At 72.4% G+C, this 55,993-nt stretch carries 51 protein-coding genes and 1 tRNA gene (1 of these 52 running past the window's edge); 9 read left to right on the top strand and 43 right to left on the bottom strand.

Features of this window, described 5'->3' with window-relative positions; all coding sequences use genetic code 11:
• The 22 genes from IF19_RS0103265 to IF19_RS0103160 all read right to left on the bottom strand — a co-directional run.
• Positions 1–623, bottom strand: partial view of a DHA2 family efflux MFS transporter permease subunit gene (locus IF19_RS0103265; protein WP_030113843.1) — the 5' portion only. The gene continues 928 nt to the left of window position 1, outside the view; only the first 623 of its 1,551 coding nucleotides appear in the window; it begins with the start codon at positions 621–623; its stop codon lies beyond the left edge, outside the window.
• A gap of 268 nt (positions 624–891) precedes the next feature.
• Entirely contained in the window at positions 892–1,437 is a 546-nt protein-coding gene (locus IF19_RS0103260) for a hypothetical protein (protein WP_030113842.1), read from the bottom strand.
• Positions 1,434–2,315, bottom strand: a complete 882-nt coding sequence (locus tag IF19_RS0103255) for an alpha/beta hydrolase (RefSeq protein ID WP_030113841.1) — start codon at positions 2,313–2,315, stop codon at positions 1,434–1,436. Before IF19_RS0103255 ends, IF19_RS0103260 begins: the two co-directional genes overlap by 4 nt.
• Before the next feature lie 147 nt (positions 2,316–2,462).
• Positions 2,463–3,164, bottom strand: coding sequence for a 2-hydroxychromene-2-carboxylate isomerase (locus IF19_RS0103250; protein ID WP_030113840.1), 702 nt, complete (start codon positions 3,162–3,164; stop codon positions 2,463–2,465).
• A 49-nt stretch (positions 3,165–3,213) separates the two neighbouring features.
• Entirely contained in the window at positions 3,214–3,954 is a 741-nt protein-coding gene (gene fabG, locus IF19_RS0103245; protein ID WP_030113839.1) for a 3-oxoacyl-[acyl-carrier-protein] reductase, read from the bottom strand.
• 45 nt (positions 3,955–3,999) lie between these two features.
• Positions 4,000–4,503 (bottom strand): 3-hydroxyacyl-ACP dehydratase FabZ family protein, encoded by a 504-nt coding sequence (locus tag IF19_RS0103240; RefSeq protein WP_032747256.1) that lies wholly within the window; start codon positions 4,501–4,503, stop codon positions 4,000–4,002.
• A 14-nt stretch (positions 4,504–4,517) separates the two neighbouring features.
• Positions 4,518–4,901 (bottom strand): 3-hydroxyacyl-ACP dehydratase FabZ family protein, encoded by a 384-nt coding sequence (locus IF19_RS0103235; protein ID WP_030113837.1) that lies wholly within the window; start codon positions 4,899–4,901, stop codon positions 4,518–4,520.
• Positions 4,902–5,162, bottom strand: coding sequence for an acyl carrier protein (locus tag IF19_RS0103230; RefSeq protein WP_030113836.1), 261 nt, complete (start codon positions 5,160–5,162; stop codon positions 4,902–4,904).
• A gap of 93 nt (positions 5,163–5,255) precedes the next feature.
• On the bottom strand, positions 5,256–6,347 hold the full coding sequence (locus IF19_RS0103225; RefSeq protein ID WP_030275915.1) for a beta-ketoacyl synthase N-terminal-like domain-containing protein: 1,092 nt from the start codon (positions 6,345–6,347) through the stop codon (positions 5,256–5,258).
• Between the two features lie 73 nt (positions 6,348–6,420).
• The gene (locus tag IF19_RS0103220) at positions 6,421–6,819 is read right to left on the bottom strand and encodes a hypothetical protein (RefSeq protein ID WP_030113833.1); all 399 of its coding nucleotides are present in this window, start codon (positions 6,817–6,819) and stop codon (positions 6,421–6,423) included.
• Positions 6,819–7,226 carry a hypothetical protein gene (locus IF19_RS0103215; RefSeq protein WP_030113832.1) on the bottom strand — a complete coding sequence of 136 codons (408 nt, stop codon included), beginning with the start codon at positions 7,224–7,226 and terminating at the stop codon, positions 6,819–6,821. The genes IF19_RS0103220 and IF19_RS0103215 overlap by 1 nt, the downstream gene beginning before the upstream one ends.
• Positions 7,226–7,552, bottom strand: a complete 327-nt coding sequence (locus IF19_RS0103210) for a DsrE family protein (protein ID WP_030113831.1) — start codon at positions 7,550–7,552, stop codon at positions 7,226–7,228. Before IF19_RS0103210 ends, IF19_RS0103215 begins: the two co-directional genes overlap by 1 nt.
• Positions 7,545–8,537, bottom strand: a complete 993-nt coding sequence (locus IF19_RS0103205; protein WP_030113830.1) for an alpha/beta hydrolase — start codon at positions 8,535–8,537, stop codon at positions 7,545–7,547. Before IF19_RS0103205 ends, IF19_RS0103210 begins: the two co-directional genes overlap by 8 nt.
• Positions 8,537–9,331, bottom strand: a complete 795-nt coding sequence (locus IF19_RS0103200) for an SDR family oxidoreductase (RefSeq protein ID WP_030113829.1) — start codon at positions 9,329–9,331, stop codon at positions 8,537–8,539. The genes IF19_RS0103205 and IF19_RS0103200 overlap by 1 nt, the downstream gene beginning before the upstream one ends.
• A gap of 67 nt (positions 9,332–9,398) precedes the next feature.
• Positions 9,399–10,406 (bottom strand): beta-ketoacyl synthase N-terminal-like domain-containing protein, encoded by a 1,008-nt coding sequence (locus tag IF19_RS0103195; protein WP_078580444.1) that lies wholly within the window; start codon positions 10,404–10,406, stop codon positions 9,399–9,401.
• The gene (locus IF19_RS0103190; protein WP_030113827.1) at positions 10,403–11,590 is read right to left on the bottom strand and encodes a beta-ketoacyl-[acyl-carrier-protein] synthase family protein; all 1,188 of its coding nucleotides are present in this window, start codon (positions 11,588–11,590) and stop codon (positions 10,403–10,405) included. Before IF19_RS0103190 ends, IF19_RS0103195 begins: the two co-directional genes overlap by 4 nt.
• A 55-nt stretch (positions 11,591–11,645) precedes the next feature.
• Entirely contained in the window at positions 11,646–12,665 is a 1,020-nt protein-coding gene (locus IF19_RS0103185; RefSeq protein ID WP_030113826.1) for a thioesterase family protein, read from the bottom strand.
• Entirely contained in the window at positions 12,658–13,539 is an 882-nt protein-coding gene (locus tag IF19_RS0103180) for an alpha/beta fold hydrolase (RefSeq protein ID WP_030113825.1), read from the bottom strand. Before IF19_RS0103180 ends, IF19_RS0103185 begins: the two co-directional genes overlap by 8 nt.
• Positions 13,536–14,504, bottom strand: coding sequence for a beta-ketoacyl synthase N-terminal-like domain-containing protein (locus IF19_RS0103175; protein ID WP_030113824.1), 969 nt, complete (start codon positions 14,502–14,504; stop codon positions 13,536–13,538). Before IF19_RS0103175 ends, IF19_RS0103180 begins: the two co-directional genes overlap by 4 nt.
• Complete coding sequence (locus IF19_RS0103170) at positions 14,501–15,691, bottom strand: beta-ketoacyl-[acyl-carrier-protein] synthase family protein (RefSeq protein ID WP_170757285.1); 1,191 nt, start codon at positions 15,689–15,691, stop codon at positions 14,501–14,503. The genes IF19_RS0103175 and IF19_RS0103170 overlap by 4 nt, the downstream gene beginning before the upstream one ends.
• Positions 15,688–16,920, bottom strand: a complete 1,233-nt coding sequence (locus IF19_RS0103165) for a beta-ketoacyl-[acyl-carrier-protein] synthase family protein (protein WP_030190764.1) — start codon at positions 16,918–16,920, stop codon at positions 15,688–15,690. Before IF19_RS0103165 ends, IF19_RS0103170 begins: the two co-directional genes overlap by 4 nt.
• 76 nt (positions 16,921–16,996) lie before the next feature.
• A complete protein-coding gene (locus IF19_RS0103160; protein ID WP_010058239.1) occupies positions 16,997–17,251 on the bottom strand; it encodes an acyl carrier protein in 255 nt (84 codons plus the stop codon).
• 359 nt (positions 17,252–17,610) lie between these two features.
• On the opposite strand from IF19_RS0103160, the gene IF19_RS0103155 reads away from it, so the two are divergent.
• Both IF19_RS0103155 and IF19_RS0103150 read left to right on the top strand, forming a co-directional pair.
• On the top strand, positions 17,611–19,023 hold the full coding sequence (locus tag IF19_RS0103155) for a cytochrome P450 (protein ID WP_157851892.1): 1,413 nt from the start codon (positions 17,611–17,613) through the stop codon (positions 19,021–19,023).
• Positions 19,024–19,141: 118 nt separating this feature from the next.
• Positions 19,142–20,083 (top strand): 4'-phosphopantetheinyl transferase family protein, encoded by a 942-nt coding sequence (locus tag IF19_RS0103150; RefSeq protein WP_158706237.1) that lies wholly within the window; start codon positions 19,142–19,144, stop codon positions 20,081–20,083.
• Between the two features lie 74 nt (positions 20,084–20,157).
• On the opposite strand, the gene IF19_RS0103145 is transcribed toward IF19_RS0103150, so the two are convergent.
• Positions 20,158–21,096 carry an ACP S-malonyltransferase gene (locus IF19_RS0103145; RefSeq protein ID WP_030113817.1) on the bottom strand — a complete coding sequence of 313 codons (939 nt, stop codon included), beginning with the start codon at positions 21,094–21,096 and terminating at the stop codon, positions 20,158–20,160.
• A gap of 273 nt (positions 21,097–21,369) precedes the next feature.
• Here IF19_RS0103145 and IF19_RS0103140 point away from each other — a divergent pair, with 273 nt between their 5' ends.
• The 3 genes from IF19_RS0103140 to IF19_RS0103130 are packed head-to-tail and all read left to right on the top strand — an operon-like array spanning position 21,370 to position 25,480.
• The gene (locus IF19_RS0103140; RefSeq protein ID WP_030275911.1) at positions 21,370–24,129 is read left to right on the top strand and encodes a non-ribosomal peptide synthetase; all 2,760 of its coding nucleotides are present in this window, start codon (positions 21,370–21,372) and stop codon (positions 24,127–24,129) included.
• On the top strand, positions 24,126–25,052 hold the full coding sequence (locus tag IF19_RS0103135) for an NAD-dependent epimerase/dehydratase family protein (RefSeq protein WP_032747255.1): 927 nt from the start codon (positions 24,126–24,128) through the stop codon (positions 25,050–25,052). The genes IF19_RS0103140 and IF19_RS0103135 overlap by 4 nt, the downstream gene beginning before the upstream one ends.
• Positions 25,052–25,480, top strand: a complete 429-nt coding sequence (locus tag IF19_RS0103130) for a nuclear transport factor 2 family protein (protein WP_050493186.1) — start codon at positions 25,052–25,054, stop codon at positions 25,478–25,480. The genes IF19_RS0103135 and IF19_RS0103130 overlap by 1 nt, the downstream gene beginning before the upstream one ends.
• A 64-nt stretch (positions 25,481–25,544) precedes the next feature.
• Here IF19_RS0103130 and IF19_RS0103125 read toward each other — a convergent pair whose 3' ends face one another.
• The 3 genes from IF19_RS0103125 to IF19_RS0103115 form a co-directional block, all read right to left on the bottom strand.
• Positions 25,545–26,711 (bottom strand): MAB_1171c family putative transporter, encoded by a 1,167-nt coding sequence (locus IF19_RS0103125; protein WP_030113811.1) that lies wholly within the window; start codon positions 26,709–26,711, stop codon positions 25,545–25,547.
• Positions 26,712–26,921: 210 nt separating this feature from the next.
• Positions 26,922–27,725 (bottom strand): LuxR family transcriptional regulator, encoded by an 804-nt coding sequence (locus IF19_RS0103120; RefSeq protein WP_030113810.1) that lies wholly within the window; start codon positions 27,723–27,725, stop codon positions 26,922–26,924.
• Positions 27,726–27,821: 96 nt separating this feature from the next.
• A complete protein-coding gene (locus IF19_RS0103115; protein ID WP_078580443.1) occupies positions 27,822–28,532 on the bottom strand; it encodes a LuxR family transcriptional regulator in 711 nt (236 codons plus the stop codon).
• 306 nt (positions 28,533–28,838) lie between these two features.
• On the opposite strand from IF19_RS0103115, the gene IF19_RS0103110 reads away from it, so the two are divergent.
• Entirely contained in the window at positions 28,839–29,279 is a 441-nt protein-coding gene (locus IF19_RS0103110) for a helix-turn-helix domain-containing protein (RefSeq protein ID WP_030113808.1), read from the top strand.
• Entirely contained in the window at positions 29,276–29,830 is a 555-nt protein-coding gene (locus IF19_RS0103105) for a hypothetical protein (protein ID WP_030113807.1), read from the top strand. Before IF19_RS0103110 ends, IF19_RS0103105 begins: the two co-directional genes overlap by 4 nt.
• A 52-nt stretch (positions 29,831–29,882) precedes the next feature.
• Here IF19_RS0103105 and IF19_RS0103100 read toward each other — a convergent pair whose 3' ends face one another.
• Both IF19_RS0103100 and IF19_RS01000000134495 read right to left on the bottom strand, forming a co-directional pair.
• The gene (locus IF19_RS0103100) at positions 29,883–33,365 is read right to left on the bottom strand and encodes an aminotransferase class I/II-fold pyridoxal phosphate-dependent enzyme (RefSeq protein ID WP_030113806.1); all 3,483 of its coding nucleotides are present in this window, start codon (positions 33,363–33,365) and stop codon (positions 29,883–29,885) included.
• Between the two features lie 208 nt (positions 33,366–33,573).
• The gene (locus IF19_RS01000000134495) at positions 33,574–34,230 is read right to left on the bottom strand and encodes a TetR/AcrR family transcriptional regulator (protein ID WP_032747254.1); all 657 of its coding nucleotides are present in this window, start codon (positions 34,228–34,230) and stop codon (positions 33,574–33,576) included.
• Positions 34,231–34,298: 68 nt separating this feature from the next.
• Between IF19_RS01000000134495 and IF19_RS0103090 the strand changes: the two genes are divergently transcribed.
• Positions 34,299–35,087 carry an SGNH/GDSL hydrolase family protein gene (locus IF19_RS0103090; protein ID WP_050490678.1) on the top strand — a complete coding sequence of 263 codons (789 nt, stop codon included), beginning with the start codon at positions 34,299–34,301 and terminating at the stop codon, positions 35,085–35,087.
• Positions 35,088–35,217: 130 nt separating this feature from the next.
• On the opposite strand, the gene IF19_RS0103085 is transcribed toward IF19_RS0103090, so the two are convergent.
• A tRNA-Leu gene (locus tag IF19_RS0103085) sits at positions 35,218–35,305 on the bottom strand.
• 160 nt (positions 35,306–35,465) lie between these two features.
• Here IF19_RS0103085 and IF19_RS0103080 point away from each other — a divergent pair.
• Entirely contained in the window at positions 35,466–36,770 is a 1,305-nt protein-coding gene (locus IF19_RS0103080; protein WP_030275909.1) for a DUF2254 domain-containing protein, read from the top strand.
• Positions 36,771–36,839: 69 nt separating this feature from the next.
• Here IF19_RS0103080 and IF19_RS0103075 read toward each other — a convergent pair whose 3' ends face one another.
• The 14 genes from IF19_RS0103075 to IF19_RS0103010 form a co-directional block, all read right to left on the bottom strand.
• Positions 36,840–37,940 carry a sugar phosphate isomerase/epimerase family protein gene (locus IF19_RS0103075; protein WP_030113801.1) on the bottom strand — a complete coding sequence of 367 codons (1,101 nt, stop codon included), beginning with the start codon at positions 37,938–37,940 and terminating at the stop codon, positions 36,840–36,842.
• 53 nt (positions 37,941–37,993) lie between these two features.
• Positions 37,994–39,412 (bottom strand): alkaline phosphatase family protein, encoded by a 1,419-nt coding sequence (locus IF19_RS0103070; RefSeq protein WP_030113800.1) that lies wholly within the window; start codon positions 39,410–39,412, stop codon positions 37,994–37,996.
• Complete coding sequence (eboE, locus tag IF19_RS0103065; protein ID WP_030113799.1) at positions 39,409–40,584, bottom strand: metabolite traffic protein EboE; 1,176 nt, start codon at positions 40,582–40,584, stop codon at positions 39,409–39,411. Before eboE ends, IF19_RS0103070 begins: the two co-directional genes overlap by 4 nt.
• Positions 40,585–40,588: 4 nt before the next feature.
• A complete protein-coding gene (locus IF19_RS0103060; protein ID WP_030113798.1) occupies positions 40,589–41,437 on the bottom strand; it encodes a TatD family hydrolase in 849 nt (282 codons plus the stop codon).
• A complete protein-coding gene (locus tag IF19_RS0103055; protein WP_030275907.1) occupies positions 41,437–42,177 on the bottom strand; it encodes an EboA domain-containing protein in 741 nt (246 codons plus the stop codon). Before IF19_RS0103055 ends, IF19_RS0103060 begins: the two co-directional genes overlap by 1 nt.
• The gene (locus tag IF19_RS0103050; protein WP_030113796.1) at positions 42,171–43,058 is read right to left on the bottom strand and encodes a sugar phosphate isomerase/epimerase family protein; all 888 of its coding nucleotides are present in this window, start codon (positions 43,056–43,058) and stop codon (positions 42,171–42,173) included. Before IF19_RS0103050 ends, IF19_RS0103055 begins: the two co-directional genes overlap by 7 nt.
• On the bottom strand, positions 43,055–44,569 hold the full coding sequence (locus tag IF19_RS0103045; RefSeq protein WP_030275904.1) for an SCO3242 family prenyltransferase: 1,515 nt from the start codon (positions 44,567–44,569) through the stop codon (positions 43,055–43,057). Before IF19_RS0103045 ends, IF19_RS0103050 begins: the two co-directional genes overlap by 4 nt.
• Entirely contained in the window at positions 44,566–45,768 is a 1,203-nt protein-coding gene (locus IF19_RS0103040) for an inositol-3-phosphate synthase (RefSeq protein ID WP_030113794.1), read from the bottom strand. Before IF19_RS0103040 ends, IF19_RS0103045 begins: the two co-directional genes overlap by 4 nt.
• 93 nt (positions 45,769–45,861) lie before the next feature.
• Positions 45,862–49,581 carry a ThuA domain-containing protein gene (locus IF19_RS0103035; RefSeq protein WP_030120290.1) on the bottom strand — a complete coding sequence of 1,240 codons (3,720 nt, stop codon included), beginning with the start codon at positions 49,579–49,581 and terminating at the stop codon, positions 45,862–45,864.
• Between the two features lie 291 nt (positions 49,582–49,872).
• On the bottom strand, positions 49,873–50,877 hold the full coding sequence (locus tag IF19_RS0103030) for a sugar phosphate isomerase/epimerase family protein (RefSeq protein WP_030113792.1): 1,005 nt from the start codon (positions 50,875–50,877) through the stop codon (positions 49,873–49,875).
• Positions 50,878–50,889: 12 nt separating this feature from the next.
• Positions 50,890–52,128 (bottom strand): Gfo/Idh/MocA family protein, encoded by a 1,239-nt coding sequence (locus IF19_RS0103025; RefSeq protein WP_030113791.1) that lies wholly within the window; start codon positions 52,126–52,128, stop codon positions 50,890–50,892.
• 71 nt (positions 52,129–52,199) lie between these two features.
• Positions 52,200–53,234, bottom strand: coding sequence for a substrate-binding domain-containing protein (locus tag IF19_RS0103020; protein WP_030113790.1), 1,035 nt, complete (start codon positions 53,232–53,234; stop codon positions 52,200–52,202).
• 96 nt (positions 53,235–53,330) lie between these two features.
• Positions 53,331–54,383 carry an ABC transporter permease gene (locus IF19_RS0103015; RefSeq protein ID WP_030113789.1) on the bottom strand — a complete coding sequence of 351 codons (1,053 nt, stop codon included), beginning with the start codon at positions 54,381–54,383 and terminating at the stop codon, positions 53,331–53,333.
• Entirely contained in the window at positions 54,380–55,903 is a 1,524-nt protein-coding gene (locus tag IF19_RS0103010) for a sugar ABC transporter ATP-binding protein (protein WP_030113788.1), read from the bottom strand. Before IF19_RS0103010 ends, IF19_RS0103015 begins: the two co-directional genes overlap by 4 nt.
• Positions 55,904–55,993: the final 90 nt, after the last annotated feature.

Raw genomic sequence — 55,993 nt, 5'->3', positions numbered from 1 at the left:
GCCGCCGGCAGCAGGAACATCACGCCCAGCAGGGCGACGCCGACGATGGGGAGGTTCACCACGAAGACCGAACCCCACCAGAACCTCTCCAGCAGCGCACCGCCGACCAGGGGGCCGGCGGCGATGGCGAGCCCGCTGGCGCCGGACCAGATCGCGATGGCCATCGGACGCTCGCGCTCGCTGAAGACGGCGGAGATCAGGGACAGGGTGGCGGGCATGATCAGCGCGCTGCCCACCCCCATCGCACCGCGCGCGATGATCAGTTCGGTGACACCGGTCGACATTCCGGCCCAGAGCGAGGCCGCGCCGAACAACGCCATGCCGATCACCAGCAGCCGGCGGTGGCCGTAGCGGTCGCCCAGGGCTCCGCCGGTGAACAGCATGACGGCGAAGACCAGGGTGTAGGAGCTGATGCTCCACTGAAGTTCGTTGGTCGTGGCCCCGAGCCCCTCGGTCGGGGAAGCCAGCGTGTTGAGCGCGACGTTGAGGATCGTGTTGTCGAGCCAGACGGTGAACTGGGCGAGCATCAGGACGCCCAGCGCCAGCCACCGGCGGGCTCCCGATCCCTCCGCCGTGTTCGGCGGGTCCTGGTCCGACGCGAGCCCGTCGAGTTGCTGAGCCATGTGTGTAGAGCCCTCTCCGCATCCGGGTGTGCGGTCCCGACCCGCGAGATGCTCACCCGGGGCGGCGCTCCGCTCCGGAGCCGTCACCGCATGTGAACGATCGTCCGGGCGTCGTCGCCGGAGAGTCAACAAAGTGCAGATGCTTGGCAGTTAACTGCCAAGCAGGTTTCGGAGGACAGCACGGACGCCCCGCGCGGAACGAGAACGCCCCGGTCGCGGGCGCCGGTCCGGCGCTCACGACCGGGGCGCGTGGCGGCCCGGGCGGAGGCTATCGGCCGACTGTCTCGGCCAGTTCGCGGAGCGTCTTCAACTGGCACCGCATCATCATGAGATCGCCCCAGGCCATCCCTCTGCCGCGGAGTGACCGGATCGGTCCGGAGCCGGTTCGCACCAGCAGCTTCACCACCAGCCGGGTGGCGTCCGGGCCCTCGTCCCGCACGGTGTAGCTCAACGCGAAGCCGCCGAACGCCCGCCGCGCCCAGGGCGTGTCGAGCAGCATCGTGAGGTGGCGGTCCCGTTCGAAGCCGGTGAGCTCGAAGATCGTCATGACCCGCTGTCCGGTCTCCAGCTCGTCCGCCCCCGGAGTCAGCTTCCGGGGGCTTCGGCGGCCGAAGTTGTCGAGCAGGTCGTAGCTGTAGGGCGCGACCTTCAGCTGGCACAGCCAGCGGAAGACCGTCGCCCGGTCGGCCCGGACGGTGACCGCCCGGTACCACTCCTCGACGGCGCCGGTGAGCAGCCCGTCGCAGGGGTAGGAGGTCGCCATCTCCTCGGGGCGGGTGCCCCAGGCGCGCGGATCCGGCAGCGCGGGGCTCATCCGAACGCCCGCTTGAGGAAGTCCAGTACGGCCTCCTGGTACTGCTCGGGGCAGGACTTCATCCCCTGCAGGTGGTCCGTCTCCGGCAACACCCGTACCTCCGCGTTCGGGTAGCGGTCGGCGAGGGCGCGCACGCTCTCGACCGGGATGATCCGGTCGCTGTCCCCCACCATCATGAGCACGGGCGTCCTCGTGTACGCGCCCTCGGCCGGCGGCGGCCACTGGGCCTGGAGCATCGCGGTGCCGACCGAGCCGAACACCCGGCTCAACAGCCCGAGCGAAGGAGCCGTGCGCAGCGGAGCGGGCACCGGAACGCCCTTCGCCGCGATGAAGTTGCGGAACAGCGGCGGCAGTTCGAGCGCCGGTCCGCTGTCGCAGACGATGGCCTCGAGACCGCTCCCCGGTCGCCGCAGCAGGTAGAACGACGGGAAGGTGGAGAAGGAGAATCCGAAGACCGCGAACTTCGCCGCCGCGTAACCGCCCTGTTCCCGCAGGTGGGTCAGGACGCGTTCCACGTCGTCGGTGTGGCGGCGGCTCAGCCCCCAGAAGGCGCGGTCGGTGCCGCTCCGGCCGTGGTTGCGGTGGTCGAACAGCGCGACGGTGTACCCGGCCTCGTGCAGGAACTTGGCCTGGGCCAGGCTCGCCGACTTGCTCAGCCCGATCCCGTGCCCGATCACCACGACCCGGTCCTCGCTCCCGGGGCAGAGCCAGACGTGCAGGCTCCGCCCGGGGCCCTTCCCTTCGGCCCACGGGATGGTCAACTCCGTCGCGGGGAGGCCGAATTCCTCCGGGCTCCGGTGGTGGGGCCGGCGCGGCGGGTGGTAGACGAGGTAGGAGAGGAAGGCGGCGTACAGCGGAGCCGCCGGCAGGGCGAGCACCGCTGACGCGCGCCTCAACAGTGACGGCCGACGGGTTCGGTTCGCCGCCCCGCCACCGGAATCCTTGCTCTCCATCAGGTTCCCCCAAGATCCGGGCGGCGGCCGCCGCCGCCCTCGATGGTACAGACGCGCGGCCTCCCGCTCAGGTCAACCGCAGCCACCCGCATGTCCGTTGTCACCCCCTCGCTCCCCGGCGGTGGCGGTGGGCTCCGGGGCCTGGGGGCCGGGCGCCGCGTCCGGCCGCGGCGTACCGTCCGCCGCCGCGACGAAGGCGGCCAACCGGTCGACGCCCCAGAACTTCTCGCGGCGGTGGACGAAGAACGGCACCCCGAAGACCCCGTCCCGGTCCATCGCGAGCAGCGCCGCCACGCCCCGGGCGCGCAGCCGCGGATCGTCCGCCGCCCGGGCCAACCGCCCCGGAGCGAGGCCGAGTTCCTCGGCCAGCTCGCCCATGACCGTCCGGTCGCAGATGTCGCGGCCCTCCTCCCACCGGGCCCGGTGGGCGAGTTCGACGAACCGCGCCCCGCACCCCTGGTCGTCCGCCGCCAGATACGCCAGGTGCGGAACCTCCCAGCACGGGTCCCGGTCGACCGGCCAGGTGATGTCCAGCCCGCGCTCCCGGGTGAGCCGCCGCACGTCCTGGAGGATGTAGAGGTGCTTCTCGCGGGACATCGCGACGTACGAGAACCCGCCGCCCGCCTCCGCCAGCGCCTTCGCGCTCTGCTCGTCCGGCTCGAAGAACGGCCGCCACTCCAGGCGGCTCGCCAGCTCGGCATGGTGCTCCATGAGGTCGCGGTAGGCGAGCCAGGAGTACGGGCTGCGCAGGGAGAAGTAGAACCGCGGGGGCACGGGGACGCGGCCCTTCGCGGGACGCGCCCCCCTCTCCCCGCTCCCGGCCTCAGACAACGATGCCTCCGTCGACCTGGAGGACGGCGCCCGTCACGTACGCGGCGTTGACCAGGAAGGACACCGAGTCGGCGACCTCCTCGGGCCGGCCCAGGCGGCGGAGCGGCACGTTCTTCACGGCCTGCTCCCTGACCTTGTCGGAGAGGGCCGCCGTCATGTCCGTCTCGATGAAGCCGGGCGCCACCACGTTGGCGCGGATCCCGTACTGCCCGACCTCCTTGGCCAGGGCCTTGGTGAAGCCGATGATCCCGGCCTTGGAGGCGGAGTAGTTGCTCTGCGTCGGGTTGCCGTAGACGCCCGCCACCGACGAGATGTTCACGATGCAGCCGGACTTGCGCTTCATCATCTCGAAGACCACCGAGCGGCACAGGTGGTACGTGCCGTCCAGGTTGGTGTCCAGGACGTCGTTCCAGTCCTCGTCCTTCATCAGCAGCAGCGGCTGGTCGCGGACGATGCCCGCCGAGGTCACCGCGATGTCGACGGCGCCCAGCCGGTCCTCGGTGGCGGCGACGAGTTCCCGCACCGAGTCGGCCACGGAGACATCCGCCTGGTGGCTGTAGACGCGGACACCGTGCTCGGACACCTCCTTCTCCAGCTCCAGCGCGGCGTCCGGCCGCGACCGGTAGCAGAACGCCACGTCGTGGCCGTCCTGCGCGAGGCGCAGGACCGTGGCCCGGCCGATACCCCGGGACCCGCCGGTGACCAGCGCCACCTTGCCTGTTCGCTCGCTCATTCGACTCTCCTTCACTCGGTTGAAGCTGTCACTCGGTCCGCGCGCTCACGTGGCGCCGGGGGACCCGCCGGCGTCGCCCGCCGCCCCGACGAGTTCGCTCGCCGGGCGCATGGCCATGACCACCCGTCCGACCTCCAGCACCGTCTCGCCGTCCACCAGGGCCTCGCCCTCGAAGATCACGGTGTCGCTGAGTTCGCGGAACAGCCGGACGCGGTGTTCCAGCACGTCGCCGGGGAGGACCGGGCGGCGGAAGACCACCTCCGAGATGCTGCCGAAGAGCATCACCTGCCCGGCGAGCACGTCGGGGTTGGGGTTCTTCCAGGCGGCCAGCACGCCGGCCGCCTGGCACCAGGACTCGATGAGCAGGGCCGACGGGTAGTGGTGCTGCTCGTCGGTGGCGTCGGCGGGGAGGTCCTGGTACCAGGGCTCGTTGGCGGTGACCGCCTTGCGGGCGGTCAGCCTCTCCCCCGGCACCAGCTCGTCCACGCGGTCCACGAGCAGCATCGGGTAGCGGTGCGGAAGCACCTGCTTGATCCCGCTGATGGACATCTGCGGTACTGCGCTCACTGGTCCTGTCCTTCCGAGAAGCGGAGGCGCACCTTCGCGGAGTCCCCGCGTGCGGTCGCCGCCACGGCCTTGCAGCGCCACTTCTCCCCCTTGCGCTCCCACACGAGGTCGATCGCCAGCCGGTCGCCGGGGAACACGGGGCTCAGGAAACGGGTCGACTCGATGGCCTCCATCCTCAGGCCCGGCTCGGGCGCGGTCGCCAGGGCGCTGAGGTGGATGTGCTCCACGACGCAGACGCCGGGGAAGATCGGGAAGCCCGGGTAGTGGCCGGGGAAGACCTGCTCCCCGGCCTCGACGGTCACCCGGGTCGCGGCCCGGTCCGGGGCACGGTCCACGATCTCGGCCGTGCCCTGGACCGGGGTGGCCTGAAGCGGGGCCATTCAGGACTCCTTGAGCTTCGTGGCGAGGAGGTCGTACGCACGCTGGAGGCAGGTGACCTCCTTCAGCTCGGACTCGCCGAGCTTGACGCCGTACTTCTTCTCCAGGACCACCATCACCTCCAGGGCCATCAGCGAGTCGACGCCGAGGTCCCCGACGAACTGGGCGTCGTCGGTCAGTTCGGACTCGCTCACGTCGAGGACGTCGGCGACGGTGCTCCGCAGGTCTTCCTTCTCCAGGACGGCTGCCGTGTTGTTCGTCATGTCAACTCTTCTCTCTGTGTGGTTCGTACGGGTCTGTGTGGTTCGTACGGACCGGGGTCGGCCGTACGGGGGCTTCGGGGGTCGGGACGAGGGTCAGCAGAGCCGGAGCACGGCGCAGCCGACGACCCCGTCGCGGTCGACGGAGGTGATCAGCGCGATCCGGCCCCTGGCGTCGTCGCGCCCTTCCGCCGCCACCAGTACCGCGGCGATCTGGAAGGCGGCGGCGGCCGCGTGGGTGTCGCCGATCAGCTCGGAGCAGCGCACCGGCTCGGGCTCGTGGTCCCCGAGCACCTCGGCCAGGGCGTCCCGTTCGGCGGCCGCCCCCGACGTGGAGAGGTAGCCGACCTCGTCGGGCCGGACGCCGGTCCTCGCCAGGACGCGCCGGACGCAGTCGGCGAGCACGGTGGCCTCGGTGCCGGGTTCGTGGTGGACGCCGCACTCCAGGCCGAGCACCTCGGCCAGGCCGTCCCGGCCGTGCTGCTCGGCGACCTCGTCGGACTCCAGCAGCAGGACGGCCGCGCCCTCGCCGAGGACGGTGCCGCTCTCGTCCTGGCCGCGGGTGTGCCACTCCAGCCAGGCCCTGGCGGAGGAGAACTCCTCGACCGCGCCGAAGAGAACGGTGCCGGCGTGACCCGACTTCTTGAGCCGCAGGGCGTAGTTGAGGGCCAGGAGCCCGGAGGCCCGCCCGCCCGCGATGGTCGTGTTGGGGCCCTTGAGCTGGTGCCAGATCGCCGACTGGCCTGCGGCGCAGTTCATCACGGTGTTCGGGAACCGCATCGGGTCCACGAAGAAGGGCTTCTCCTGGACCAGCGAGTCACGGGTGAAGTCCATGATGCTCTGGGCGCTGCCGGTGCTGGTGCCCAGCACCAGGGCCGCGTCCTGGCCGACACCGGAGATGCGTTCGCCCTCGGCGTCCTGGAGCAGCCGGCCGACGGCGGCCACGGCGAGGCCGGTCACCCGGTCCATCGAGCGGGTGCCCTTGCGGCCCAGGACCTCGCGGTTGCTGAACCCCTCCACGAGGCAGGCGCTGTCGAACGGCACCTTCCATTGCCCGGGGTCGAGCTCCGTGGCGGCGGCGGCGCCCGAGCGCAGCCCGTTCCCGAAGGCGGAGTCGTCCATACCGAAGGGGGAGACGACCGACCAGGCGGTGATGAGCGGGCCGCGTACGGCAGTGGCAACTTCCATGGGACGTGCTCCTTCGCTGACTTTCGGGATCACTGGGTTCGGGGCGCCGGCTGCCGGGCGCCGGTCGGGCGGATCACAGGAAATAGACGCCCCGGTACGTGGACCAGGCCGGCAGGGGGTTCGACGGGCCGCCCCGCCGCACACCGGGCAGCAGCCAGTCGGGGCCCGTCCCGAAGAGGGCGATGTCGTCCTCCTCGGCCCAGATCACCGCGCCCTCCTCGATCAGGGTGCGCACCGACCGCCTGGGGTCGGGCAGGGTGTCGACCGTCCGGCCGCCGGCCACCACGGTGGGAGCCGGCCGGGCCCCGGCCGCCGCGTAGGTGACGGCGAGCCCGCGCAGCAGGATGTCGGTGCCGCCCTGCTGCCGGTTGAGTTCGCGCGCCAGGTAGAGCACGTCGGCGAACTGGGTCTCCAGCGCGCCCCGGTAGGCCCGTTCGATGATCAGGAGCCGCCTGCGGCCGTCCTCGCTCATCAGCACACCCCCAGGAACAGTGCGGAGTCCACGGCGTCCAGGTGCTCGGTGAACTTGAACGGCGGCCGCTGCTTGATCCGCGCGATGTGCGGCGCGGAGCCGCGTTCCTCGGTGCAGAAGCGGCAGGAGTACCAGCTGAGCCGGTCGGGGAAGGCGTCGAGCAGCTCGGCGGCCAGGGCCGCGCCGGAGGGGTAGTCGTACGACCAGTTCACCACGTTGCGCGGCTTGGAGTCGCCGAGGGCGGCGCTGGTCAGACCGGTGGCGTGGCCGCAGGTCCAGATGTGGACGGTGGCGCCGCGTTCCAGCAGCGCCTGGGCGAGCCGGACGGCGCTGGTGACCATGTCGCTGATGTGCGGAGGCCCCATGATCGCCAGGAGCACGTCCGCGCGCGGGAGTCGTCGGTCCATCAGTGCCACACCCCTCGTACGCCGGGTTCGAGCAGCTTCCCGGCCACCTCGTCCATGTCCACCAGCCTGGCTCCGGGCAGCAGCCGGTCCGGGGCGAAGGCCCGGTGGGTCGTGGAGAAGGCGTCGACCCACACCTGGCCGCCGGCTTCCAGGAGTTCGCGCAGTGCCTCGTCGGCGCCGGTGAAGGCGGCCGACGTACCGTTCTCGACGAGGAACAGCGCGACCCGGTGACCGGCTCTGCGGAGCCTGGTCGCGTCGGCCACGAAACGGTCCGCGCCGGGACCGCCCCACGGGCCCTGGGACTCGATCAGCAGATACTCATCCATGGATGTCGACCCTCTTGTCCTGTGGCCCCTCCGGGTCCGCCGGCCCCGCCTCGCCGAAGCTGCGCGCCAGGAAGCCGAGCACGCGTTCGCGGTACTCCTCCCGGTCGAACCTCAGCCCGTTCATGTGCAGGGCGTTGGGCGCCGTCCACCGTTCGGAGTCGGGGTAGTGCCGGGCGGCCGGGGCGATCTGGGAGGCGGGGACGACGATGTCCTGTCCGCCCGCCACGAACATCAGCCGGGTCGTGAACCGGCTGAGGTCCGGCGGCCAGGAGCGGACGGCCAGCATGTGCCCGCACAGGGCGCTGAAGCAGGCGCGGTACACCGAGAACGCCGCTCCCCCGCGCACCGGGCGGGGCAGCGCCGACCTCCGCAGGACCGCGAACTTCTTCAGGGCGGAGCCGATGTCGAACGCCGGGCCGCTGTCACAGATGACCGCCGCGATGCGGTCATCGATCCGTCGCAGCACGCTGAGGGCCACCCAGGTGGAGAACGAGAACCCGTAGACCGCGATCTCTCCCCCGCCGAGGCCGGGTTCCGCCCGCACCCACCGCAGGACGTCCGCGAGGTCCTCGGTGTAGCGCTCCGCCATGCTGCCGTACCGCTTGTCCCGGCCGCTCTCCCCGTGGTTGCGCATGTCGTACGCGACGACGTTCCAGCCGGCCCGGTGCAGCATCTCGATGTGCCCGAGGGTGCTGGACCTGGTCCGGCCCATGCCGTGGCAGAGCACCACGGTGTGCGGCCCCTCGCCGGGGACCTCCCAGCCGCGGAGCGTGATCCGGTCCCGGCGGGTGACGACGGTGAACTCGCGCATGGGCAGGTTCTTGTTGCGCGGGGTGCGGCCGGGCTTCGACCGCGGCGGGTGGTAGAGCTCGTACGCGTGCCGGGCCGCCAGCACGACGGCCGGGAGGACGCCGACCAGCGGCAGGGCGCGCTTCTCGCCGTCCCGTTCCTCTTCGGCGGGGGCGGTGGGGTCGGGGAGCGGCATCAGGTGGTCAGCGCCTCTCCGCCGTCCACGCCGATGATGTTCCCGGTGATCCAGGAGGAGTGGCTCCGCGACAGCAGGACGACGGCCTCGGCGACGTCCTCGGGCCGGGTGAGCCGCTGGTGGGGGTTGTTCCCCGCCGCGAGCTCGACCAGCTTCTCGTGCCCGGGTATGCGCTCCAGCGACGGCGTCAGGGTCACGCCGGCCCGCAGCGAGTTGACCGCCACCCCGCTCGGCGCGAGTTCGAGCGCCAGCTGCCGGACGTGGGACTCCAGCGCGCACTTGGCGGCGGACACGGCGCCGTAGCTGGCGGTGACCTTCTGGTCGCCGGCGCTCGTCATCGCGTAGATCTTGGAGCCGCCGCCGAGCAGCCCGGCCCGGTGCAGGTCCTGGGCCCAGTACACGAGGGAGTGCGCCATCACGTTGAGCGTCATGTCCATCTGACGCTGGGTCAGCGCCTGGGAGGGGTCGTCCGCCAGGTAGGGCGAGAGGCTTCCGAAGGCCAGGGAGTGCAGCAGGACCTTCAGGGGGCGGCCGCCGGTGAGTTCGGCGATCTTCGGGACCAGTTCGGACCGGGTGGCGGCGCTCGCGGCGTTCAGGTTGAAGAAGTGCGCGGCCACCCCGGCCGATCGCAGTTCCGCCGCGGCCGCCTCGGCCCTCTCCTGCCCCTCGGCGGTGTCGAAGTGCACCCCCAGGATGTTGGCCCCTTCCAGCGCGAGGGCCTTGGCGGTGGCCAGTCCGATCCCGCTGGAAGCTCCGAGGACGAGGTTCCAGGTGCCCTCAAGTGGCTTCGTCATGACTCTCTTCTGCTTTCTTCGCGTCGGGGCAGGCCGTCGGTCGACGGGCCCGGTGGTGACGGGCGGATCAGACCGCGTCCGCCGGGGTGAGCAGGGCGACGGCCAGATTGCCTTCGCGTGCGGCCGTGACGACCACGACGGGCCCGGACAGATCGCTGAGCGCTCCGGCGATCTGCAGCAGGGGCTCCAACGCCCCCGATCCGGCGGGGACCCGCTTGGCCCGCGGCCCGACGGCGGCCGCCACGGCGGCGGAGACCGGCGAGTCGTCGAGCACGGCGATCACCTGGTGCGCGTCGCCGGGGCGGAGGCCCAGCGCGGTGAGCGCGGAGTCGATCCGTTCCCGTGCGCGGTCGGCTCCCCGGGGCGCGGCCGCGACCTCGGGCGGCAGGAAGAAGCTGCGGGCCCGGCAGCGGCCGTAGCCGGCCGCGCCCCGCTCCAGCACCCTCGCCGCGGGCTCCATGACCAGGGCGACGGCCCCCCGCTCGGAAGCGGCGGCGCCGGGGTGCCCGGCGGGCAGCGCCTCCTCGGTGGACCCGGCCAGCAGCCAGGACGCCCGCCCCGCCGCGAGGGACCTGGTCCCGGTCTCCAGCGCCTCCAGGCCCGCCACCCGCGGGGAGGTCAGCGTGAGGTTGAAGGCGCGGAACAGGTGCTCGGTGGCCAGCCGGCTGCCGAAGAGGTTGATGGAGAAGTACGGCGCGGTGGCCGGGCTGAGCGCGTCGGCGCCCTCGGCCATCACGGTGCGGTCCATCGACTCGTGCAGCGCCACGGCCGCGCTGTTCGTCCCGACCATCGCACCACGCCGCTGCTCGTCCGCGAGGTCCGAATCGGGGCGCGTCTCCCCCGCGTCGGCGAGGGCGCTCCTGGCCGCCGCGAGGAAGTACTGGGTGGCGGTGGGCAGGTACTTGTAGCCGCGGCGGCCGAGCCGCTCACGGTGGTCGAACCAGTCGCCCGGTTCGGACGGCCGGCCGGTCGCGACCGCCGCGTCGGCCGGGGTGTCCGACCAGGGTGTGACGACTCCGATGCCCGAGACCACCAGGTCGCCGACCCGGTCCGGGGCGCTGCGCGTCGCGCTCATGCCGACGCCTCCTCAAGTACGAGTGACACGTTGTTGCCGCCGAACGCGTAGGCGTTGACCAGCACGAACTCCCCCTCCAGCGGCGCTTCGTCGAGGGGCAGACGGATCGTGCAGGCGGGGTCCTGCTCGTCCGGCGCGATGTTCGGCGGGACGGTCTTGCGGTGCAGGATCTGGGCCGCCGCCACCACCGCCAGCGCGGCGGCGGCTCCGCCGGTGTGCCCCAGCAGGGCTTTCAGGCTGTAGACGGGCGCCTGGGCGTCCCGGCCGCCGTCCAGCACCTCGTTGAGCACCTGGCTCTCGACGGTGTCGTTGAGCTGGGTGCCGGTGCCGTGCGGAATGACGCAGCCGACCCGGTCGCCGCCGGCCCCGGCTTCGGCCAGGGCCTCGCGCATCGCGCGGGAGATCTGGGCCCCGGTCGGCTCCGGCGCCGTCGTGTGGAAGGCGTCGCAGCTCCACCCCGTACCGGACAGCTTGGCGTAGACCTGCGGGGCGCTGCGGGCCCGGGCGTGGGACGCCGACTCGAGGATCACCATCCCGGCGCCCTCCCCGAAGAGGGTTCCCTGGCGGTGCAGGTCGAAGGGCCTGCACCGCACGGGGTCGATCGCGCCGAGGCGGTTGAAGCAGGCGAGGGCGACCCGGGAGTACGCCTCGGCCCCGCCGGCGATGACCACGTCGGCCTCGCCCGTGCGGATCAGGTCGGCCGCCATGGACAGCCCGAAGCCGCTGGCCGCGCAGGCGTTGCTGACACTGGAGTTCGCCCCCTCGGCCCCGAACAGGGAACCGACGGCCGAGGCGACCGAGAAGGTGGGCGACCAGTGGCCGCCCTCGGGCCCGGTCCCCGAGCGCCAGTCCTCGTGCAGCCCCGAGTCGCCCATCCCGGTGCCGATGACCACGGCGATCCGGTCCGGTGCGACGCCCTCCAGCGCCGCGTCGGCCACCGCCTGGCGCGCCGCTTCGACGGCCAGCCGGGAGCCGCGCCCCAGAACCAGGTCTCCGTGGCGCTCGGGGCCTGCGGGGACGTCCTCCGCGGGGACCTCGTACATCAGCGGCAGGCTCATGCGTGCGAACGGGTCGGCGGCCGTGGTCGGCGTGCTCCGCGCCGCCGAGAGCCCCTTCCAGAATGCGTCGACTCCCTTGCCCAGGTGGGAGATCACGCCCATACCGGTGATCAGCACATCGTCCATCGGTTCCCTCTCCGGGGTGCGGTTTCAGGTGGGGCTGCGCGCGGCCGTCCCGGGGTCAGCCGGCCGCGGCCTCGCCCTTGAAGGCGCGGATCACGTGGTCGTCGAAGCTCACCAGGCTCCAGTCGCTGCGGTTCTGGAACACCGCGTAGCCGTGGGTGATCCGGCCGGTCGCGGTCTGCACCAGACGACCGTCGCGGACCACGTAGAAGTCCGTCCTGGCGGTGTAGGTGAAGTCCTTGAAGACCTCCTCCACCGTGAAGACGGTGTAGAGGTCCTCCTCCATGAGCGCCTCGCCGAGGAACTGGATGTGCGAGCGCGGCACCACCGGGATCCACTTGCGGTCGTCCAGGAGCGTCTTGATCGAGATGCCCCGGTCGGCGAGGAAGAGGTCCACGACCTCCTCGACCTGCCGGAGGTAGCCCGACATCGCCAGCCGCTCGTTGAAGTGGCAGTACGGGTAGGGGATGCGCCACTTCCAGCCGAAGGCGTTGTCGCCGCCGATGAGCTGGGCCAGGACCGGGTCGTCCGCACCCGTCGTGCCGCGGCCGGCGGACAGCGCGGTGTTGGCCGCCTCGGTCACCTCGGCCCCGTGGTGGGGGCCCGCCTGGGCGCCGCCGCCGAGCCCGGCCACGGCGAAGCGGGCCAGCGGCTCCGGTACGTCGACCCGGTCGAGGTAGCCGTCGATCCGCAGCGAGACCTTCACCTTGGAGGTGACGGCCTTCAGCTCCTTGCCGTCGCGCTCGACGTACAGCGTGACGTCGAAGCCGAGCACGTCGGCGTCGCCCTTGGTGCGCGGGGCCACGAGCGCCCGCGCCTCGTCGTCCTGGTGGAAGGCGTGCAGGATCCGGGTGTCGAGGTCGACGAGGTCGACGCCGAGGCCGTGCTCCTCGAACAGGAGGCGGGATCCCAGGCCGGATGCCCGGAAGTGCTCCAGGACCGCTTCCTCGACCATGTAGTTGACGTGCTTGAAGCCGATCCAGGTGTTGATGTTGGAGCCCTCGTAGCGGGGCCGCACCCGGAGGCTGGTCTCGGTCTCCAGCAGGGCCTTCACGGCCTCGGTGGTCACTTCAGTCATCTGTACCGCTCCCTCGTGGGCTGATGGGCTTCGCTCGCCGGGCCGGCCGTGGCCGGGACGCGGCGGATTCCAGGAAGTCGTTGGTGAGTTCGGCGAACCCGGCCGCCTGCTCGATCATCGCCAGGTGACCGCAGTCGCCCAGGATCTTGACCGTGGCGTCCGGCAGCGCGGCCCCGAGCGCCTCGCTGTCGGAGGGGAAGGACGAGAAGTCCGCCTCCCCTCCGATCACCAGGCAGGGGCCCCGCAGGCGTTCGGTCCGCAGGTAGGGGGTTCGCAGGTAGGTGTCGAAGAAGGCGGTCCAGCCGTACGGGCCCACCCTCTCGCGCACCTTCAGAGCCATGTCCTGCCGCAGCTCGCCGGTGACCCGGCCGCCGGACTGGACCCGCAGCCCCTCCGCCAGGATGCGGTCGAATCCGTTGAGGTAGTAGGAGATGGACTCCCACGTGAACTCCTCGGGGGTGGCGCGGTAGAACGGGGAGACCAGGACGACGCCCCGTAGCCGGTGCCGGGCGAACGCGTCCGGCCCCTCGTCGTCGGGGCGGTCCGGGTCCGAGCCCTGGCCGTCCAGCGCCGCGAGGAGCGCGCACGATCCGAAGGAGTGCGCCACCACCACGTCGGGCCCGTCGGGCACCTGGGCCATCGCCCGCTCCACCCAGTGGGCCGGGGACCTCTCGGTCCAGCCCCGCGCCTGCTCCGCCCGCCACGGCAGTTCCGCCGTCCACATCTCGTACGGCTGGTCCTGGGAGAGGGCCAGGTACCGGTCCCAGACGTTCCCCCCGCTGGCGAGCCCGTGCAGCATCAGGACACGCAGCGGCGACGCCCCGCGACCGGGCTTCCGCAGGGACACGGTCACCGGCGGAACTGCCCCGCTCATGCCCCGGGCCCGGCGGAGGCGAGGAGGAGTCCGGCCACCGCGTCGTCCCGGCCGGTGCCGGCCATCACCAGCGCCCGGCCGCCGGCGTCCGGCTCACCGGAGCCGAACCAGCTGACGGCCGCCGCGACCTGGAGCACGCCCAGTGCGCCGGAGGCGCTGCCGAACACCTCGCTGAGGTCCGTCCGGGGTACGTCCCCGGGGAGCCGGCCGCCGGAGCCGTGGCCTTCCGGTACGAACCAGTTGCCCGGCGCCTCGCCCCCTTCGGGTACCAGCCGCTCCAGGCACTGGTCGATCCCGCCCTCCCGGGCGTACCGGCCGAGCACGGCGCTGCCGGTGGCCCCGCGTGCGGCGGCCGCGTCGGCCCGCTCCACCACCAGGGCCACCGCCCCGTCGAGGAGCTGCCCCGCGGGGTCGCCCAGCAGCCCCCGGACGTAGCGGTTGTCGGTCTCGACGCCGATCACCACGAACCGCTCGGCACGTCCCGCGGCGAGCGAGGAGGCGGCCCAGTGGACCGCGTCGAGCCCGGAGGTCGCTCCGTTGCAGACCATCAGGTTCGGTCCGCGCAGTCCGTAGCGGATCGCCACCGTCGAGGCGATCACGTTGCTGGAGGCGTTCGGCAGGCCCATGGGGCTGATGCCGTCGACACCGGTCTCCTTGATCCCGTCCGCCACTTCGCAGACGGTGTCCAGGTTGCCCAGGTTGGAGCTGGCCACCACACCGACCGTGGTGCCGGGGACCGTGAGGGCGTCCGTCAGCAGTCCCGCCGCGCGCAGTCCGTCGGCCGCCGCGCAGAGGGCGAGCTGGGAGGCCCGGTCCTTGTAGCGCAGGCCCCGCTTGCCGAGCCGTGCCGCCGGGTCCACCTGGGGCTCCCCGCCGGTGGGCCCGGTCCGCAGCAGGTCCGCGGGTCCGTCGACACCGGGCAGCGCGAGGCCGACACCGGTCACCAGAACGTCCGACGTACTCACTTCTCCGCCCTCTCCACGACGGCCACGGCGTTGACGCCGCCGAAGCCGAACGCGTTCACCTGCGCGAGCCGCAGATCGGCCTCCGCGTGTTCACCTCGTACGAAGCGGAAGCCGGCGGCCTCCTCGACCGGCTCGCGCAGCCCGACGGTCGGCGGGACCCTGCCCGACTCCAGCGAGCTCAGGGCGACGATCAGACCGAGCAGGCCGGAGCCGCCCGAGGTGTGGCCGGTCATCGACTTCACCGCGGTCATCAGCGGGTTCCCGGCGTGGGCGCCGAAGACCTGGCCGATCGCCTGGGCCTCGGCCTCGTCGTTGAGGAGCGTCCCGGTGCCGTGCAGCATCACCAGGTCGATGTCCTCGGACTTCACCCCGGCGAGCCGGTGCGCTCCCACGAGCGCCTCCGCGACCCCGGCCACGTCCGGCGCGGTCACGTGGTACCCGTCGCAGTTGACGTAGACCGACCGGAGCAGGCCGCGGACGGCGGAGCCGGCCGCCTGGTCACCGCGCCGCAGGACGATCGCGGCGGCTCCGTCGCCCATCAGGACGCCCTTGCGGTCCTTGTCGAACGGCCGTACCTGGTCCGGGGGTTGCATGTGCACCCGGTCCAGCAGGCCGTACATGCTCTCGGTGAGGGTGTCGACGCCGGCGACGATGACGGTGTCGGCCCCCTCGGCGGCCAGCAGATCGCTGCCCATCGCCAGCGCGTAGAGCGAGGCCGAGCAGGCGTTGGAGAAGGTGTAGGTGCGTACCGCGCCGAACCGTTCGCGCAGCGCCGTGCCGAAGTGGAGCTCCGACACGTCGAACGCGGCGCCGTCCCGCCAGCCCAGCTCGGCGGAGCGCAGCTCGCGCAGCCCGGTGCCGACCAGGATCGGCACTTCGCTGAGGTCGTCCCCGAGACCGGCGTCCCGGGCCGCCTCCTCGATGGCCCGGATGAGCCACCGGGTGGCCCGGCCCGTGACGTCCGCTCCCGGTTCCGGCCGGTCGTCGATCTCGTACGCGTGCTGGGCCCGGAAGCGGCCCCGGTCGAAGCCGCGCAGCTCCGCGCGGCCGGTGCGGCCGGCGCACAGGGCGTCGAAGACCTCGTCCGCCGATCCGCCGACGCTGTTGACGGCGCCGACTCCGACGACGGCGTGGGGCAGCACGGGGGTGCCCGCCGCGAGCGGGTCCGCCGTAAGGGGCTCCGTCATGAGCGCACCGCCTCGTACTTGCCGAAGATCACGACCGAGTTGTTGCCGCCGAACGCGAGCCCGTTGTTCTGCACCACCCGCAGATCGGCCTCGATGGCCTCGTTGGGGACGCAGTCGACGTTGCACTCGGGGTCGGTCTCGACGTGGTTGATGGTCGGCGGAATGAAGCCCTCGGTGATCGCCAGGGCGCAGGCGATGGAGGACAGCGCGCTCGCGGCCCCCATGCTGTGGCCCAGCATCGATTTGATCGAGACGGTCCGGGGGGTGTCGTCGCCGAAGACCTGGCGGATCGCCCGCGCCTCGGTGACGTCGTTGGCCTTGGTACCGGTGCCGTGCGCCGAGACGAAGTCCACGTCCTCGGGTTTGACGCCGGCCCCGTCGAGCGCCAGCTGCATGCACTGCGCCACGCTGTCCTGGTTCGGGGCCACGGGGTGGTAGGCGTCGCAGTTGAGGCCGTAGCCGAGCACCTCCGCGTAGATGCGGGCGTTGCGGGCCAGCGCCGATTCCAGGCTCTCCAGCAGGAGGACTCCGGCGCCCTCACCGGTCAGGATGCCCTGGCGGTTGACGTCGAAGGGCCGACAGACCTCCGGGGCGATGGTGCCCAGCCGGTAGAAGCCGGTGAACGTCTTCCGGCACATGGCGTCGGCACCGCCGCACAGGGCGAATTCGACCTCTCCCGTGCGGATGGCGTCGTAGCCGTAGCCGATCGCGTAGTTACCCGCGGCGCACGCCGTGGGCAGCGTCACCGCCTCGACCTGGGTGAGTTTGAACTCCCTTGCCACGGTGGCCGACAGGCGTCCGGCCGGCACCCGGGCGGCGACCCGGCGGTCCATGCGCTCGGGTCCTTCGCGGACCTCGGTCTCCACGAGCTGGTCGAGGTCCCTGGACTCGCCGTCGGTGGTGCCGATGGAGATCAGGCACCTCCGGGCGGCCAGGTACTCCTCGTCCAGGTCGGCGTCCTCGAGCGCCATCCTCGAAGCCGCGACCGAGAACTGGCTCGCCCGGCCCAGGTCCTCGATGTCGAAGTTGCGGATCCACTTGCCTGGATCGAAGTCGACGATCTCGCAGCCGTTGGCGTGTTCGAACCCCTCGGTGTCGAACGCGGTGATGGGCTTGGCGGCGCTGCGGCCGGAACGAAGTCCGGCCAGGAACTCGGAGGTCCCCAGTCCGATGCCGGAGACCGCACCGAGCCCGGTTATGACCACTCTGTTCGACGATACGTCAGACATATTCACCCCCATATATGGCGGGCCCTGCGGCTACCGCCAAAAGGTCATTCATCCACGGGCGCAGCGCCACTTGCCGCTACTTCCAGTCGGCCGATTCCGCGACAACCTCGTAGACGCCCTTGAGGTTGACCATCCGGCCGAGTTCGGACTGGTTGATGACCACGTTGAAGGCCTTCTCCAGGGAGGCCAGGATCTCGATGGCGCGCAGCGAGTCCGCGTCGTGGTCCTCCTTGAAGAGGCTTTCCTGGGTGACGTCGTCCGGCTCGATCTCAAGGATGTCGCAGACGATTTCCTTGATGGTTTCCTGACGCTCCGCAGTCACGGTGGACACAGTGGACCCCTCATTTCTGATGCTCAACCGACGGGAGACGAGATGGCGTGCAGAGGCCCCTCGCATGACCATCAAGCTATTCAGCGGGTTTCGGCACGACAAGCGGACCGACAACTACCTGCCAGCCCGCCCGGGAGCGGCCGGACTTTCGGCCCCGCTGGCATTTAACTGACAGCACCGGCAGGGAACCGGGGCCCCCGGGATGTCAGCAAGCTGCCGACCCTGGCAGCAAGCTGTGCCGTCGTCGCCCCCGCCGGGAGGACCGTGTTTCGATACCTGGCACTCCGGAGCCACCACGCCTCAGGACGGTCCACGGAAGGGCTTTCATGAACCGGTCCGCCGCTTCACCCACCTCGCGCGTGCCGCGTCTTCCCGGCCGTGCGCTCATCGGGAACACCTGGGAGTTCAAACGGGACCGGCTCGCGCTGTTCTCCCGTACGTTCGCGGAGTGCGGAGACCTCGGCGTCTACACGATCGCCGGCCAGGACCTCTACCTCGCGAACTCGGTCGAGCTGGTCCACGAGATCCTCATCAGGAACGGCGGTCTGTTCGAGAAGACGGACCGGTTCCGCTCCTTCGCCCGGCCCCTGCTCGGCGACGGCCTGCTCACCGCGACGAACGAACAGCACAAGCCGAACCGCCGGATGATCCAGCCGCGCTTCCACTCCGCCGCCGTGAAGACCTCCGCGGACATCGCCGCGCGGGTCACCCGGACCGTCGCGGACCGCTGGAGCGACGGGGCCGTGGTCGACGTCCGGCGCGAGATGGTCGCGGTGACACTCGGCATCGTCGGGCAGAACCTCTTCAGCAGGGACGTGCTGGGCGAGGCCGACGAACTGGGCAACGCCCTGACCGACGCCATCCACGGGTTCGACTCCCAGGCCAGCGCCCTGATCCCGCTCACGATCGAGTGGCCGACCCCGGCGAACCTGCGCTACCGCAGGGCGATCGAGCGTCTGGAGCGGACCTTCTACGCCCTGCTGGCAGAGCGCCGCGCCGCCGTCCGGAGGCCCGACGACTGGCTGAACCTCCTCATGGAGTCCACGTACGAGGACGGCACCCCGATCGGCGACCGGCAGATCCGGGACGAGGCGCTCAACATGTTCATGCCCGGCCACGAGACCACTGCCACGGCGCTGAGCTGGAGTTTCCACCTTCTCGCCGAGCACCCGGAGGTCTACGACAGGCTCCTCGCGGAGGTGGACGACGTCCTCGGCGGCCGGATGCCGACCCTGGAGGATCTGCCGCGGCTCCCCTACGCCCTGCAGGTGTTCAAGGAGACCATGCGCCTCTACCCGCCGGTCTACATGTTCACCCGGCAGGCGACCGTCGACGTGGAGGTGCTCGGCCATGTCCTCCCGGCGGGCGCGGCCGTCGTGTTCAGCCCGTACACCCTGCACCGCAGGGCGGACTACTTCCCCGACCCGGAGCGGTTCGACCCCGAGCGGTTCTCGCCCGAGCGCGAGGCGGGGCTGCCCCGGCATGCCTATCTGCCGTTCGGGGCCGGTCACCGTGTCTGCATCGGAAACCACCACGCCCTGCTCAACGGCCACATCGCGCTCGTGACGCTCGCGCAGCGGGTGCGTCTGAGCAGCGTGCCGGGGGCGTCACCGGTCATGGAGCCGATGGTCACCCTGCGTCCCCGGGGCAGTCTGCCCATGCGGGTCGAACGGCGGACGACGCCCGCCGCGCCCGACAGCCCGCCGCCGGCGCGGGAGAGCCCGGCGCCCGGCGAGACCCCCGCTACCTGCCCGTACGGCGGCGGCTCGTAGGCCCCGACCGCGCGCCGCTCCCCTCGCCGCCGGCCGGCCGTTCGGCCACTGCCCCCAGATGAGAGGAGGGCGGCGGCCGTCGGCCCGACCCTCAGCACCCGGACACGGAAGGCACCTCATGCCCCGACCAGACGTCAGGCCCGTCATCCGATCAGGCGCCCGGGGCCTCCCCGAGGCTCCGCGGTCGCTCGCCCCGGCCGACCACGGGATGCCCCTCGACACCTCCGCCGACCTGGTCAACGCCATTCTGGCGTCGGCCAGCCGCTCGCTCGCCGGGAAGCCGCTCCAGCAGGCTTCGCCCCGCTCCGGAACGCCGGCCGCCCACCCGGCGCGGCGGGGGTCCGGGCCGGTCGCCGCCGCGTACGCGACGGTGTCGACCACCGCCGAGGTCCTCCACCATCCGGCGGCGCGCGAAAGCCTGCTGACTGAGGTGGAGCGGCGGCGGGCCGCGCGGTTCCGGCACGAGGCGTCACGGCTCGACTTCGTCGCGGCGCACCTGCTGGTACGGCTGTGCGCGGCGCGGTCCCTGGGCGTCGCGGCGGACGACATCGAGCTGGCCCAGTACTGCGACGAGTGCGAGGAGCACGGCCACGGCAGACCGTACGTGCCGGGCCGTCATGACGTACAGGTCAGCCTCTCGCACACTCGGGGCGTGGTGGCGGCCGCGGCCGGCCCCGCCGCCGTGGGGGTCGACGTCGAGCTGCTGGGCCGCAGGAGCGTGGCCCCCTCGGTGCTCGAACAGGTGCTGACACAGCGCGAGCTGCGGGTCTCCGGCCGCTCCCGCGACCCGCAGGGCGTCTTCATGCGGCAGTGGGTGCGCAAGGAGGCCCTGGTCAAGGTCGGCCGGACGTCCAGGGCGACGATGCGCGAGGTCGACCTCTCCGGGCTGCCGCCGGCCCCCGCCGGGTCGGGGACCTCGGTGCAGCGCAGCCGGTTCGAGGGACTGCACGTGCTGGACCTGGCGGACAAGCGGCGGGGGGCGCTGGCGAGTGTGGTGAGCGCCGTCCCCGTCCTGCTCACCGGGGAAGTCCGGCCGCCGGTTCCGCTCAGCGGGCGCTGAGAGGCGTCGCGCCGGCCCGACGCGACGGGGCCGCCGGGAGTTCCCTCCCGGCGGCCCCGTCGCGCTCTCGCGCCTCAGGAGGCGGCGCTCGCCCGGAGCGTCTTCGGATCGTTCAGGGACACGGCCTCGATCTCGGGGTCGATCCGCTTGATCAGCCCCGTCAGCGTCTTCCCGGGCCCGAGTTCGACCAGCCTGCGGCAGCCGAGCGCCCCGCTCATGGTGCGCACGCTCCGCTCCCACAGCACCGGCGAGGTCAGCTGCCTGACGCCCAGATCGATCCAGTCGGCGTCGCCGCCGTGCGGTTCGGCGTCGACGTTGGCGACCACGGGCAGGTGCGCGGAGGCGAACGCCGTGTCCTTGAGCGCTCTGTGCAGAGGCGTCACCGCAGGCTCCATGTAGGGACTGTGGAAGGCGCCGCCCACCTGGAGCCGGATCATCTTCGCGCCGATCGAGTGCGCGTACTCCTCCACCAGCGCGACGCCCTCGGGCGACCCGGACACCACGGTCTGGCCCGGGGCGTTCACGTTGGCGACCCACACCTCGGGGCCGGCCGCCCGCACGACGGCGACCAGGTCCTCCACCTCGTCCAACGGCGCTCCGACCAGGACCCCCATGGTGCCCGACCGCCGCTCGGCGGCGTCCCTCATGGCCCGCCCCCGGGCGGCCACCAGGACGGCGGCGTCGCTCACGCTCAGCGCGCCGGCCGCGGTGAGGGCCGCGTACTCGCCCAGGCTGTGTCCGGCGCAGACGACGACGGTGCCGCCGAGGGCGTCGCACCGTACCGCTTCGGCATGGGCCATCACCGCGACCGAGAAGACCGTGAGCTGCGCCAGATCGGTGCGCCGCAACTGCTCGGTGGGCGTGCTCAGGAGCAGCTCGGGGACATTCTCCCCGGTTGCTTCGGAAATGCGCTCCGTGAGCTCCCACGACGGGGTTTCCCGCCACACCTCACCCATACCCTGCCGCTGGGTGCCCTGGCCGGGAAATACCAGCCCGATGGGTGGATCAATCATGGAACCGCCTTCTGACTGGCCTGCCCGAACAGGGGCTGGCAGTGGATTGCTGGCCGTTCATGAAAGGTGCTGAGACAGGCCGTCCGCAAGGGTTCTTTCAGGAAGGTGCCACGATCGGCCCCGGCGGGGCTGCGGGGCCCGTGTCCACTAGATGTCACGCCCTGTCCACTCGATGCCATCTCGCGCCGTTCGCGGCGAGCGGGCCCTACTGTTCTCCCCGAGACCCGCACGACCGGCCGACGTGCGACAGGAACGGAGAGGACCGGAGAGAACGTGACCGATTCGCCGCCACGCAATATCGCCGGCCTTCTGACCCGGGCTGCGCGAAACCAGCCGGATTCCGGCCTCGACTACTGTCAGGGCGGTGCGGCGGATCCGTATGTCTCCCAGAGTTATGCGGAGTTGTCGACCAGGTCCCGCGAAATTCTCGCCGCCCTGCGATCCCTGGGCGCCGTCGCACAGGACAGAGTCGTGCTGTGCCTGGAGAATCCGCAGGAATTCCTCACCGCGTTCTGGGCGTGCGTGTTGGGCGGCCTCATTCCCTGCCCGCTCGCTCCGGTCCACGGCGATCCGGAGCGCTGGACCACGCAACTGCGCCATGTGGACCGCCTGCTGGACCGCCCTCTGGTGCTCACCGACGCCGGGCTCGCCGCAGAACTCCCCCGGGTGGACGGCGTCCGTGTCATCACCCTGGACGCGCTGTACGGGCACGAGCCGGCCGCCGAGCTGCACGAGGCGGCGCCCGGCGACACGGCCGTGCTGGTCCTGACGTCGGGTTCCACCGGCAGCCCCAAGGCGGTGACCCTCACGCACGCCAACCTGCTGGCGGCCATGGCGGGCAAGAACGGCTACCACCGGCTCACCCCGGCGGACACCACCCTCAACTGGATCTCCTTCGACCATGTGGCGGCCCTGCTGGAATGCCATCTGCTGCCGATGTACGCGGGCTGCCGCCAACTGCACGTCGAGTCGGCGGTGGTACTCGGCGAGCCCCTGGAGTTCCTGCGGCTCGTCTCGCGCCACGGCGTGACGATGACCTTCACCCCCAATTTCCTGCTGGGCCTGCTGACCGCCTCCCGTCCCGGCGCCGAGACCTTCGACCTGAGCCGGATGCGGCACATCGTCAGTGGGGGTGAGGCCGTGGTCGTCGCCACCGGCCGCGCCTTCCTGGAGCGCTTCGCGGCCCACGGCCTGGCGCCCGACGCGCTGTGGCCCGCCTTCGGGATGACCGAGACCTGCGCGGGGAGCATCTACTCCCTGCACTTCCCGCAAGCGGACTCCGGCGCGGAGTTCGCCAACCTCGGGGCGCCCGTCGAACGGCTGAGCATCCGCGTCGTCGACGAGCAGGACCGGCCGGTGCCCGCGGGCCACGTCGGCGAGCTCCAGCTGTCCGGCCCCATGATCAGCCCCGGCTACCACCGGGACGAACGGGCGACCGCGGAGTCCCGCACCGAGGACGGCTGGTTCCGCAGCGGCGACCTCGGACGGATCGACACGGGCCGGCTGACCCTGGTGGGACGCAGCAAGGACAGCGTCGTCGTCAACGGGGTCAGCTACTTCAGCCACGAACTGGAGTCCGCGCTCGCGGAGTTGGACGGTGTGGCGCGCTCGTACGTCGCCGCCTTCCCGACTCGGCCCGCCGGAAGCGACACGGAACACCTGGTGATCGCCTTCCACCACCCGCGCGAGACGGCCGACCAGGACGACGACACGCACCTCTTCCGCGCGCTGGCCGCCGTGCGCGCCACCGCGGTCATGCACTGGGGGTTCCGGCCGTCCCTGATCCTTCCGCTGCCGAAGGACGCCTTCCCCAAGACCAGCCTCGGCAAGATCCGGCGCGCGCTGATGCGGGAACGGCTGGAGGCGGGCGCCTACGACGACGTCGTACGGCGGGTGGCCGAGGTCACCCGGCGCAGACTCGGCGGCTACACGGCCCCCGAGGGCGGGACCGAGCAGGCGGTGGCCGAAATCTACGCCGAGCTGTTCGACACCGGTCCGGGCTCGATCAGCGCCCACGCCAACTTCTTCGACCTGGGCGGGACGTCCCTGGACATCCTGCGGCTGCGCACCATGGCCGCCCAGCGCCTGGGCGCCCACGGTCTGCGGATCATCGACGTGCTGACGGCCCCCACCGTGCGCACGCTCGCCGCGAAGCTCTCCGCGGGCCTACGGCCGGAGCGGCAGCCGTACGACCCCGTCGTGCCGATGCAGCTCAGCGGGGAGAAGACCCCGCTGTTCTGCGTGCACCCCGGGGTCGGCGAGGTGCTGGTCTTCGTCAACCTCGCCCAGTACTTCGTGGGCGACCGCCCCTTCTACGCGCTGCGCGCCCGCGGCCTCAACGAGGGCGAGCAGCCCTTCACCTCCTTCGCGGAGATGGTCGAGACGTATGTGGCGGCCATCAGGAAGCGTCAGCCGCACGGACCGTACGCCGTCGCCGGGTACTCCTTCGGCGGGGCGGTGGCCTTCGAGATCGCGAAGGTCCTGGAGGCCGCCGGCGAACGGGTCGACTTCATCGGCAGCTTCAACCTCCCCCCGCACATCAGACGCCGGATGAACGAGCTCGACTTCGTCGAGACGGCGGTGAACCTCGCCTTCTTCCTGGGCCTGATCGACAGGAAGCGGTCCGTCGAGCTGCCCGGGCGGCTGCGGGGGCTGCCGCAGAAGGAGCAGCTTTCCCGTCTCCTCGACCTCGCCCCGGCGGGCAGGACCGCCGAACTCGACCTCGATCCGGGCAAGTTCGGGGCCTGGGCGCGACTGGCGGCCGACCTCACGCGTCTCGGCCGCGACTACGAGCCGACCGGCAGCGTCCGGTCCATGACCGTCTTCTACGCCATCCCGCTGCGGGGCTCCAAGGAGGACTGGCTGCGCGACGAACTGCGCCGCTGGGACGAGCACGCCACCGGGACCAACCGCTACGTCGACGTGCCGGGCGAGCACTACACGCTCATGGGCCCCCGCCACGTGGCCGCGTTCCAGGCGGTCCTGCGCCGGGAACTCGACCGGGCCATGGGCGATGCGGAGGGACGGCCGTGAACGCCGGGAAGATCCTCATCACGGGCGGCACGGGCCAGGTGGCCCGCCCCCTGGCCGAAGCGCTCGCCGCCGGGAACGAGGTCTGGTGCCTGGGCAGGTTCGGCACGCCGGGCGTCGAGCGCCAGTTGAACGTCCGGGGGATCAACACCTGGCGCTGGGACATGGACGACGTCGCCCGGGACGGCCTCATCGGCCTGCCCAGGGACTTCACCCACGTCGTGCACTCCGCGGTCCGCCGCGGCGAGGACGGGGACTTCAACGCCGCCATCGAGGTGAACTCGGTCGCCGCGGGGCGGCTGATGGCGCACTGCCGGACCGCCGAGGCGTTCCTCTACATCTCCAGCGGCGCCGTCTACGCCCGGCAGACCCTCGACCACGCGTACACCGAGACCGATCCCGTCGACGGGGTGGCCGACTGGCTGCCCGCCTACCCGGTCGGAAAGATCGCGACCGAGGGCACCGTGCGGACGTTCGCCAGGATGCTCGGCCTGCCCACCACCATCGCCCGGCTGAACATCGCCTACGGGCCCGGTGGTTACGGCGGCGTGCCGATGCTGTACTTCAGGCGGATGCTCGCCGGCGAGACCATCCCCGTACCGCTGGACGGGCAGCAGAACTGGTTCTCCCCGCTGTACACGGACGACCTCGTGGCCCAGGTCCCCGCCCTGTGGGAGGCCGCTTCGGTCGCGTCCACCCTGGTCAACTGGGGCGGCGACGAATCGGTGGGGATGACCGACTGCCTGCGGCACCTGGAGCACCTGACCGGCGTCCCGGCCAAGCTCGTGGAGAGCGAGGTGACCCGGGAGACCTACCGGTTCGACCCGACGCTGCGCCGCAGCCTGACCGGCCCCTGCGCGACGACCTGGCGCGAGGGCATACGCCGCACCCTCGACGCACTCCATCCCCGGCACCTGGAGCGCTGATGAACACGGAGGCGGACCCGCCCGTGCCGCACGGGACGGACCATCTCGCGACGATCCACGCCGCGTACCGCGCCTTTCACCGCCGCGACGTGGAGGCTCTGCTGGCGCGGCTCGACCCCGCGATCGAGTGGGTGCACCCCGCCGGCATGGCGGATCACGGCCTCGGCGGGACCAGGCACGGGCACGCCGGCGTACGGGAGTTCCTGGCCGGGGTCCCGGCCGTGCTGGGCGGAATGCGCCTGGAACCAAGGGAGTTCATCACCTCGGGCGACCGTGTGGTCGTGTTCGGCGTACGTCGGGTCACGTCGTTGAGCGGCCGCACCGAGACGCTCGACTTCGTCCACTCCTGGACGCTGCGCGACGGCAGGGCCGTCCGGATGGAGGACATCTTCGACACGGTGCGGTTCGTTCGGCTGATCGAGTCCTGAGAGCGGCCGGTGGTCTCCAGGAGAGCGGGGACGGCCGCCGGGAGAAGGAGGAGGGGTGCGGACCTCACCCGGTCGGCCGCTCCTCCGACCTGACGAGTTCCCGGTACGCCGACGCGACCTTGGTGAGCCAGGCCACCTCGGCGGCGAAGCTGACCGTGTCGGGATGGCCGAAGTCCCCTGCGTCCCTGCTGTCGTGAGGACGGGCGCCGGCTCGTCGGGCGTGCAGCGCCCGTCTGATCCGCGTCGCTTCGGCGAGCGCCTGCCGTTCCTCGTCGCCGGCCTCCGCTCCGGCCGCGTCCTCGCCGGCGGGGCCGGTGTAGGGCCGCAGCGCCCTGCGCCCGTCGCGTATCTCCACGGTCCTGCGGTGCAGCCGGTAGCGGAGGTGGAGGACCGAGGCGGAGCGGGGCGGCTCCAGCGCTATGCCCGGGAAGGACTCGTACAGGTCCCGCCAGAGGGGGTACAGGGTCCGGTGGGCGCGGTAGCGGGAGCGCCACTGGACCGCACCGGCCGCCGCGCCCTCCCAGGCGGGCGTGGTCAGCCCCAGCGACAGGACGACGATGCCCGCCGCGCTGAGGACGGAGGCCGCGCCCTGCCAGGCCCCGATGTCGATCCCGCAGGCCGCGGTCAGCACGTTGACGGCCCTGGCCGCGCAGTAGAGGAACAGGATCGCGGCGGCGGCCGAGAGCAGTCGCAGCGCCTGCCGCACCTGGGCCCTGGGCGTCGACCGGGCGTAGATCCGGAACTGCCGGAGGATGGTGACGCAGGGGACCGTCTGGGACGTGATGAACACCAGGAGGTAGACGAGCACCGAGGGATGTCCGCTGCCGGTGTTGAAGTCCGACGCCGGCCGGCCCGGGCCGTCGGCGAGGAGGAACAGGCCGGTCAGGAGCGTGCAGAGGGCCAGGCCCGTGGCCATCCAGCGGCGGGCCCCGCGCCTGGCCTCCCGCTCTTCCGTCGCCCAGCGCAGCAGGATGATCTGGGCGCCCACGCAGAACGCGACCGCGGAGACGTGCATCACCAGCACGGCCAGGTTCGGGACCCCCAGGAAGCTGTCGCTCACGGTGGCGACGATGCCCATCGAGAAGGTCAGGCACTGCAAGACGAGAGTGACGACCAGGACGCGGCGGGAGCCGTCGTGGCGGCCGCGCCGCAGTTGGAGGGACCGGTAGGCGAGGGCCGCGTAGGAGAAGAGCGCCGCGACGACGAAGCAGAGCGTTTTCACGGTGTTCACAGCATGGCTCCCGACCGGTGCCGCACGGACACGTGGCTCAGTCGATCTCGGTGTTCTCCCCCTCGGCACGGCCGCCGGCCCGCCGTGCCGAGCCGTCGTCACGAGGGGGAGGATCGCGACGTCCGACCGGTCGCGGGAGCGGCCGTGGCACGCTCCCGGCCGGTCGGCCGGGTGGCCCTGGCCGCCCGGCTCCCCGTGGGCCCGGCGGGCTCAGCTGTCCGGGCGGCCGCGCGAAGGGCGGTCCGGGGAGGGGCGCGAGGCCGGGAGCAGGCCGAGTTCGGCGGCCCTCACTCCGGCCTGGAAGCGGGAACTCGCCCCGAGGTACGCCATCACCTCGGCGACATGACGCCGGTAGGTCCGCACGGACACGGCGTTCTCGCGGGCCGCTATCTCGTCGGTGACTCCGCTCTCCAGCGCGGCCAGGACACGGTGGACGAGGGCCGGCCGGCCCCGTCCGTCGAAGGCGGTGCTGTCCCCTGCGGGCGTCGCGTCGCTCCACACGCTCTGGAAGAAGGCCTGGAGCGTGCGCAGCACCTCCGGTTCCCGCACCACCGAGCACCTGCGGCCCACGGCGGACTCGGCGACCACGAAGGCGGCGACGCCGTCGACGGTCACCGCCTGCAGCGGAGGAATCCGTGCCACGCGGACCGCCACCGGCCGTTCCCTGCCGAACTGTTCGCGTACGAAGTCGACGTCGAGGAGGGCCGGTGTGGTCAGCAGACGGATCGCTACGCCGTCGGCCGCCGTGCGGAGCAGTTCACGCTCGGCCCGGTCCGACCGGCGAGCGGCCTGGTCCGCCGCGCTCGGCCGCCGGGCGTGAACGATGTCGATACTGCGCGTGGCCCCGTTGATCAGGTTCTGGGCGGTCTCCAGCACCGCACCGTACTCACCGGCGACCGATGCGATCAGTTGCTCCTGGGCCGTGTGCGCACGGTGCATGGCGACGGACGACTCGATGAGCGCCTGCACTTCGAGCAGCGCCAGTTCGAGCTTGTCCTCGCGTCGGTCCAGCACGTCTCCGCGTCCTCTCCCGATGCGCCCCACGCCTGGGCGGCGCACCCTGTTCAGTGCGATTCACGGGCGGGCGGCCGGGTTGGCGGCCGCGGCCGGTCACGCGGGCAGCAGGCCGAGCTGTACCGCGCGGGCACCGGCCTGGAACCGGGAGATCGCGTCGAGGTCGCGCAGGATCTCCGCCACGTACCGCCGGTAGGTGCGCAGCGACACATTGATCTCGTGGGCGGCGGCCTCGTCCGTGTGCCCGGCGCGCAGCCGCTCCAGGATCTTGCGGACGAGTTCCAGGCGCAGGCGGGGGCTGAGCCGCAGATGGTCCGCCAGCCTGCGGGCGGCGCCCCAGGTGCCGGCGAAGAGGAGCTCCAGGGCGCGGACCGTGGCCATGTCGTTGACGACGGCGAACTGCTCGCCACCACCGGCGCAGTTGGCCGGCATCAGGGCCGTGAATCCGTCGACGACGAGCACGGCGCGCAGATCGCTGTCGGAGACCCGTACTTCCGTCTGCTCGAGGGGGAGTCCGGCCAGCCTCTCGGCCACGTCCGGCGCGATCTCGGCCGTACACAGCACGCGTACGACCGCCCGGCCGGAGTTCTCGCCCAGCACCCGCAGGACCGATTCGGTGAACTCACCGTGCCCGACCAGAGTGACCGAGACGGCGTGGTGTCCCCGGGCGATCAGGCGCTCGACGGACTCGCCCAGGTGAGCCGCGCCGGTCCGCGCGACCGGCACCGTGTCGCCCACCGAGCGACGGCGGTGCAGCACGACCGTGGACTCGATCAGCGTTCTGGCTTGAAGCAGTGCCTGTTCCACTTGAAGCGCGTGTTCACTTTCCGCCCGGTTTCCCGCCACGTTCAGGTCAGGCCGGTCGACTACCACTCCCACTGTGCTTTCCCCCTGTTGCGCCGCCGACGAGCGCTCCCTCGTCCGGCCCACCCCGTGACGGCTCCCCTGGCCCTCCCGGTCGACTGTCAACTTCCGCCCCCGACAAGGGAGTTAACTGACAGTTACTCGCTGGCCCAAGATTGGCGGAATCTCATCGGATTGTCAACTGACAGCTAATCCGGGAAACTGGTGAGTAACTGTCCGCTAAACTACTTCGGCGGAAGGAGATGATCGGTGTCGAAAACAGATGAACGTCCCGTCCTGGCCATACGCCTGGACGACCTCTTCAGGTCGGTGCGTCCCAAGGGCAAGACCTGGACGAACGCCGAGGTCGCGGGGGAGCTGAAGCAGATCAATCCGGCGCTCAAGGTCGGCGGCGTGTACTTGTCGCAGCTGCGGACGGGCGCGCGTTCCAACCCCTCGCCCGACCTCCTGGCCGCTCTGTCCCGGTTCTTCGGTGTCTCCGTCGCGTACTTCTTCGACGACAAGGTCGCGGAATCCGTTCTGTCCGAGGTCGCCGCCATCGAGGCCCTCCGGCAGGCCGGCGTCCGTTCCGTGGCCATGCGCGCCGCCGGCATGGAGAAGGAGAGCCTTCAGGCCGTCATGGCGGTCATGGACCAGTACCGCAAGATGCAGGGGCTGCCGCCGGTCACCGACCTCGCGGAGGCCGAATGAGGGCCTCGGACCGCAAGCGGCGCAGCCAGCTCAGGAGGCTCCGCAAGGACGGCGCACGGCGTATAGCCGAACTCGGGCTTCCGGCGGGAGCGGGGGTCTCCGAGCTCTGCCGCCACCTCGGCGAGATCCGCAACCGCCCCATCAAGCTGATCCGGATGCGCATGCCCGCCTGCCACCCCTGCGGCATGTGGGTGGCCGCCTGCGACGAGGACCTGATCTTCTACGACGCCAACACCAACAGCGCCCATCAGGACCACATCATCCTGCACGAACTGGGCCACATCATCTGCTGCCACCGAGGGGCGGGCTGGCTGGACGAGGCGAGCGCCCGCTCGCTCTTCCCCAACATCGACCCCGATCTCGTGCGGGACATGCTGCAGCGCACCACCTATGACGACGTGCAGGAACAGGAGGCCGAGCTCATCGCCTACCTCCTCGCCCGGCCGAGCGCCGGCGCCGGGGAACCCCCCGGTGGCGGCCCGGCCCCCACCGGCAGCGGCGCGCACGGGCAGTCGGCCGCACTGCTGCGCGTCGAGCGGACGCTGTTCTGAGGCAGGCGCCCCACGGAACCCGCGGACGGCTCTCCGCGCCCGGCCGACGACGTCAGCCACCGCTGGACGCCACCTCCTCGGCCAGGACGCGCACCGCACGGCCGATGTCGTCCGCACGGTGCTCACTGGTGAGGAAGAACCGCAGCCGCGCCTGCCCCTCCTCGACCGCCGGATGGAAGATCGCGTCGGCGATGACCCCCCTGGCGTAGACGCGGTCGGCGACGCGCAGCGTCCGGTCCGAGTCCCCGAGGACACACGGCACGATCGGCGTGTGCCGGCTGGTCCCGATCGGCAGACCGGCCGCCAGGGCCAGGTCCCGGAAGAGCTCCGCGTTGCGCCGCAGGGCCCGTACCCGCCCGGGCTCCGCGACGATCAGTCCGGCCGCCGCCAGCGCCGCGGCGGCGTTGGCCGGACTCAGCCCGACGCTGTAGACGAAGCCGGGCAGCGTGTGGCGCAGCCAGCGCACCGTCCGCGCCGAGCCGCCCAGGTACCCTCCGCAACTGGCGAACGCCTTGGAGAGCGTGCCCATCCACAGGTCGACGTCGCAACGCTCGACCCCGAAGAACTCGCCCACACCGCGCCCGTACTCCCCCACCGTGCCGACGCTGTGCGCCTCGTCCACCATCAGCAGGGCGCCGTAACGCTTCTTCAGTTCGATGACGGCAGGCAGGTCCACCAGGTCGCCGTCCATGCTGTAGGCGCCCTCGACCACGATGAGCACCCTCCGGTACCGGGCCCGGTTGGCACGGAGCAAGCGCTCCAGTTCAGCCGTGTCGTTGTGCGCGAAGGGACGCCGCGCCGCTCCCGACAGCGCGCAGCCCCGCAGGATGCTGTTGTGCGCGAGCGCGTCGTGCAGCACCAGGTCGTCCGGTCCGAGGAGGTGCCCCAGCGCCGTCACGTTGGTGGAGTAGCCGCTCACCAGGACGAGGCAGTCCTCCACCCCGAGGAAATCGGAGAGCGTCCGCTCCAGTCGTACGGTCAGCTCCCGCTCACCGGACAGCACCCTGCTCGCCGAGACCGACGTGCCGTACCGGTCCACCGCACGGCGCGCGGCCTCGCCGACCTCCGGATGACCCGACAGGCCGAGGTAGTTGTAGCTCCCGAAGGAGAGGAACTCCCGGCCCCCGACCATGGTCCTGTCCAGGATCTTTCCCTCGTGGACCCGGAAGTACGGGAAGTCGGCGCCGCCGCGGAGGAGGGCGTCCGCCCGCTCCTCGAAGCGGGCCACCTCCGGGAAGTCGTCGATGCGCGCGGTCGCCGCGCTCCAGCGCTCCGGCTCCTCGGACGTGAACGGCTCGGGCTGTGCGGCGTCCTCCTCCGTCCGGGCCGGGCGGAGCGGTGGCGCACCGGCACCCGGGGCCGGCGCCCCGTGGGCGTCGACCAGCGTGATCAGCCGCTCGACGGTCAGGCCGGTCGCGTACATCTCGTCGGTGGTGAAGCCCGGGACTCTCTTGCCGAGGCCGGCCTCCAGCTCCTGGAGCATGAGGGAGTCGAACCCGAGATCGCTCGTCAGCACCATCCGGCGGTTCAGCTCGTGGAGGGGGAGAACGCTCGTGCGCGAGACCTCTTCGAGCACGATCGACGCCGCGGGCCCGTCCCCCGCGGCCGGGCCGTCGGGGACCGGCCCGCGGCGCCCGTCCCCGGCTGCCCGGCGGACGGGGGCGTTGACCGGGTCCGGGGCCTCCCCGAGGTCCCGGGCCGACAGGTCCACCACCCAGTGGTGGCGGGGAGCGAGGGGGCTCGGCGGCAGCGTGCACGGGCCGAGCGGCCCCGGCGCCGCGCGAAGCCCCTGCCCGGTGACGGCCCGCAGCGCGAGGTCGGCCGGCGGTACCGCGCCGCCCCGGCCCGGTGCCGCCGGGGCCGCCGGCACGGTGTCGGCGGACCATCCGCCGACAGGCGCCGTACCGGCCGCCAGCCCGGGGCCGAGTTCTCCGGTGCGGCCCGCTTCCAGGGCCGCCGCCGCCGACAGAAGCGCGTCGGCGGCGGCCGCGGCGTCCTGGGCCACCACGGCCAGGCGCTCCGTGAGGGGGGTGCGCCGCGCCAGGGTGTCCGCCACCCGGGCCACCGACAGTCCGTCGGCCTCGATGGTGTGGGCCACCTCCCGGGCGTGGCGGGCCAGCCCGGCCCGGTCGCGGGCGTCGAGCACCAGCAGTCGCTCCCCCCGCTCCGCCGAGGCGGCGGCCGTGGGTCCGGGGTCCGCCGCCAGGGGCGTGGGCCGCTCCTCCACCACCAGGTGCACCCCCATACCGCCGAATCCGAACGCGCTCACCCCCGCCCGGCGCGGCTGCCCCGCGCCGCCCCACTCGGTCGGCGCCCGGGGAACGACCAGACCGGCGGCCCGGAGTGCGGCGGGCTCCGCCGGCTCGAACGGCGGTTGCGGAGGTATCACGCCCCGGTGCACCGCGAGGACCGTCTTGATGAGTCCGGCCATCCCCGCCGCCGCGAGCGAGTGTCCCAGGACCGCCTTCACGGCGCCGAGATGGGCCGGGGCGTGCCACCCCGCCCGCAGTTGCCGCAGGGCGTCCCGCTCGACGGGATCACCGACCTCCGTCCCGGTCCCGTGCGCCTCCAGGTAGCCCACGGAGTCCGGGGCCAGGCCCGCGTCACGGTAGGCCCTTCGCAGGGCGCGCAGCTGACCGGCCGCCTGCGGACGCATGCCTCCCGGGACGGCTCCGTCGTTGGCGGCTCCCACGCCCCGGATCACGGCGTACACCCGGTCGCCGGCCGCCTGTGCGTCGGCCAGTGGGCGCAGGACCAGGAGGCCGGCCCCCTCGCCGAGGACGAACCCGTCGGCCTGCGCGCCGAACGGCAGGCACCGTCCGGTGCGCGAGAGGGCCCCGATCCGGCACAGCCCCACGAGCAGGTCGGGGGTGAGGATCAACTGCGCGCCACCGGCCAGGGCGATACGGCAACGCCCCGCGCGCAGCGCGTACACGGCGTTGGCCACGGCGGTGAGACCTCCGGAGCAGGCCGAGTCGAGCGCGAAGCTCTCACCGTGCAGGCCGAAGACCGAACTGACGGTGTTCGGGCCCATGTTGAGGAGGAGCCCGGCCACGGACGAACCGTGCAGGTCGTCCACCGCCCCGACGGTCTCCGGCCATCCGGCGCCCGTGGCCCGCGCCCCGAACTCGCCACCGGCCAGTTGGCGCATCCGTATCCCCATGGTGCTGAGCTGGCGGTATCCGGACTCGGTGAGCGCGGTGATCACCGACGTCTCCTCCCGGTCGAACCCGCCGGCCTCCCATCCCGCGTCCTGGATCGCCTCGCGCGCCAGATCGATGAGCAGCCGATGCTGCGGGTCCAGCGACCTGGCCCGGCGCGGCGGCATTCCGTAGTGCTCCGCGTCGAAACGGCCCACGTCCGGCAGGAGCGCCATCGTGTCCGTATAGGCGGCGGACGCGTCGCGGGGGTCCTCGCTGAACAGGGCGGCCCTGCGCCACCTCGTGTCGGGCACCGTGCCGAACTGCGGCCGCGGGGCCATCAGGAGCCGCCAGTACTGATTCACGTTCAGCGCTCCCGGGAACCGGCAGGCCATCCCCACGATCGCGATGTCGTCGCGCACCGATCCCGTCGAACCCACCGTGCGATCCCCTCACTTGTCACGCCGGAACGTACGCAACATTAATGTGATCAATGCACCGTGGTCCGGTACATCATCAAAAGCGAGACGACTCGGGGGTTCGAGAGGCACCGCGGGCCCGCCACGAGTCCCGCGCGCCTCCGCCCGGGAGGTCCGGACGGCCTCAGGCCGGGGAGTCCCCTCGGCCCAGTCCGGCCGCCACCGACCGCGTCGCCGCGGCGGCGGGGTCGCCGGCCGCGACGGCGAAGTCGTGGATCATGGCGGCCAGGACCCGGTCCGGCCCGTGCGCCCCCACCAGGTAGCCGACGTGGTCCAGTTGGGCCAGGCCGTGCATCTGGCAGAAGAGCTGGCGCACGAGGAGGTCGGGGTCGGCGTCGCGGCGGAAGCGCCCCGCGGCGATGCAGCGCCGGATGGCGTCGCGCGGGTGGCGCAGGACGGCCACGCCCATCGCGCGGTCCTCGTCGGTGAGCGTGAAGCCGAGCAGCGTGGACCCGCCGAAGAGCACGGCGTAGACGTCGCGTTCGGCCCGGGCGAACGCCTGGTAGACACCGCAGAGTTCGGCCAGCTCGGCCACCGGGTCGTCGTTCCGGGCAACGGCCTCCACGCGCACCAGGAAGCGGTCGAACCCCTCTCGGGTCAGGGCGCGCACCAGCTCGGGCATGGAACCGAAATGGGTGTAGACGGCCATCGTCGAGGTCTCGGCCTCCTTGGCCAGCCTACGGGCGCTGAGTGCGGCGGGACCTCCCTCGGACAGAACGCGGGCCGCCTCGTTCAGCAGGCGGCGGCGCACCTCGGAAGGGTCTCTCTTGGGGGTTGACACCAGCCCACTGTAACGCTGTTATGAAGCGGACGCATAACGCCGTTATAGGCCAGAGAAGGGTGTGGGGAATGTTCGAGCTGCCACCGCGAAGAGGGACGCCGCTCGCCGAGGCCGACGGTGACGTCCACGGGGCCACCGAGGGCCACGGGCCTCCGCTGCGCCTGGCCGTCCTCGGCGACTCGGCGGCCGCGGGCGTCGGCGCGCTCAGCCACCGGGAGGCGCTCGCCGGGCAGCTCGCCCCCGCCCTGACGGCACTGACCGGCCAGGGCGTGTCCTGGCGGGTGACCGCGAGGGCCGGAGCCACCGCGGAGGCGGTCCGCCGAGGTCTGGTGCCGCAGCTGACCGATCCGCTCACACGCTGGACGCCCGACCTCGTCCTGGTGGCGGTGGGCATCGCCGACGCACGGCAGCTGCGCGGCCCCATCGCCTTCCGGCGCGATGTGACGCGCCTGGTGCGCGACATCCGCCTGCGCCTGGGCCACCATGTGCCCGTCGTGTTCGCCGGGCTGCCCTCCCTCGACCCCTCCGAGGACGCGGAGCCGGGCGTCGACCGCATCATGAGGGGCTACCTGTGGCTCCTGGACCGGCAGTTGATGTCCGTGGCGGCCCGTCACACCGCCACGTACCACCTACCCGCGGGACTGCCTCCCCGCATCCCCGCGGAATGGCTGGCGGCGGACCGCTTCAACCTCTCGCCCCAGGGCTACCGGGCCTGGGGCAGGACACTGGCCGCGGGCATCGCCCCGCTGGCCGAGCGGACCGCCGCCGGCCCCCGGACCGAACCGCTCGGCGGCTCCCCCCGGGGCGGCGGGGTCTTCGGGCCCCCGGACCCCGCGCCGTCGACGCGGAGCCGCTGACCGCCGGGCGGCGGGCGGATCGGCCTGCCGTCCCCGGTCCGGGCGGGAGGGCCGCTCGGCTGCTGGACACGCGGTCGGTCACACCACAGCCGGAGAAACAGAAAAACCCCACGTGACGTGGGGTTTTAACTGGTGTCCGAGGGGGGACTTGAACCCCCACGCCCGATAAAGGGCACTAGCACCTCAAGCTAGCGCGTCTGCCATTCCGCCACCCGGACCGGGTGTGTCGTTCGCGGTGTGTTCCCCGCGGCGACATGGAAAACAATACCAGGGGTTCGGCGTGCCCTTCACCCGCATATCCGGTGGTCAGTGCGGTGACCCGGGTCCGCGGTGCTCGGTTCCCCGGTCCGGGCGGGTGGCGGGGCTACCTTCGCGTCCATGAGTGATCGCGGCTACCGCCGGCCCCGCCCGCTGTCCCCTCTGCGCGAGCACCTGCGCGACACGTTCTGGTTCGCCCCGACCGCGGGGTTCGTCTGCGTGTTCGTGCTGTGGCTCGCCGTCTCGGAACTGGACGACACGATCGTCGCGCTCTTCCAGCGGGAGGGGGCGTACGACCGGCTGGCCGACCTCATCGCGTTCTCCCAGGACACCAAGACCGTGGTGACCGCGATCAGCTCGGCGATGATGACCTTCATCGGGGTCGTGTTCAGCATCTCGCTGGTCGCGGTCCAGATGGCGAGCGGCCAGCTCACCCCCCGCGTGGTGCGGATCTTCGTCCGGAGCCGGATCAGCAAGCTCACGCTGACGGTCTTCCTCGCCACCTTCCTGGTGTCGCTGCTGGTGCTGTCCTCGTACGAGAGCGAGACGGACCCGCGCCGGGTGGTGTCGGTCCCCCTGGTGCAGAGCCTGCTGATCCTGCTGCTCGTCGGCGCGAGCCTCCTGCTCTTCGTCGTCTACGTGAGCGCGACGCTTCGGCTGATGCAGGTGGGGCCGGTCGTCGACCGGATCACCCGTGACTCCCTGCGGGTCCTCGGCCGGATGCCGTCCGGCCCCGACGGGGAGGACGACCCGGGGCCGGAGACCGCGCGGGTGCTGTACGAGGGACGGTCCGGGGTGCTGCGGGACGTGAACACGGCGCGGCTGGTCCGGGCCGCGCGGCGGCAGGGCGTCGTCCTGCGGCTCGTCCCCCGGATCGGCGACTTCGTCGTGCCGGGCACGCCGGTGCTCGCCGTCCACGGCGGGGCCGCGCCGCCGCGCCGCCGGCTGCGGTCGGCGGTCTCCGTCTCGACCGAGCGCACCCTGCACCAGGACCTGGCGTTCGGGCTGCGCCAGCTCGTGGACATCGCGCTGCGGGCCCTCTCCACGTCGGTGAACGATCCGACCACCGCCGTGCAGTGCCTGGACCGGATCGTGTCGCTCCTCGCGGCCGTGGCACGGCTGCCGCTCGGCACCGTCCACCACCGGGACCGGGGCGGCCGGGTACGGCTCGTGCAGGAAGGGCCGGGCTGGGACGAGCTGGTCGATCTCGCCTTCGAGGAGATCCGCTGGTGTGTGGCGGGCAGCCCCCAGGTGACCCGACGGCTCATGGCCGGACTCGACGACCTGCTGCGGATCGTCCCCGGGGAGCGCGGGGCTGCGCTGCTGCGGCACCGCGCGCTGCTCGTCGGGACCGTGGAGCGTACGGTCCCGGTGGCCGCCGACCGCGCCTTCGCGCTGCGGCCGGACCGCCAGGGCATCGGGTAGGAGACCGGCGAGGCGGGGCCCCGCACCGGCCCGGCCGCGGGAGCCGGGCCGGTGCGGGGGCGGCGCGGGTCAGTCGCCGCAGCGGCCCGAGCGCAGGGAGTGCAGGTGCTCGCTGGACTTGCGGGCGAAGGCGAGCGAGTCGACCGGGTTGTCGTGCTCGGTCTGCCAGTGGTGGTAGCTGCGGCCCCGGTGGGTGCGGCCGGTGACCTTGGACAGGAACGTCCTGTAGTCGATGTCCCCGTCGCCGACGTCCGACATCCGGTACCCGTCGCGCGTCGTCTCGTCGCGGACGCCGTCCTTCACGTGGAACAGCGGGTACCGGTCCGGGTGCTTCATGACGTACGCCAGCGGGTCCAGCGGGGCCGGGGTGCCGTCCACCCGCCTGCTGAAGCGGAACTGGGCGCAGTACGCCCAGTAGATGTCCATCTCCAGGTAAACGAGGTCGGGGTCGGTCTCGGCGAGGAGCACGTCGTAGAGGCGCACCTTCGGCCGGTCGGTCGCGAAGGAGAACTCCTCGGCGTGGTTGTGCTGGTAGAACTTCATGCCGCGCTTGCGGGCCGCCGCGCCGTACGTGTTGAACTCCTCGGCCGCCCGCTTCCAGCCGTCCACGGTGGAGCCGTAGCGGAACGGGCCGGACGCCGTGCCGATGTGCTTGAGGCCGAGGGCCTGGGCGTCGTCGAGGACCTTCTCCAGGTTCTGGGCGAAGGTGTAGGCGCCGGGGTTGCTGTCGTCGTAGTAGCCGACGTGGCTGCCGATCGGGTTGAGCCCGTGGTCCCGGGCCAGCCGCTTGAGCTGGGCGAGGGTGATGGGGCCGGCCGAGCCCTGGGTGTAGCCGGCGAACTCGATCTCGTCGTACCCGTACTTCTCCAGTTCGGTGAAGACGGGGCCGAAGCCGAGCGTGGAGACCTGGTCGCGGAGGCTGTAGAGCTGGATGCCGAGGCGGCCGGGGGGCAGGACGGGCTTGCCCTTGCCGTGCCCGTGCCCGTGGCCGTGGCCGTGGTCATGTCCGTGACCGTGGCCCTTGCCGTGGCCCGGCCCGCGGTCGCGGCTGTCGGCCTGGGCGCTCGCGGTGCCGATGATGGTGGCGGCGGTGGCTCCGGCGGCGACACCGAGGATGTCGCGGCGGCTCAGTCTGCGGGCGAGTTCGGTGTCCTTGGAGGTGCGGCTCATGTTCGCGTGACTCCCTTGGGTGACATGGGTGAGCGGTGCGGTGCCGGGCGTTGTCAGTGCAGTCCGGCAAGCTGGAGGAGCAGGGACTTCACCTCGGTGGCCCTGACCCGGTCGGTGAACGCGTGGGGGGTGGAGCAGAGGATGAGCGGACCTTCGTCGTCGCTCTCGGGGAGGCGGCCGTGGCTGCCGCGAATGGGTGAGGGGTCCAGGGGGACGACCGCCATGCGGTAGCGCAGGCCGAGCTTCTTGCGGGCGACCGCCGAGACGGCCTTGACGCGGACGTAGGGGTCCTGGGGGTCCATGAACAGCTCGACGGGGTCGTAGCCGGGTTTGCGGTGGATCTCGACGAGCTGCGCGAAGTCGGGGGCGCGGGCGTCGTCGAGCCAGTAGTAGTACGTGAACCAGGCGTCCTTCTCCGCGACGGCGACCAGTTCGCCGGAGCGGGGGTGGTCCAGGTGGTGGGCCTTCTTGCCCTCGTCGTCGAGGAGCTGCTCGATGCCGGGCAGGTCCGCGAGGGCCTCCCGGGTCGCTTCCAGGTCCTCGGGGCGGCGTACGTAGATGTGGGCGAGCTGGTGGTCGGCGACGGCGAAGGCACGGGAGGCCATCGGGTCCAGGTATTCCATGCCGTCCTGGGTGTGGACCTCCAGCAGGCCCGCGCGGCGCAGGGCGCGGTTGATGTCGACGGGCCTCTCCACGCGGGTGATGCCGTATTCGGAGAGGGCGACGACGGTGCGTCCCTCGGCGCGGGCGTCGGCCAGCAGCGGGGCCATCGCCCGGTCGAGGTCGGCGGCGGCCCGGTGGGAGCGGGGGTCGTCGGGGCCGTAGCGCTGGAGGTCGTAGTCGAGGTGCGGCAGGTAGCAGAGGGCGAGGTCGGGGGTGCGGGTGGCGATGACGTGCCGGGTGGCGTCGATGATCCATCGGGAGGAGACGAGGTCGGCGCCGGGGCCCCAGAAGTGGAAGAGGGGGAAGGTGCCGAGCTTGTCGGTCAGTTCGTCGTGGAGGGCGGGGGGCCGGGTGTAGCAGTCGGGTTCCTTGCGGCCGTCGGCGTAGTAGACGGGGCGCGGGGTGACCGTCCAGTCGGTGTCGGCGCCCATGGCGTACCACCAGCAGATGTTGGCGACGGTGTAGCCGGGGTGGGCGCGGCGGGCGGCGTCCCAGAGCTTGTCGCCCTCGACGAGTCCGTTGTGCTGGCGCCAGAGCAGGACGTCGCCGAGCTCGCGGAAGTACCAGCCGTTGGCGACGATGCCGTGCTCGGCCGGTGTGGCGCCGGTGAGGAAGGTGGACTGGGCGGCGCAGGTGACGGCGGGCAGCACGGTGGTCAGGGGGGCTCGCGCGCCCTGCTCCCCCATCGCCCGCAGGTTCGGCATGTGGGCCAGGAGCTGCGGGGTGAGGCCGACGACGTCGAGGACGAGGAGGGGGGTGGGGCCGCCGGTCTCCTGGGCGGATTCCGTGCCGGGTTCGGGCGCGCTCATGGCAGTTCCTTGAGGCCGAGGTCGACCAGGAGGTCGCGGGCGAGGGTGAGTTCGGCGGCGATGCCGTCGGCGAGCTGGGTGCGGGTGCGGGGCCGCAGTTCGGCGGGCAGGGCCTGCCAGGTGTACGTCTCGACCTCCAGGTGCCGGGTCAGGGGCGCGGGGCCGCCGACGAGCCGGGCGAGGGTGTCGTGGAGGACGGGCAGCGTCGAGGTCAGCGGGGGTGCGGGAGGGGCGTGCAGCGGTACGTGGAAGTGGGCGCGCCAGGGGGTGGAGTCGGGGAGCGCCCGGCCGGTGACGGCCTCGTCGAGGTCGTCGGTGCCGCGCAGTCCGGCGGCGGTGCTGGTGCGGGTCTGGTGGAGGAAGCGGGGCTCGGCGAAGGCGGCGAGCGCGGCGCGCACCTCGGGCAGGTGGGGGTGTTCGGCGTGCAGGGCGGCGGAGAGCTGCGATTTGACGACGCGGACGCCGGCGGCGGAGAGGGCGGCGAGAGCGGTGCCGGGGTCTTCGAAGGAGGTGGCGAGGTGGCAGGTGTCGACGCAGACGCCGATGCGGTCGTGGCCGACGTCGCTGAGGGGGGCGATGGCGTCGGCGGTGGTCTCCACCGTGCAGCCCGGTTCCGGTTCGAGGCCGACGCGGATGGACTTGCCGGTCAGTTCGGCCAGGGCGTCGAGGCGCTGGGCGAGCGTGGTCAGGGCGGCGCGCGCGGTGCGGGCGGCCTCGGGGTCGCCGTCGTACGGGGTGCGCCAGGCGAGCGGCAGGGTGGAGACGGTGCCCTCGGTGACGTCGTCCGGGAGCAGGGCGGCCAGGAGGCGGGCGAGGTCGGTGGTGTGGGCGAGGCGGTCGGGTTCGGTCCAGTCGGGGCGGTAGACCCGGTACTTGACCTCGTCGGCGCCGAAACCCTCGTACGGGAATCCGTTGAGGGTGACCACTTCGAGTCCGCGGCCGTCGAGTTCGGAGCGCAGGGCGCGCAGTTCGGCCGGGTCGTTGGTCAGGGCGCGGGCGGCGTCGCGGGCGAGCCAGAGGCCGATGCCGAGCCGGTCCCGGCCGAGCCTGCGGCGGACGGGTTCGCAGTGGTCGCGGAGCTGGGCGCGGACGCCCGCGAGGGTTTCGGCGGGGTGGACGTTGGTGCAGTAGGCGAGGTGGACGGTGGTGCCGTCGGGGTGGCGGAAGCGCATGGCCTCACTCCCCGCCGCGCAGGATGGAGTTGCCCTCGTGGAGCGCGTCGGGGGCGGGGACGTCCAGGTGGAGGCGGCCGCTCCGACCGTAGAAGGCGACCGGGTTGCGCCACAGGACCTGGTCCACGTCGTCCTCGGTGAAGCCGGCCTTCAGCATGGCGTCGGCGACCTTGCGGGTCTTGAGGGGGTCGCTCCTGCCCCAGTCGGCGGCCGAGTTGACGAGGATCCTCTCCGTGCCGTGGTTCCGCAGGACGGCGACCATGCGGTCCTCGTCCATCTTGGTGTCCGGGTAGATGGAGAATCCGGCCCAGCAGCCGCTGTCGAGGGCGTCGCGCACGGTGGTCTCGTTGAGGTGGTCGAGCAGGACGTGCTCCGGCGCGAGGTCCGATTCGCGGACGACGTCGATGGTGCGGTGGAGGCCGGCGAGCTTGTCCCGGTGCGGGGTGTGGACGAGGGCGGGCAGTTCGTGGTCGGCGGCGAGCTGGAGCTGGGCGGCCAGCGCGTGGTCCTCGGCCGGGGTCATGGAGTCGTAGCCGATCTCGCCGACGGCGACGACGGAGTCCTTGACGAGGTAGCGGGGCAGCGCGTCCAGGACGGGGGTGCAGCGCGGGTCGTTCGCCTCCTTCGGGTTGAGGGCGAGCGTGCAGTGGTGGGCGATGCCGTACTGGGAGGCGCGGAAGGGCTCCCAGCCGAGCAGCGCGTCGAAGTAGTCGAAGAAGCTGGCGGGCGAGGTGCGGGGCTGGCCGAGCCAGAAGGAGGGTTCGACGAGGGCGCGGACCCCGGCGTCGTACATCGCCCGGTAGTCGTCCGTGGTGCGGGAGGTCATGTGGATGTGGGGGTCGAAGATGCGCATCAGGACTCCTCCGTGGGGGCGGGGGCTGCGGTCGGCGGGGCCGGGTGGCCGGCCGGTGCGGTGAGGGCGAGGGCGGTGCGCAGGTCTTCGGGTACGGGACGGCCCGCCGCCGTGCGTTCGGCGGCGAAGTCGGTGAGCATGCGGGCGAGTTCGGTGTCGCCGCGGGAGCGGTCGGCGAGCCGGGCGACGGCGGCGACGGGCACCTCGGTGAAGAGGCACTTCAGGACGGCGTGCCGCCAGGCGTGCGGGGCGAGGTGGTCGGCGGCGTAGGGGCCGACGGCCGCGGCGACCAGCCGGGTGTCGTTGGCGCGCAGGGCGTCCTCGACCAGGGGGAGGGCGGTGTCGCCGAGGTCGAGGAGGTGCAGGGTCAGCAGGACGGCGCGGCGTTCGGCGGCGGTGCCCTGTTCGTAGAGCCGGGTGATGGAGGCGAGCGGGGCGCGGGCCTCGACGAGCAGGAGCGAGCGCACGGAGTCGGCGTGCCGCTGACCGCAGTGGCGGCCGGCGGCGGCGTACCGCAGTTCCCACGACGGGGAGGCGTACGGGCTCGCCGCCGTGCGGGAGGCGTCGGCGGCCGCTCCGGAACGCGCGGCACCGTCGGCGGCTGCCTCGGAGCGCGTGGCATCGTCGGCGGCCGTTTGGGGGCGTGCGGCATCGTCGGCGGCTTCCGCGAGTGCCGCGTCGAGCCAGGCGCGGGCGGCCTCGCCGAGTTCGGCGTCGAGTTCCTCGCGGGACGTCAGCACGGGGCGGCTCCCTTCGTCGTGGCGGCGCGCCGGCCCGGTTCCCGGGTCATGGCGTCGCGCAGGAAGTCGATCGAGGCGCGGGCCAGTTCGGGGCCGGCGTGGGAGTGGCGGGGCAGTTCGACGACGGTGAGGCCCCGGTAGTCCGACGCGGCGAGGGCGGCGAGTACGGGCGGGAAGTCGATCTCCCCGTCCCCGAACGGGAGGTGTTCGTGGACGCCGCGCCGCATGTCCTCGATCTGGACGTGCCGGAGCCAGGGGGCACTGTCGCGGACGCAGTCCGCGGGTGACGCCTCCTCCAGGCACTGGCAGTGGCCGATGTCGAGGGTGAGTCCGAGCGGTCCCGGGTCGCCGAGCAGGCCGCGCAGGTGGTGGAAGTCGGCGAGGGTGGCGAGGAGGTGGCCGGGTTCGGGCTCGATGGCGAGGGGGATGCCGGAGCGGTCGGAGGCTTCGAGGACGGGGGCGATCGACTCGGTGAGCCGTTTCCAGGCGGTGTCCGTCGAGGTGCCGGGCGGGGTGACGCCGCTGAAGAAGTGGACGGCATGGGCACCGAGTTCGGCGGCCACGTCGACGGCGCGGACGAGCAGCGCGGTGCGGGCGGCGCGGGCGTCGGGGTCCGGGTCGAGCAGGGAGGGGCCGTGCTTGCGGCGCGGGTCGAGGACGTAGCGGGCCCCGGTCTCCACGGTGACCCGCAGGCCGAGGGAGGTGAGCCGGCGGCGGACCCGCCGGGTGCGCTCGGCGAGGTCGGGGGCCATGGGGTCCAGGTGCATGTGGTCGAGGGTCAGGCCGACGCCCTCGTACCCGAGGTCGGCGAGCAGACCGAGGGCGTCGTCGAGGCGCAGGTCGGTGAGCCCGTTGGTGCCGTATCCGAGGTGGAGGGTCATGTGGGGCTCACCTTCCGGGCGAGGCTGCGGGCGAGGGGGACGAGCCCCATGACGGCGAGGCCGGTGACCGGCGCCCCGGCGCGGGCGGCGAGCGCGGCCTGGAGCGGGATCATGGCCCGGATTCCCCCGCCGACCGCGCGCTGGGTCAGCGGCGGCGACGGGTTCAGCGCGGCGTGCAGGAGGGGTGGGGCCGCGGTGCGGACGTAGGCGGCGGTGAGCCCGAGGGTCAGGAGCCGCCCGGGGTCGTCGGCGGCCCCGGCGACGAGGGCGGGGAGGCGGGCGAAAGCGGCGGATGCCGGTCGCTCGCCGGGTGGGGCGTGCGTCGTACGGGTGGGGGCCGGGGTGGCGTGCCCGGCGCCGGGGGCGTGCGCGGGAGCGCCGAAAGCGCCCGTGGCGACGTGCCTGGTGCCGGGGGCGCCCGGGGTGGTGAGCGCGGGGCCGGGGGCACCCGGGGTGGTGTGCGCGGGAGCGCCGGGGGCGCTCGGGGTGGTGTGCGCGGGGCCGGAGAGCCCTCGGCCTCGCCGCTCCCCCGCCACCGCCGCCGCGAGGGCCGCCGTGGTGGCGAGCACGGCGAGGGGTGTGCCGGTGGAGCCGCCCTGCGCCTCGTGGCGGGAGACGGCGGTGACGCCGTACGTGTGCGCCCCCAGCACCAGCGCGGCGGGCAGCGCGGGCAGGACCGGTGCCAGGACTCCCGACGTGCGCGCGGCGGTCGTCGCCGATGTGCCGCCCGTCCCGGCAACGTTGTCGGGCCTGCCGCCGTCGCCCGCCGGCAGCCCTGCGGACGCGCCCGTCGCCGTGGCCGTCGCGCCCAGGAGCAGGTCCAGCGAGCGTGCGGCGGCCATGGCCGCCGGGCCCGCCTTCGTGTGCTTCAGGCGCAGGTCGTAGGCCCAGACCGTGGCGGCCAGGCCCGTGGCGACGGTCAGCGCGGGGCGTCCGGCGCGCGCCGCCAGGGCGAGCCCGGCCGCCGTCAGCGCTCCAGCCGCCCCCAGGGCCGCCGCCGGGCTGACGCGGCCCGAGGGGATCGGGCGGTGCGGGCGGTCCACGGCGTCCTCGTCGCGGTCGGCCCAGTCGTTGAGGGCCATCCCGGCCTCGTACAGGCACAGCGACGCGCCGGCGGCCAGTACGGTCCCCCGGCCCGGCCGGCGGCCCACCGCCGCCGCACCGGCCAGGGCGTCGCCGGGTACGGAGAACAGGGCGGAGACACGCAGCAGTTCGGCCCACGCCCGCAGCCGCTCCCGGGGAGTGCCCCGGACGGGGCCCGTACGGCGGCCGGCTTCCGGGGCAAGGCGGACCGGCCCCCGGCCGGTCTTCGGCCCGCCGCCGTTGCGGCTCCCGGGGCGCTCCCCGGGGCCGGGTTCGGGCCTGCCCGGTGCGGGCGCAGTCCCGCGCGCACCGGACAGGCGGTCTTCGGTCGGGGCGGGCCCGGCCGCGCCGTGTGCGTGTCCGGCCCGCCGCCCGGTCGGGGCGGCCGACAGGACGAGCGCGAGCGCGGTGCGCAGACGCCGCCTCATGCCCGGCCCCGCAGCCGCTCGGCGAAGCCGAGCAACGCGGCGTACTGCTCGGCGAGCGCCGCCGACGTGCCGCCGTCCGGGTCCTTGAAGTAGAAGCCCAGCTCCGGCAGGGGGCCGCTGATCCCGGCCTCGTGGGCGCGGGCGAGCAGCCGGGCGAGGTCCAGGACCAGCGGGGCGGCGAGGGCGGAGTCGCAGCCCTGCCAGATGGTCTGGAGGATCATGCGGGAGCCGAGGAAGCCGTCGAAGGCGATGTGGTCCCAGGCGGTCTTCCAGTCCCCCATGGCGGGCACGTCGTCGATGTGCACCTCGCCCTCGGGGGCGGCGCCGAAGGTGTCGGCGAGGACGCGTTCCTTTCCGGCGTTCTTCGCGGCGGCCGCCGCGGGATCGGCCAGCGCCGCCCCGTCCCCGCCGCCCAGCAGGTTCGACCCGGACCACGCCCGTACGGCGAGGGCGCGCTGGAGGAACATCGGGGCGAGTACGGAGCGGAGCAGCGTCTGGCCGGTCTTGCCGTCGCGCCCGGCGTGGGGAAGTCCACTGGAGGCGACGGCGTCGGTGAGCGCGGGGGTGCGCAGCCCGGTGGAGGGGGTGAAGTTGGCGTAGGGGCAGCCGGCGCGCAGGGCGGCGGCCGCGTAGAGGGAGCTGGCGGGCAGCCGGGGGTCGTCGGGGCCGGGGGCGGGTTCCGTGGAGGCGACGTTGACGACGACCGTGCGGGCCAGGCCGTGGCGGCGGGTGAAGTCGGTGAGGTCGGCGGCGAACGCGGCGATGAGTTCCTCGTCGGTGCGGGTGTCCCCGGGGAACGGACCGCCCGGGCGGATCTCGGCGTCGGCGACGTCGAGTTCGGCCCGCACGGCGGACGGAAGGCCGTGCGGGAGCACGCCGCCGTCGGCGAGCGCCTCGGCCCGTTTGGAGAGGGGGCAGTCGAGGGTGTCGTGGCCGCCGAAGACCAGGCTCGTCAGGGCGGGCAGGCCGGTGTCGGTGAAGGGAGGCGTCTCGGTGACCATGCCGGTCGGCGGGTGCAGCCCGGCGGCGATGGCGGCGCAGCCCGCGGTGGCGGTGGTCGCCACGGAGCCGCGTGCTCCGATGAACCAGACGCCGGTGCGTCCCGCGGGGCCCGTGAGGCCGGGGGCCCGCGAGGTGCGCGGGGTGCCGGTGCGGTCCGGTGCGTCGGTGCGGCCTTCACGGTCGGCGTGAGCGGTCACGGGCTGCCTCCCAGGGGCGGGTGGATCGGGTCGGGGGACGGCGGGCGGGGAAGGCGCGTGCTTCCCCGCCCGCCGCCGGCAGGAGCGGCCGCCCTACTTCGGGGGCAGCTCCTTCAGGTGGATGTTCCGGAAGGACACCTGGTCGTCGGCTCCGTGGTTCTGGAGGCCGATGTAGCCGTCCTTCAGGCTGCGGGCCGGGTCGGTGTTGGTGAAGTCGTTGATCTTCGCTCCGTTGAGGAAGACCTGCAGACGTTCGCCCTGGACCTTGATCTCGTAGCTGTTCCACTGGCCCGGGGGCCGCAGGACGCGGTCGCGGGCCTTGATGTTCGCGGACTTGAACGTGTAGACGGCGCCGGTGGTGCGGTCGGCGGCGTCGGTCGCGTCGATCTGGATCTCGTACCCGTTGTTGACGGCCGACCACGGGTCGTCGGACTCCGGGAAGCCCACGAAGACACCGGAGTTGTCATCGCCGGCCATCTTCCAGTCGAGCTTCAGCGAGTACGACGTCAGCTCCTTCGCCTGGTAGGTGAGCAGGCCCATGCCGCCCTCGGAGTGCAGGGCGCCGTCCTTGACGGAGAACTTCCCCGGACCCGCCTGCTTCCAGCCCTCCAGCGTCTTTCCGTTGAAGATCGGCCGGTAATCGGTGTCGGGCTTGCAGTCGGCCTTGACCTGACCGGTGGCGTAGCGCAGTCCGCCCAGGACGTGGCTGCGGAAGGCCGGTTCGGCGTAGGACTCCTTGGTGTGGCCGAGTCCGGTGTAGAAGGAGCGGCCGCCCTGGTAGGTCTGGCACCAGGAGATCGGGTGGTCGCCCTTCATGTTCCCGCCGGTGTAGGTGGTCTCGTCCAGGGTGGCGAGAACCTTGGCCTTGTCCCGGGGGTTGGTGCGGTAGTTGTACCACTCGTCGGTGCGCTGCCACTCGTCGTCGAGGTGGGCGGTGGCGGGGTGGTCGTGGTCCTCCACGCGGACGGTGGCGGGCTGGATCTGCGGGTGGGAGTCGAAGTAGGCGCCGACGAGGCCGCCGTAGAACTCCCAGTCGTACTCGGTGTCGGCGGCCGCGTGGATGCCGACGTAACCGCCGCCGGTGGCCACGTAGTTCTCGAACGCCTTCTGCTGTTCGGCGTTGAGGACGTCGCCGGTGGTGGAGAGGAAGGCGACGGCGTCGTAGCGGGCCAGGTTGCTGGTGGTGAACTGGGCGGCGGACTCGGTGGAGTCGACCGTGATGCCGGTGTCCTTGCCGATCTCCTTCAGGGCCTCGATGCCCGCGGGGATCGAGTCGTGGCGGAAGCCGGCGGTCTTGGAGAAGACCAGGACGCGCTTGGCGGTCCGGTCGACCGGGGAGTCGGAGAGTTCGAAGTCGTCGATGTCGTAGAGGGCGCCGTCGCCGCCCTTGAAGACGAGGAAGAGTTCGGTCTGCTTCTTGGGGGCGCCCCGCAGCGGGATGTCGATGTCCTGGAAGGTGTCCCAGCTGCCGGTCACCGGGACGGGCCCGGAGCCGAGGATCTTGCCGGTGGGCGATCCGGTGCGCACTTCGAGGAAGCCGCCGGAGCCGGCCGAGGAGATCCGGGCGGTGAGCTTGCTGGTGTTGCCGAGGACATAGGTCTTGAAGGAGATCCAGTCGTCGTTGTGGATGTCGCCGACCGTCTTGCCGCCGTGGGCGCTGGACTTGCTCGGGGTGGTGACGCCGGAGGAGGCGTCATAGTGCTCGGCCTGGCGGTGCCTGGGCTGGAGCCGGGAGGCGTCCTTGCCGGTCAGCTTGGCCTGGCCGCCACCGCCGTTGTCGGTGTAGGAGGCCGAGATGCCGCCGTAGATGTTGGCGTTGGGGTCGTGGCCGCCTTCCATGGCGGTCTTGATGGTGCCTTCACAGCCGTGTTCGGTGGTGATGTCGTGGCCGTGGCTGTCGTGGCCCAGCGTGAACTTGACCTCGACCTCGGTGCAGTCGATGGTCCCGTCCTCCGGGTCGCTGACGTTCACCTTGAACGGCACGGCGTCGCCGAACTCGAAGAGCTGCCCGTCCTCGGGGAGCACCAGTTCCACGGTCGGGGCGGTGTTGCCGACGGTGACGTGGACGCTGGCGGAGCCGGTGCGGCCGGTCGGGTCCTTCGCGGTGACGGTGGCGGTGTAGGTGCCGTTCTTCTTGTACGTGTAGGTGGGGTCGGCGGCCGTCGAGGTGCCGCCGTCACCGAAGTCCCATGCGTAGGTCAGCGGGTCGCCGTCGCCGTCCGCCGTGCCGGCCGAGGAGAACTTCACCTTCAGCGGCGCGGTGCCCGAGGTCTTGTTCGCCGACGCCTCCGCGATGGGCGAGCGGCCTCCGGTGGCGTTCTCGATCCGGTAAAGCGCGGAGTTCTCGTCGCCGCCGAACCAGGCGAGGCCGTAGTCGAGGACGTACAGCGCCCCGTCCGGGCCGAACGCCATGTCCATGATCTGGGTGCCGGACCACGGCACGTCGTTGATGGACTGGACGGCGCCGTCGGCGTCCTGCTCGATGCGCTTGATCCACTTGCGGCCGAACTCGCCGGCGAAGAAGTCGCCGTCGTACGCCTCGGGGAACTTGACCGGGGAGTCGAGGTCCGCGTCGTAGCGGTAGACGGGGCCGCCCATAGGGGACTCGGATCCGGTGCCGAACTCGGGGACCGAGCCGCCGTCGTAGGGGATCCACGCGGCCTGGGCCGGCGGCAGGTCGACGAGACCGGTGTTGTGCGGGGACTCGTTCTTCGGGGCGGCGCAGTCGAAGGCGGCACCGGAGGTCTTGGTGGCGAAGTCGTAGTCGATGTACGGCTCGTTGGCGCCGACGCAGAAGGGCCAGCCGAAGTTGGCGGCCTTCGTCACCCGGGCGAACTCGACCTTGCCGGCGGGGCCGCGTTGGGGGTCGGCGGCGCCCGCGTCGGGGCCGTAGTCACCGACGTACAGGTTGCCGGTGGCCTTGTCCACGGAGAAGCGGAAGGGGTTGCGGAAGCCCATCGCGTAGATCTCGGGGCGGGTCTTGTCCGTGCCCGGCGCGAAGAGGTTGCCCTCGGGGACGGTGTACGAGCCGTCCTCGGCGACCTTGATGCGGAGGATCTTGCCGCGCAGGTCGTTGGTGTTGCCCGAGGTGCGGCGGGCGTCGAACGCCGGGTTGCGGTCGGGGCGTTCGTCGATCGGGGTGAAGCCGTCGGAGGCGAACGGGTTGGTGTCGTCGCCGGTGGAGAGGTAGAGGTTGCCGTCGGCGTCGAAGTCGATGTCACCGCCGACGTGGCAGCAGGTGCCGCGCGAGGTGGCGACGTCCAGCACCTTCTTCTCGCTGGCGTTGTCGAGGGTGCCGTCCTCGTTGAGGACGAAGCGGGAGAGCCGGTTGACGCCGTCGAACTTGGCGAAGTCGGCGGCGGTCCCGGTCTCCGGCGCGTCGCCGGCGGGGGTGTCGAGCGGGGGCGCGTAGAAGAGGTAGATGGCCCGGTTCTCGGCGAAGTCGGGGTCGACGCCGACGCCTTGGAGGCCCTCCTCGTCGTGCGTGTACACGGGGAGCGTGCCGGAGATCCGGGTGTTGCCGGCGCTGTCGGTGATGCGCAGCTCGCCGTTGCGTGAGGTGTGGAGCACGCTGCGGTCGGGGAGGACGGCGAGCGACATGGGCTCGCCGGTCTCCGCCGCGCCCTTGGCGAGGGTGACCTGCTGGAAGTCCTCCGCCACGGGCTCGTCCTGCCCGGGGTGGCCGGGGTGGGCGGTGGCTCCGGGGGCGGAGCCGAGGGTCAGGGCCGTGGCGGCGAGCAGGCCGCCGGTGAACAGCGCGAGCGTCTTGCGTACGCGGGTCCGGGCCGGGATCCGCTTTCTTGTTCTGTGCACGTAGGTCCTCCGGAGAGTGCCGGTTGTACGGGCGGGTGTAGCCGTGCCGTGCCGCGCGGGGACTGCCGCGCGTGCGACGCCGGGGCCAGGGGTGACCCCGGTGACGCGAGTCATGTCGTGTACACGTGGTGGACGGTAGACCTGTTCGTCCGTGACCGAAAGCCCTTGTGCGGCGGTTGGGTCGAACTTCCTCTTCCGCCAGGACAAAGCGGTTTCCGGGCACGGCGAGGCAGCCCCGGGGGCAGGTGCCCGATATGTGGATCACGCGCCCCGGGGCATGGTAGGCCCGTGCTACTCGCCGCCGCCGAAGGCCGCGTCGAAGGAGGCCGCGGGCGGGTCGAAGTCGAACCGCTTGAGCCCCGCAAGCGCTTCCGGCGCGCCGGTCAGCCGGTCCATGCCGGCGTCCTCCCACTCGACGGAGACGGGGCCCTCGTAGCCGATGGACCGCAGCATCCGGAAGATGTCCTCCCACGGCACGTCGCCGTGGCCGGCGGAGACGAAGTCCCAGCCGCGCCGGGGGTCTCCCCAGGGCAGGTGCGAGCCGAGGCGGCCGTTGCGGCCGTCGAGGCGCTTGCGGGCCTCCTTGCAGTCCACGTGGTAGATCCGGTCACGGAAGTCGTAGAGGAAGTTGACCGGATCGAGGTCCTGCCAGACGAAGTGGCTCGGATCGAAGTTCAGTCCGAACGCGGGCCGGTGGTCCACCGCTTCGAGCGCCCGCTCGGTGGTCCAGTAGTCGTACGCGATCTCGCTCGGGTGCACCTCGTGGGCGAAGCGCACCCCTTCGGCGTCGAAGACGTCCAGGATCGGGTTCCAGCGCTCGGCGAAGTCCTCGTACCCGCGTTCGATCATGTGCGGCGGGACCGGCGGGAACATGGCGACGAGGTGCCAGATCGAGGACCCGGTGAACCCGACGACGGTGTCCACGCCGAAGGCGGCGGCGGCCCGCGCGGTGTCGGCGATCTCGGCCGCCGCGCGCTGCCGCACGCCCTCGGCCTCGCCGTCGCCCCAGATGCGGGCGGGGACGATGCCCTGGTGGCGTTCGTCGATCGGGTGGTCGCAGACGGCCTGGCCGACCAGGTGGTTGGAGATCGCGAAACACTTCAGCCCGTACTTGTCGAGCAGTCGGCGCCGGGTGTCGAGGTAGCCGGGGTCGGAGAGCGCCTTGTCGACCTCGAAGTGGTCTCCCCAGCAGGCGAGTTCGAGTCCGTCGTAGCCGAAGTCCCGGGCGTGCTCGCAGACCTGCTCCAGCGGGAGGTCGGCCCACTGGCCGGTGAAGAGGGTGAAGGGGCGGGGCATGGGGGCAGCCTCCTAGGACGGGGACGGGACCGGGGTGTGGACGGAGTTCTTGGCGGCGCTCTCCTCGACGGCGGCGAGCACCCGCTGCACCTGGAGTCCGTCCGCGAACGAGGGCACGGCCGGGGCGCCGTCGGCGATCGTGCGCACCACGTCGCGGGCCTGGTGGACGAAGGTGTGCTCGTAGCCGAGGCCGTGGCCCGGCGGCCACCACGCCTCCAGGTAGGGGTGATCGGGCTCGGTGACGAGGATGCGGCGGAAGCCCGCGGTGGCGGCGGGTTCGGTGTGGTCGTGGAAGGAGAGTTCGTTCAGCCGCTCCAGGTCGAAGGCGAGCGAGCCGAGCTCCCCGTTGATCTCCAGGCGCAGGGCGTTCTTGCGTCCGGCGGCCATCCGGGTCGCCTCGAAGGAGGCGAGCGCGCCGGAGGCGAGGCGGCCGGTGAAGATCGCCGCGTCGTCCACGGTCACCTCGCCCCGCTCCACCGTGCCGGCGCCGCCCGAGAGCCCGGCCGACGCCCCGGAGAGCAGGGGCCGCTCCCGTACGAAGGTCTCCGAGACGGCGGAGACGCCGGTGAGCAGCTCACCGGAGAGGTACTGGGCGAGGTCGACGATGTGCGCGCCGAGGTCCCCGAGCGCGCCGGAGCCGGCGTGCTCGCGCTTGAGCCGCCAGGTGAGCGGGGAGGCGGGGTCCACCAGCCAGTCCTGGAGGTAGGTGGCGCGCACATGGCGCAGCGGTCCGAGCCGGCCCTCGGCGATGAGGCGGCGGGCGTAGGCGATGGCGGGCACCTTGCGGTAGTTGAACCCGACGATCGCCCGCCCGCCGCGCGCCGCGGCCGCTTCGGCGGCGCGCACCATGGCCTCGGCCTCGGCGACGGTGTTGGCGAGCGGCTTCTCGCACAGGACGTGCTTGCCCGCCGCCAGGGCGGCGATGGCGATCTCCGCGTGGCTGTCGCCGGGGGTGCAGATGTCGATCAGCTGGACGTCGTCCCGGGCGATCAGGGCCCGCCAGTCGGTCTCGGCCGCCGCCCAGCCGTGCCGGGCGGCGGCGGCGTCGACCGCCGCACGGTCGCGTCCGCAGATCGCGGCGAGAGCGGGTCGCAGAGGCAGGTCGAAGACGTGTCCGGCGGTGCGCCACCCCTGGGAGTGGGCGGCGCCCATGAACGCGTATCCGACCATGCCGACCCCGAGCGTTCCCGGCGCCTGCTGCTGCGGCGGCGAAGCTGGGGCGTGCGCTTCCGTCTCTTGACTACGGGCCATGCGGACTTCCTCCTCGTCGGTGTGCGGTAACGGGCCGGGGGACGCGCTCGCCGCCTCCCCCGGATTCCCGGTCAGTTGAAGCCCGTCGGCAGGTACTGGTCGATGTTGTCCTTCGTCACGACCGCGGAGTACAGGGTCAGGGAGGTCGGGATCTCCATCTCGGCCAGTCCGCTGACGCCCTTGGACTGGCCGAGCGCGCGGGCCAGGTCGATGGCGGACGCGGCCATCGTCGGCGGGTAGAGGACGGTCGCCTTGAGGACGGAGTCGTCGGCCTTGATGGCGTCCATCGCGGACTTGGCGCCGGCGCCGCCGACCATGATGAACTCGTCGCGGCCCGCCTGCTCGATGGCGCGCAGCGCGCCCACGCCCTGGTCGTCGTCGTGGTTCCACAGCGCGTCGAACTGCTTCTGGGCCTGGAGGAGCTGGGCCATCTTCGCCTGGCCGGACTCGACCGTGAAGTCGGCCGCCTGACGGGCCACCAGCTTGATGTTGGAGTAGTTCTTGAGGGCGTCGGCGAAGCCCTGGCTGCGCTGCTTGGTCAGCTCCAGGTTGTCGATCCCGGCGAGTTCGACGACCTTGGCGTTCCGCTTGTCCTTGAGCCGTTCGCCGATGTAGTGGCCGGCGTTGAGGCCCATGCCGTAGTTGTCTCCGCCGACCCAGCAGCGGTACGCCTGCGGGGAGGCGAAGACGCGGTCCAGGTTGACGACCGGGATGCCCGCCTTCATGGCCTCCAGACCGACCTGGGTGAGCGCCTTGCCGTCGGCGGGGAGGACGACGAGGACGTCGACCTTCTTGTTGATGAGGGTCTTGACCTGGCCGATCTGTGCGGCGGTGTCGTTGGAGCCCTCGGTGGTCTCCAGGGTGACGTCGGAGTACGTCTCCGCCCGGGACTTGGCGTTCACGTTGATCGCGTTGAGCCAGCCGTGGTCGGCCTGCGGTCCGGCGAAGCCGATGGTGACGGCCTTGCCGGGCTCGTCGCCGGCGGGGGCGCTGTTGGCGGCGGACTCGGTCTTCTTGGGCTCGTTGCTGGTGCAGGCGGTGAGGAACGCGCCCGCGGAGACGGCGGCGGTTCCGAACAGCAGCCCTCTGCGACTGGTCTCTGGCATGGCGGTGGGACCCTTCATCCGGTGGTGCGTACGGGGTGCGGGGGGGTGCGTACGAAGTGCGGGTGCGGGGGGGTGCGAACGGGGTGGGGCGGGGCGTCAGGTCTCCCGGCCGCGCATGCCGCGTCCCTGGACGAGGACGGCGGCGACGATGATGGCGCCCTTGGCGATCTGCTGGACGTCGGTCTGCAGGTTGTTCAGGGCGAAGATGTTGGTGATCGTGGTGAAGATCAGGACACCGAGGACGGAGCCGACGATGGTGCCCCGGCCGCCGCTCAGCAGGGTGCCCCCGATGATCGCGGCGGCGATGGCGTCGAGTTCGTACAGGTTGCCGTTGGTGTTCTGGCCGGAGCCGGCGAGCACGATCAGCATGAAGGCGGCGATGCCGCAGCACAGCCCGGACAGCAGGTAGAGGTACAGGCGCTGGCGGCGGACGTCGATCCCGGCGAGCCGGGCGGCCTCCGCGTTGCCGCCGACGGCGACGGTGCGGCGGCCGAAGGTGGTCCGGTTCAGGACCAGCCAGCCGATGACGGTGACCACGGCGAACATGATGACCAGCGGCGGGATCCCGAGGATGTACGAGTCGGGCAGGCCGAGGTCCAGCACGGAGTCGACGGTGACGATCTGGGTCTTGCCGTCGGTGATCTGCAGCGCGAGTCCGCGGGCCGACGCCAGCATGGCCAGGGTCGCGATGAACGGGACGAGGCGGCCGTACGCGATGAGGACGCCGTTGACGAGTCCCGCGACGAGGCCGACGATCACCGCGGTGAACGCGATGCCCGCGAAGCCGTACTCCTGGGTGGCCACGGTCGTCGCCCACACCGAGGCGAGGGCGACCATCGCCCCGACGGAGAGGTCGATCCCGCCGCTGATGATGACGAAGGTCATGCCGACGGTGACGACGCCGATGACGGACGCCTGGGTGAGGATGAGCTGGAGGTTCCCGCTGTCCAGGAAGGCGTCGGGCTCGGTGACGCCGCCGACCAGGATCAGCACGGCGAGGACGCCGAGCAGGGACAGGATCCGGACGTCGAGCCGCAGGCCGAGGGCCGGCCCGCGGCCGCCCGTCTTCGGGGGCGGCGTGTCGGAGGGGGCGGCAAGGGCCCCCTTGTCCGACCCGTTGTGCTGCGCCGACGGGGCGGGCTGTGTCATGGCGTCGGGCTCCCTTCCATCACGAGGTCGAGTACGCGGTGTTCGTCGAGCTCCCGGGCGGGGGCCGTGTGGACCACCTCGCCCTCCCGGAGGACCAGCACCCGGTCGGCGAGGCCCAGGACTTCGGGCACTTCACTGGAGACGAGCAGGACGGCGAGCCCCTCGTCGGCCAGCCTGCGGATCACGGCGTAGAGCTCGGCGCGGGCGCCGACGTCGACGCCGCGGGTGGGTTCGTCCAGCAGCAGCACCCGGCAGCCGCGCAGCAGCCAGCGGGCGAGAACGGCCTTCTGCTGGTTGCCGCCGGAGAGGGTGCGGACGGCGGCGTCCGGGTTGTCGGGCCGCATCTGCAGCTCACGGGTGGCGCTCCGGGCGGCCTTGCGCTCCCCCGCGCGGTCGATCCAGCCGAGCCGGGCGAAGCGGGAGAGGGAGGAGACGGAGACGTTCCGGGTGACGGACTCGGTCAGCAGCAGGGCCTGTGCCTTGCGCTCCTCGGGGGCGAGGCCGATCCCGGCGGCGACGGCGGCACGGACGCTGCCGGGACGGAGCCGCTCGCCCGCGACGCTGACGGTTCCGGTGGTCGCCCTGCGGGCCCCGTAGATCGTCTCCAGGATCTCCGAGCGGCCCGAGCCGACGAGTCCGGCGAGGCCGACGATCTCGCCGGGCCGCAGTTCGAGGTCGACGGGGGCGAACTCGCCCGTGCGGGAGAGGCCCTGGACCCGGAGCACGGGCTCGACGTCGGCGGAGGCGGGCTCGTCCGGGCGCGGCGGGAAGACGTAGGCGACGTCGCGGCCGGTCATCATGGCAACGATGTCGCGTGTGGGGGTGTCGGCTGCGGGCAGGCCCACGGCGACGGTCCTGCCGTCCTTGATGACGGTGACCCGGTCGCCGATGCGGCGGATCTCCTCCAGCCGGTGCGAGATGTAGACGACGGCCACCCCGGCGGAGGTGAGGCCCTCGACGATGCGGAAGAGGTTGTCGACCTCGTCGGGGTCGAGGGCGGCGGAGGGCTCGTCCATCACGATGAGCCGGACGTCGTGCGAGAGCGCCCGTGCCATGGAGACGATCTGCTGCTGTGCGGCGGAGAGGTCGCCGACGTGCCGGGCGGGGTCGATCTCCGGGTGCCCGAGGCGGGCCAGCAGTGCCTTCGCGGCGGCGCGCCCCTCCCCCGTGCGGACGACGAAGCCGGCGCTGGTCGGTTCGTGGCCGAGGAAGACGTTCTCGGCGACCGAGAGGTCCTCGACGAGGTCGAGTTCCTGGTAGATGGTGGCGATGCCCAGCCGCATGGCGGCGATCGGCGACTTGAGCCGGACCTGTTCGCCGCGCCAGGTGATCTCGCCGTCGTTGGGCTGGTGGGCTCCGGCGAGCACCTTGATCAGGGTGGACTTGCCGGCGCCGTTCTGGCCGAGGAGGCAGTGGACCTCGCCGGCCTGGACCTCCAGGTCGACGCCGTCCAGGGCGCGGACGCCCGGGAAGAGCTTGGTGATGCCGGACATGGTGAGCAGGGGTGGTTCCGGTGCCATGACGAATCCCCTCGGCGAATGGGGTCTCCCCTGCTCGGGCGGTGCCGAGCGGGCCGGGGAGGGCCGGTGAGCGGACAGGGCGCAGGGCTG

The sequence above is a fragment of the Streptomyces californicus genome, from assembly GCF_000717645.1.
Classification (GTDB): Bacteria; Actinomycetota; Actinomycetes; order Streptomycetales; family Streptomycetaceae; genus Streptomyces; species Streptomyces californicus.
This window is presented reverse-complemented; position numbering and strand designations above follow the sequence as displayed.

Bases quoted from the DNA above. Each gene is read 5' to 3' on its own strand.
- IF19_RS0103260 (WP_030113842.1), bottom strand. From the start codon at position 1,437: ATGAGCCCCGCGCTGCCGGATCCGCGCGCCTGGGGCACCCGCCCCGAG.
- fabG (WP_030113839.1), bottom strand. From the start codon at position 3,954: ATGAGCGAGCGAACAGGCAAGGTGGCGCTGGTCACCGGCGGGTCCCGG.
- IF19_RS0103240 (WP_032747256.1), bottom strand. From the start codon at position 4,503: ATGTCCATCAGCGGGATCAAGCAGGTGCTTCCGCACCGCTACCCGATG.
- IF19_RS0103235 (WP_030113837.1), bottom strand. From the start codon at position 4,901: ATGGCCCCGCTTCAGGCCACCCCGGTCCAGGGCACGGCCGAGATCGTG.
- IF19_RS0103230 (WP_030113836.1), bottom strand. From the start codon at position 5,162: ATGACGAACAACACGGCAGCCGTCCTGGAGAAGGAAGACCTGCGGAGC.
- IF19_RS0103225 (WP_030275915.1), bottom strand. From the start codon at position 6,347: ATGGAAGTTGCCACTGCCGTACGCGGCCCGCTCATCACCGCCTGGTCG.
- IF19_RS0103220 (WP_030113833.1), bottom strand. From the start codon at position 6,819: ATGAGCGAGGACGGCCGCAGGCGGCTCCTGATCATCGAACGGGCCTAC.
- IF19_RS0103215 (WP_030113832.1), bottom strand. From the start codon at position 7,226: ATGGACCGACGACTCCCGCGCGCGGACGTGCTCCTGGCGATCATGGGG.
- IF19_RS0103210 (WP_030113831.1), bottom strand. From the start codon at position 7,552: ATGGATGAGTATCTGCTGATCGAGTCCCAGGGCCCGTGGGGCGGTCCC.
- IF19_RS0103205 (WP_030113830.1), bottom strand. From the start codon at position 8,537: ATGCCGCTCCCCGACCCCACCGCCCCCGCCGAAGAGGAACGGGACGGC.
- IF19_RS0103200 (WP_030113829.1), bottom strand. From the start codon at position 9,331: ATGACGAAGCCACTTGAGGGCACCTGGAACCTCGTCCTCGGAGCTTCC.
- IF19_RS0103195 (WP_078580444.1), bottom strand. From the start codon at position 10,406: ATGAGCGCGACGCGCAGCGCCCCGGACCGGGTCGGCGACCTGGTGGTC.
- IF19_RS0103190 (WP_030113827.1), bottom strand. From the start codon at position 11,590: ATGGACGATGTGCTGATCACCGGTATGGGCGTGATCTCCCACCTGGGC.
- IF19_RS0103185 (WP_030113826.1), bottom strand. From the start codon at position 12,665: ATGACTGAAGTGACCACCGAGGCCGTGAAGGCCCTGCTGGAGACCGAG.
- IF19_RS0103180 (WP_030113825.1), bottom strand. From the start codon at position 13,539: ATGAGCGGGGCAGTTCCGCCGGTGACCGTGTCCCTGCGGAAGCCCGGT.
- IF19_RS0103170 (WP_170757285.1), bottom strand. From the start codon at position 15,691: ATGACGGAGCCCCTTACGGCGGACCCGCTCGCGGCGGGCACCCCCGTG.
- IF19_RS0103165 (WP_030190764.1), bottom strand. From the start codon at position 16,920: ATGTCTGACGTATCGTCGAACAGAGTGGTCATAACCGGGCTCGGTGCG.
- IF19_RS0103150 (WP_158706237.1), top strand. From the start codon at position 19,142: ATGCCCCGACCAGACGTCAGGCCCGTCATCCGATCAGGCGCCCGGGGC.
- IF19_RS0103145 (WP_030113817.1), bottom strand. From the start codon at position 21,096: ATGATTGATCCACCCATCGGGCTGGTATTTCCCGGCCAGGGCACCCAG.
- IF19_RS0103130 (WP_050493186.1), top strand. From the start codon at position 25,052: ATGAACACGGAGGCGGACCCGCCCGTGCCGCACGGGACGGACCATCTC.
- IF19_RS0103105 (WP_030113807.1), top strand. From the start codon at position 29,276: ATGAGGGCCTCGGACCGCAAGCGGCGCAGCCAGCTCAGGAGGCTCCGC.
- IF19_RS0103100 (WP_030113806.1), bottom strand. From the start codon at position 33,365: ATGGCCTGCCGGTTCCCGGGAGCGCTGAACGTGAATCAGTACTGGCGG.
- IF19_RS0103090 (WP_050490678.1), top strand. From the start codon at position 34,299: ATGTTCGAGCTGCCACCGCGAAGAGGGACGCCGCTCGCCGAGGCCGAC.
- IF19_RS0103080 (WP_030275909.1), top strand. From the start codon at position 35,466: ATGAGTGATCGCGGCTACCGCCGGCCCCGCCCGCTGTCCCCTCTGCGC.
- IF19_RS0103075 (WP_030113801.1), bottom strand. From the start codon at position 37,940: ATGAGCCGCACCTCCAAGGACACCGAACTCGCCCGCAGACTGAGCCGC.
- IF19_RS0103070 (WP_030113800.1), bottom strand. From the start codon at position 39,412: ATGAGCGCGCCCGAACCCGGCACGGAATCCGCCCAGGAGACCGGCGGC.
- eboE (WP_030113799.1), bottom strand. From the start codon at position 40,584: ATGCGCTTCCGCCACCCCGACGGCACCACCGTCCACCTCGCCTACTGC.
- IF19_RS0103060 (WP_030113798.1), bottom strand. From the start codon at position 41,437: ATGCGCATCTTCGACCCCCACATCCACATGACCTCCCGCACCACGGAC.
- IF19_RS0103050 (WP_030113796.1), bottom strand. From the start codon at position 43,058: ATGACCCTCCACCTCGGATACGGCACCAACGGGCTCACCGACCTGCGC.
- IF19_RS0103045 (WP_030275904.1), bottom strand. From the start codon at position 44,569: ATGAGGCGGCGTCTGCGCACCGCGCTCGCGCTCGTCCTGTCGGCCGCC.
- IF19_RS0103030 (WP_030113792.1), bottom strand. From the start codon at position 50,877: ATGCCCCGCCCCTTCACCCTCTTCACCGGCCAGTGGGCCGACCTCCCG.
- IF19_RS0103025 (WP_030113791.1), bottom strand. From the start codon at position 52,128: ATGGCCCGTAGTCAAGAGACGGAAGCGCACGCCCCAGCTTCGCCGCCG.
- IF19_RS0103020 (WP_030113790.1), bottom strand. From the start codon at position 53,234: ATGCCAGAGACCAGTCGCAGAGGGCTGCTGTTCGGAACCGCCGCCGTC.
- IF19_RS0103015 (WP_030113789.1), bottom strand. From the start codon at position 54,383: ATGACACAGCCCGCCCCGTCGGCGCAGCACAACGGGTCGGACAAGGGG.
- IF19_RS0103010 (WP_030113788.1), bottom strand. From the start codon at position 55,903: ATGGCACCGGAACCACCCCTGCTCACCATGTCCGGCATCACCAAGCTC.